Annotated in this window: 56 protein-coding genes and 1 riboswitch; of the genes, 28 read left to right on the top strand and 28 right to left on the bottom strand. The window is 71.1% G+C overall.

The genetic code is table 11. The annotated features are described in order from the left end of the window. Positions 1-253: 253 nt before the first annotated feature. Entirely contained in the window at positions 254-1,618 is a 1,365-nt protein-coding gene (locus ACIQWX_RS12230) for a glycoside hydrolase family 28 protein (protein ID WP_400868621.1), read from the top strand. Positions 1,619-1,698: 80 nt separating this feature from the next. Then, complete coding sequence (locus ACIQWX_RS12235; RefSeq protein ID WP_400868623.1) at positions 1,699-3,588, top strand: acyl-CoA dehydrogenase; 1,890 nt, start codon at positions 1,699-1,701, stop codon at positions 3,586-3,588. Between the two features lie 46 nt (positions 3,589-3,634). On the opposite strand, the gene ACIQWX_RS12240 is transcribed toward ACIQWX_RS12235, so the two are convergent. Beyond that, a complete protein-coding gene (locus tag ACIQWX_RS12240) occupies positions 3,635-4,426 on the bottom strand; it encodes a DUF2382 domain-containing protein (protein ID WP_400868625.1) in 792 nt (263 codons plus the stop codon). A gap of 294 nt (positions 4,427-4,720) precedes the next feature. On the opposite strand from ACIQWX_RS12240, the gene ACIQWX_RS12245 reads away from it, so the two are divergent. Next, a complete protein-coding gene (locus tag ACIQWX_RS12245; protein WP_400868627.1) occupies positions 4,721-5,194 on the top strand; it encodes a carboxymuconolactone decarboxylase family protein in 474 nt (157 codons plus the stop codon). A gap of 302 nt (positions 5,195-5,496) precedes the next feature. Here the strand turns inward: ACIQWX_RS12245 and ACIQWX_RS12250 are convergent, their stop codons facing one another. Then, positions 5,497-6,138, bottom strand: a complete 642-nt coding sequence (locus tag ACIQWX_RS12250) for a hemolysin III family protein (RefSeq protein ID WP_400869564.1) — start codon at positions 6,136-6,138, stop codon at positions 5,497-5,499. 113 nt (positions 6,139-6,251) lie between these two features. Here ACIQWX_RS12250 and ACIQWX_RS12255 point away from each other — a divergent pair, with 113 nt between their 5' ends. Next, the gene (locus ACIQWX_RS12255) at positions 6,252-7,028 is read left to right on the top strand and encodes an isoprenyl transferase (protein WP_400868629.1); all 777 of its coding nucleotides are present in this window, start codon (positions 6,252-6,254) and stop codon (positions 7,026-7,028) included. Positions 7,029-7,088: 60 nt separating this feature from the next. Here ACIQWX_RS12255 and ACIQWX_RS12260 read toward each other — a convergent pair whose 3' ends face one another. Both ACIQWX_RS12260 and ACIQWX_RS12265 read right to left on the bottom strand, forming a co-directional pair. Beyond that, positions 7,089-7,337, bottom strand: coding sequence for a hypothetical protein (locus ACIQWX_RS12260; protein WP_086683841.1), 249 nt, complete (start codon positions 7,335-7,337; stop codon positions 7,089-7,091). 204 nt (positions 7,338-7,541) lie between these two features. Beyond that, the gene (locus ACIQWX_RS12265) at positions 7,542-7,826 is read right to left on the bottom strand and encodes a hypothetical protein (RefSeq protein WP_400868632.1); all 285 of its coding nucleotides are present in this window, start codon (positions 7,824-7,826) and stop codon (positions 7,542-7,544) included. Between the two features lie 234 nt (positions 7,827-8,060). Here ACIQWX_RS12265 and ACIQWX_RS12270 point away from each other — a divergent pair, with 234 nt between their 5' ends. Then, complete coding sequence (locus ACIQWX_RS12270; RefSeq protein ID WP_400868634.1) at positions 8,061-9,353, top strand: PhoH family protein; 1,293 nt, start codon at positions 8,061-8,063, stop codon at positions 9,351-9,353. Positions 9,354-9,393: 40 nt separating this feature from the next. Here ACIQWX_RS12270 and ACIQWX_RS12275 read toward each other — a convergent pair whose 3' ends face one another. Beyond that, a complete protein-coding gene (locus ACIQWX_RS12275; protein ID WP_400868636.1) occupies positions 9,394-10,833 on the bottom strand; it encodes a GuaB1 family IMP dehydrogenase-related protein in 1,440 nt (479 codons plus the stop codon). Between the two features lie 44 nt (positions 10,834-10,877). Between ACIQWX_RS12275 and ACIQWX_RS12280 the strand changes: the two genes are divergently transcribed. Continuing rightward, on the top strand, positions 10,878-11,345 hold the full coding sequence (locus ACIQWX_RS12280; protein WP_400868638.1) for a DUF309 domain-containing protein: 468 nt from the start codon (positions 10,878-10,880) through the stop codon (positions 11,343-11,345). Continuing rightward, positions 11,339-11,854 carry a hypothetical protein gene (locus ACIQWX_RS12285; protein ID WP_400868640.1) on the top strand — a complete coding sequence of 172 codons (516 nt, stop codon included), beginning with the start codon at positions 11,339-11,341 and terminating at the stop codon, positions 11,852-11,854. Before ACIQWX_RS12280 ends, ACIQWX_RS12285 begins: the two co-directional genes overlap by 7 nt. 33 nt (positions 11,855-11,887) lie before the next feature. On the opposite strand, the gene ACIQWX_RS12290 is transcribed toward ACIQWX_RS12285, so the two are convergent. Continuing rightward, on the bottom strand, positions 11,888-12,511 hold the full coding sequence (locus ACIQWX_RS12290; RefSeq protein ID WP_400868642.1) for an MBL fold metallo-hydrolase: 624 nt from the start codon (positions 12,509-12,511) through the stop codon (positions 11,888-11,890). Between the two features lie 97 nt (positions 12,512-12,608). Here ACIQWX_RS12290 and ACIQWX_RS12295 point away from each other — a divergent pair, with 97 nt between their 5' ends. Beyond that, positions 12,609-13,817: an NADH:flavin oxidoreductase/NADH oxidase family protein gene (locus ACIQWX_RS12295; protein WP_400868644.1), complete on the top strand. Its 1,209-nt coding sequence runs from the start codon at positions 12,609-12,611 to the stop codon at positions 13,815-13,817. On the opposite strand, the gene ACIQWX_RS12300 is transcribed toward ACIQWX_RS12295, so the two are convergent. The 5 genes from ACIQWX_RS12300 to ACIQWX_RS12320 all read right to left on the bottom strand — a co-directional run bounded on the left by ACIQWX_RS12300 (position 13,789) and on the right by ACIQWX_RS12320 (position 19,290). Continuing rightward, the gene (locus ACIQWX_RS12300; protein WP_400868646.1) at positions 13,789-14,409 is read right to left on the bottom strand and encodes a Pr6Pr family membrane protein; all 621 of its coding nucleotides are present in this window, start codon (positions 14,407-14,409) and stop codon (positions 13,789-13,791) included. The genes ACIQWX_RS12295 and ACIQWX_RS12300 overlap by 29 nt on opposite strands. 116 nt (positions 14,410-14,525) lie before the next feature. Then, positions 14,526-14,966, bottom strand: coding sequence for a hypothetical protein (locus ACIQWX_RS12305; RefSeq protein ID WP_400868648.1), 441 nt, complete (start codon positions 14,964-14,966; stop codon positions 14,526-14,528). A gap of 160 nt (positions 14,967-15,126) precedes the next feature. Continuing rightward, on the bottom strand, positions 15,127-16,659 hold the full coding sequence (locus ACIQWX_RS12310; RefSeq protein WP_400868650.1) for an ATP-dependent DNA ligase: 1,533 nt from the start codon (positions 16,657-16,659) through the stop codon (positions 15,127-15,129). A gap of 40 nt (positions 16,660-16,699) precedes the next feature. Then, the gene (locus ACIQWX_RS12315) at positions 16,700-18,376 is read right to left on the bottom strand and encodes a PstS family phosphate ABC transporter substrate-binding protein (protein WP_400868651.1); all 1,677 of its coding nucleotides are present in this window, start codon (positions 18,374-18,376) and stop codon (positions 16,700-16,702) included. Positions 18,377-18,426: 50 nt separating this feature from the next. Further along, entirely contained in the window at positions 18,427-19,290 is an 864-nt protein-coding gene (locus ACIQWX_RS12320; protein WP_400868653.1) for a helix-turn-helix domain-containing protein, read from the bottom strand. A gap of 85 nt (positions 19,291-19,375) precedes the next feature. Here ACIQWX_RS12320 and ACIQWX_RS12325 point away from each other — a divergent pair, with 85 nt between their 5' ends. Then, on the top strand, positions 19,376-20,401 hold the full coding sequence (locus tag ACIQWX_RS12325) for an aldo/keto reductase (protein WP_400868655.1): 1,026 nt from the start codon (positions 19,376-19,378) through the stop codon (positions 20,399-20,401). Between the two features lies 1 nt (position 20,402). Here ACIQWX_RS12325 and ACIQWX_RS12330 read toward each other — a convergent pair whose 3' ends face one another. Beyond that, positions 20,403-21,800, bottom strand: a complete 1,398-nt coding sequence (locus tag ACIQWX_RS12330) for a class II fumarate hydratase (RefSeq protein WP_400868657.1) — start codon at positions 21,798-21,800, stop codon at positions 20,403-20,405. A gap of 79 nt (positions 21,801-21,879) precedes the next feature. Here ACIQWX_RS12330 and ACIQWX_RS12335 point away from each other — a divergent pair, with 79 nt between their 5' ends. The 5 genes from ACIQWX_RS12335 (at position 21,880) to ACIQWX_RS12355 (ending at position 26,107) form a co-directional block, all read left to right on the top strand. Then, on the top strand, positions 21,880-22,512 hold the full coding sequence (locus ACIQWX_RS12335) for a GntR family transcriptional regulator (protein WP_400868659.1): 633 nt from the start codon (positions 21,880-21,882) through the stop codon (positions 22,510-22,512). Then, positions 22,509-22,961 (top strand): OsmC family protein, encoded by a 453-nt coding sequence (locus tag ACIQWX_RS12340; protein WP_400868661.1) that lies wholly within the window; start codon positions 22,509-22,511, stop codon positions 22,959-22,961. Before ACIQWX_RS12335 ends, ACIQWX_RS12340 begins: the two co-directional genes overlap by 4 nt. Positions 22,962-23,053: 92 nt before the next feature. After that, positions 23,054-24,361 (top strand): lipase family protein, encoded by a 1,308-nt coding sequence (locus tag ACIQWX_RS12345; protein ID WP_400868663.1) that lies wholly within the window; start codon positions 23,054-23,056, stop codon positions 24,359-24,361. Between the two features lie 53 nt (positions 24,362-24,414). Next, positions 24,415-25,068, top strand: a complete 654-nt coding sequence (locus ACIQWX_RS12350; RefSeq protein WP_400868665.1) for a TetR/AcrR family transcriptional regulator — start codon at positions 24,415-24,417, stop codon at positions 25,066-25,068. Between the two features lie 49 nt (positions 25,069-25,117). Continuing rightward, complete coding sequence (locus ACIQWX_RS12355; protein WP_400868667.1) at positions 25,118-26,107, top strand: NAD(P)/FAD-dependent oxidoreductase; 990 nt, start codon at positions 25,118-25,120, stop codon at positions 26,105-26,107. A gap of 1 nt (position 26,108) precedes the next feature. On the opposite strand, the gene ACIQWX_RS12360 is transcribed toward ACIQWX_RS12355, so the two are convergent. The 6 genes from ACIQWX_RS12360 to ACIQWX_RS12385 form a co-directional block, all read right to left on the bottom strand. Further along, entirely contained in the window at positions 26,109-26,858 is a 750-nt protein-coding gene (locus ACIQWX_RS12360) for a S1 family peptidase (RefSeq protein WP_400868669.1), read from the bottom strand. Between the two features lie 8 nt (positions 26,859-26,866). Continuing rightward, on the bottom strand, positions 26,867-27,919 hold the full coding sequence (glpX, locus tag ACIQWX_RS12365) for a class II fructose-bisphosphatase (RefSeq protein ID WP_167379611.1): 1,053 nt from the start codon (positions 27,917-27,919) through the stop codon (positions 26,867-26,869). A gap of 82 nt (positions 27,920-28,001) precedes the next feature. Further along, entirely contained in the window at positions 28,002-28,223 is a 222-nt protein-coding gene (locus ACIQWX_RS12370; RefSeq protein ID WP_400868671.1) for an exodeoxyribonuclease VII small subunit, read from the bottom strand. Further along, the gene (locus ACIQWX_RS12375; protein WP_400868673.1) at positions 28,220-28,612 is read right to left on the bottom strand and encodes a hypothetical protein; all 393 of its coding nucleotides are present in this window, start codon (positions 28,610-28,612) and stop codon (positions 28,220-28,222) included. Before ACIQWX_RS12375 ends, ACIQWX_RS12370 begins: the two co-directional genes overlap by 4 nt. Further along, complete coding sequence (gene xseA / locus ACIQWX_RS12380) at positions 28,609-29,844, bottom strand: exodeoxyribonuclease VII large subunit (protein WP_400868675.1); 1,236 nt, start codon at positions 29,842-29,844, stop codon at positions 28,609-28,611. The genes ACIQWX_RS12375 and xseA overlap by 4 nt, the downstream gene beginning before the upstream one ends. Next, positions 29,841-30,551: a lipid droplet-associated protein gene (locus tag ACIQWX_RS12385; RefSeq protein WP_400868677.1), complete on the bottom strand. Its 711-nt coding sequence runs from the start codon at positions 30,549-30,551 to the stop codon at positions 29,841-29,843. The genes xseA and ACIQWX_RS12385 overlap by 4 nt, the downstream gene beginning before the upstream one ends. Before the next feature lie 143 nt (positions 30,552-30,694). On the opposite strand from ACIQWX_RS12385, the gene ACIQWX_RS12390 reads away from it, so the two are divergent. After that, the gene (locus tag ACIQWX_RS12390; RefSeq protein ID WP_400868679.1) at positions 30,695-31,690 is read left to right on the top strand and encodes a 4-hydroxy-3-methylbut-2-enyl diphosphate reductase; all 996 of its coding nucleotides are present in this window, start codon (positions 30,695-30,697) and stop codon (positions 31,688-31,690) included. 491 nt (positions 31,691-32,181) lie between these two features. Here ACIQWX_RS12390 and ACIQWX_RS12395 read toward each other — a convergent pair whose 3' ends face one another. Further along, positions 32,182-33,126: a DUF6542 domain-containing protein gene (locus tag ACIQWX_RS12395; RefSeq protein WP_400868681.1), complete on the bottom strand. Its 945-nt coding sequence runs from the start codon at positions 33,124-33,126 to the stop codon at positions 32,182-32,184. A 557-nt stretch (positions 33,127-33,683) separates the two neighbouring features. Further along, positions 33,684-34,598, bottom strand: a complete 915-nt coding sequence (locus tag ACIQWX_RS12400) for a DNA recombination protein RmuC (protein WP_400868683.1) — start codon at positions 34,596-34,598, stop codon at positions 33,684-33,686. Between the two features lie 336 nt (positions 34,599-34,934). Between ACIQWX_RS12400 and ACIQWX_RS12405 the strand changes: the two genes are divergently transcribed. The 3 genes from ACIQWX_RS12405 to ACIQWX_RS12415 are packed head-to-tail and all read left to right on the top strand — an operon-like array spanning position 34,935 to position 39,247. Further along, positions 34,935-36,086, top strand: coding sequence for an exonuclease SbcCD subunit D (locus ACIQWX_RS12405; RefSeq protein ID WP_400868685.1), 1,152 nt, complete (start codon positions 34,935-34,937; stop codon positions 36,084-36,086). Then, positions 36,083-39,034 (top strand): AAA family ATPase, encoded by a 2,952-nt coding sequence (locus ACIQWX_RS12410; protein WP_400868687.1) that lies wholly within the window; start codon positions 36,083-36,085, stop codon positions 39,032-39,034. Before ACIQWX_RS12405 ends, ACIQWX_RS12410 begins: the two co-directional genes overlap by 4 nt. A gap of 21 nt (positions 39,035-39,055) precedes the next feature. Further along, positions 39,056-39,247 (top strand): DUF1737 domain-containing protein, encoded by a 192-nt coding sequence (locus tag ACIQWX_RS12415; protein WP_400868689.1) that lies wholly within the window; start codon positions 39,056-39,058, stop codon positions 39,245-39,247. A 158-nt stretch (positions 39,248-39,405) separates the two neighbouring features. Here the strand turns inward: ACIQWX_RS12415 and ACIQWX_RS12420 are convergent, their stop codons facing one another. Then, the gene (locus ACIQWX_RS12420) at positions 39,406-40,794 is read right to left on the bottom strand and encodes a DNA-3-methyladenine glycosylase 2 family protein (RefSeq protein WP_400868691.1); all 1,389 of its coding nucleotides are present in this window, start codon (positions 40,792-40,794) and stop codon (positions 39,406-39,408) included. Positions 40,795-40,884: 90 nt separating this feature from the next. On the opposite strand from ACIQWX_RS12420, the gene ychF reads away from it, so the two are divergent. From ychF to ACIQWX_RS12435, 3 genes are read left to right on the top strand one after another with little or no spacing between them, the layout of a single operon-like run. Continuing rightward, complete coding sequence (ychF, locus tag ACIQWX_RS12425; protein WP_400868694.1) at positions 40,885-41,967, top strand: redox-regulated ATPase YchF; 1,083 nt, start codon at positions 40,885-40,887, stop codon at positions 41,965-41,967. A gap of 44 nt (positions 41,968-42,011) precedes the next feature. Continuing rightward, complete coding sequence (locus tag ACIQWX_RS12430; RefSeq protein ID WP_400868696.1) at positions 42,012-42,599, top strand: ArsR family transcriptional regulator; 588 nt, start codon at positions 42,012-42,014, stop codon at positions 42,597-42,599. Continuing rightward, on the top strand, positions 42,599-43,066 hold the full coding sequence (locus ACIQWX_RS12435; protein WP_400868698.1) for a hypothetical protein: 468 nt from the start codon (positions 42,599-42,601) through the stop codon (positions 43,064-43,066). The genes ACIQWX_RS12430 and ACIQWX_RS12435 overlap by 1 nt, the downstream gene beginning before the upstream one ends. Before the next feature lie 203 nt (positions 43,067-43,269). Here ACIQWX_RS12435 and ACIQWX_RS12440 read toward each other — a convergent pair whose 3' ends face one another. Both ACIQWX_RS12440 and ACIQWX_RS12445 read right to left on the bottom strand, forming a co-directional pair. Next, complete coding sequence (locus ACIQWX_RS12440) at positions 43,270-43,398, bottom strand: hypothetical protein (RefSeq protein ID WP_400868700.1); 129 nt, start codon at positions 43,396-43,398, stop codon at positions 43,270-43,272. A 75-nt stretch (positions 43,399-43,473) separates the two neighbouring features. Beyond that, positions 43,474-43,758 carry a 4a-hydroxytetrahydrobiopterin dehydratase gene (locus tag ACIQWX_RS12445; RefSeq protein WP_400868702.1) on the bottom strand — a complete coding sequence of 95 codons (285 nt, stop codon included), beginning with the start codon at positions 43,756-43,758 and terminating at the stop codon, positions 43,474-43,476. Positions 43,759-43,790: 32 nt separating this feature from the next. Next, positions 43,791-43,898: riboswitch (TPP riboswitch) on the top strand. Positions 43,899-43,919: 21 nt separating this feature from the next. On the opposite strand from ACIQWX_RS12445, the gene ACIQWX_RS12450 reads away from it, so the two are divergent. Genes ACIQWX_RS12450 through ACIQWX_RS12460 form a run of 3 tightly spaced genes read left to right on the top strand, consistent with a single transcriptional unit; the run spans position 43,920 to position 47,580 of the window. After that, a complete protein-coding gene (locus ACIQWX_RS12450; RefSeq protein WP_400868704.1) occupies positions 43,920-44,972 on the top strand; it encodes a thiamine ABC transporter substrate binding subunit in 1,053 nt (350 codons plus the stop codon). After that, positions 44,948-46,573, top strand: a complete 1,626-nt coding sequence (locus ACIQWX_RS12455) for an ABC transporter permease (protein WP_400868706.1) — start codon at positions 44,948-44,950, stop codon at positions 46,571-46,573. Before ACIQWX_RS12450 ends, ACIQWX_RS12455 begins: the two co-directional genes overlap by 25 nt. Further along, positions 46,573-47,580, top strand: a complete 1,008-nt coding sequence (locus ACIQWX_RS12460; protein WP_400868708.1) for an ABC transporter ATP-binding protein — start codon at positions 46,573-46,575, stop codon at positions 47,578-47,580. The genes ACIQWX_RS12455 and ACIQWX_RS12460 overlap by 1 nt, the downstream gene beginning before the upstream one ends. A gap of 420 nt (positions 47,581-48,000) precedes the next feature. On the opposite strand, the gene ACIQWX_RS12465 is transcribed toward ACIQWX_RS12460, so the two are convergent. From ACIQWX_RS12465 to ACIQWX_RS12475, 3 genes are read right to left on the bottom strand one after another with little or no spacing between them, the layout of a single operon-like run. Further along, complete coding sequence (locus ACIQWX_RS12465; protein ID WP_400868710.1) at positions 48,001-48,879, bottom strand: ABC transporter permease; 879 nt, start codon at positions 48,877-48,879, stop codon at positions 48,001-48,003. Beyond that, positions 48,876-49,850, bottom strand: coding sequence for an ABC transporter ATP-binding protein (locus ACIQWX_RS12470; RefSeq protein WP_400868712.1), 975 nt, complete (start codon positions 49,848-49,850; stop codon positions 48,876-48,878). Before ACIQWX_RS12470 ends, ACIQWX_RS12465 begins: the two co-directional genes overlap by 4 nt. Further along, positions 49,847-50,944, bottom strand: a complete 1,098-nt coding sequence (locus tag ACIQWX_RS12475) for an outer membrane lipoprotein carrier protein LolA (RefSeq protein ID WP_400868714.1) — start codon at positions 50,942-50,944, stop codon at positions 49,847-49,849. The genes ACIQWX_RS12470 and ACIQWX_RS12475 overlap by 4 nt, the downstream gene beginning before the upstream one ends. A 147-nt stretch (positions 50,945-51,091) precedes the next feature. Between ACIQWX_RS12475 and ACIQWX_RS12480 the strand changes: the two genes are divergently transcribed. From ACIQWX_RS12480 to ACIQWX_RS12490, 3 genes are all read left to right on the top strand, one after another. Then, the gene (locus ACIQWX_RS12480; protein WP_285476454.1) at positions 51,092-51,808 is read left to right on the top strand and encodes a response regulator transcription factor; all 717 of its coding nucleotides are present in this window, start codon (positions 51,092-51,094) and stop codon (positions 51,806-51,808) included. Next, complete coding sequence (locus ACIQWX_RS12485) at positions 51,808-53,124, top strand: sensor histidine kinase (protein WP_400868717.1); 1,317 nt, start codon at positions 51,808-51,810, stop codon at positions 53,122-53,124. Before ACIQWX_RS12480 ends, ACIQWX_RS12485 begins: the two co-directional genes overlap by 1 nt. Positions 53,125-53,633: 509 nt before the next feature. Then, complete coding sequence (locus ACIQWX_RS12490) at positions 53,634-54,035, top strand: NUDIX domain-containing protein (protein ID WP_400868719.1); 402 nt, start codon at positions 53,634-53,636, stop codon at positions 54,033-54,035. A gap of 4 nt (positions 54,036-54,039) precedes the next feature. On the opposite strand, the gene trpS is transcribed toward ACIQWX_RS12490, so the two are convergent. Continuing rightward, positions 54,040-55,005, bottom strand: coding sequence for a tryptophan--tRNA ligase (trpS, locus tag ACIQWX_RS12495; protein WP_400868720.1), 966 nt, complete (start codon positions 55,003-55,005; stop codon positions 54,040-54,042). A gap of 213 nt (positions 55,006-55,218) precedes the next feature. Here trpS and ACIQWX_RS12500 point away from each other — a divergent pair, with 213 nt between their 5' ends. Further along, a complete protein-coding gene (locus tag ACIQWX_RS12500) occupies positions 55,219-55,518 on the top strand; it encodes a YciI family protein (protein ID WP_086677642.1) in 300 nt (99 codons plus the stop codon). Here ACIQWX_RS12500 and ACIQWX_RS12505 read toward each other — a convergent pair. Continuing rightward, positions 55,515-55,664 (bottom strand): hypothetical protein, encoded by a 150-nt coding sequence (locus tag ACIQWX_RS12505; RefSeq protein WP_166641800.1) that lies wholly within the window; start codon positions 55,662-55,664, stop codon positions 55,515-55,517. The genes ACIQWX_RS12500 and ACIQWX_RS12505 overlap by 4 nt on opposite strands. Between the last annotated feature and the right edge of the window lie 30 nt (positions 55,665-55,694).

The raw sequence follows: 55,694 nt of genomic DNA on the forward strand, positions 1-55,694 counted from the left end.
CGTGGGGCGGCTCGCTCTGCCCAGGGGCGACGCCCGGGGTCCCACGGGCCCCCCCGGGGATAGCCCCCGGTTGGTGAGTGAGAAACAGGGTTAGAACACTGTTTCTCACTCACGACGAGTCTTGGTCCTCGCAGCTCGCGCCGGCCGCGCAGGCTGGACCCGCGGCCGAGTCACCCCCTAAAGTTCGTCGTGCCCACGGTCCGTGCCGTGGTTCCGCCGTCGCACCTGGTCTTTCCCGTGAAGGAAGGCGTCCATGGACGGCAGGTTCACCCGGCGGCAGCTGATCAAGGGCACTCTGGCGGTTTCCCTCGTCCCCGCGATCCCGATCGAGCGCCGGTACCGCGTCGACGTTCCCACCCTCCCGTGGCCGGCCGCGAACGACATCGTCGCGGCCACCACGATCCCCGCGTTCCCGGACCGGAGCTTCCCGATCACCGGTTACGGCGCGAAGAACGACGGCAGGACCGACAACACCGCGGCGATCAAGAAGGCGATCGACGCCTGCGCCGCGGCCGGCGGCGGCCACGTGGTCGTTCCCGGCGGCACCTTCTTCACCGGCGCGATCCACCTCAAGAGCAACGTCGACCTGCACCTGGAAAAGGGTGCGGTGCTCAAGTTCGGCGGCGACGCCTCGAAGTTCCCGAACGTGCTGACGCGGTACGAAGGCATCGAATGCGTCAACCGGTCGCCGATGATCTACGCCAACGGGCAGAAGAACATCGGCCTCACCGGCAGCGGCACCCTCGACGCCGCCGCCACGTCGTCGTGGAACAAGGGCAGCGACCGCGCGTACCTGGAAACGCTGGTGGCCAAGGGAATCCCGCCGGAGAAGCGGGTCGTACCCGGCTCCGGGCACACCATGCGTTCGGCGTTCGTCGAGCCGTACGCCTGCGAGAACGTGCTGATCCAAGGCGTCACGCTGAAGAACTCCATGTTCTGGCAGCTGCACCCGACGCTGTGCCGCAACGTCACCGTCGACGGCGTCAGCACCGACCCCAGCACCGCTCACTCCAACACCGACGGCTGCGACCCCGAGTCGTGCGACCACGTCGTCGTCGCGAACTGCACCCTCGGCGCGCACGACGACAACATCGCGATCAAGTCCGGCCGCGACGCCGACGGGCGGCGGGTGAACGTCCCGTGCCAGAACCTCGTCGTCGTGAACTGCGTGATGAACGGCAACTGGGGCGCGATCACCTGCGGCAGCGAGCAGACCGGCGGGATCCGCAACGTCTACGCGTACCGGCTCACCGTGAAGGGTGACACGAAGTTTGCGCTCTACGTGAAGTCGAACACGCTGCGTGGCGGGTTCTCGGAGAACATCAACCTCGACAGCGTTTCGGGCACCTTCGCGCGGAACTTCGTGTTCGTGACGTCGACCTACAACAGCCAGGCCGGCGACCACGTCCCGTCCTTCGGGCCGTTCACGATCGGCAACTGTTCGAGCACGAAGATCGCAGGCAAGACGTTCGACGTCAGCGGGCTGCCGAACGCGCACGTGCACGGGTTCACCGTGGTGAACTCCACGTTTGAGGGAGTGTCCGACACCTCGAACACGCTGAAGTACGTGGACAACCCCAAGTTCAGCGATGTGACGGTGAACGGCGAGCCGATCTGAACCTGCGCGATCGGCGCGCTTGCGGCAGGCTTGCTACCAACGAGTAGGAAGCCTGCCGTCAGTCCTTTCCGGAGGTAGCCGTGGACGTTCCCGAAGTGCCATCGAAGGTCGATCCGGACGCGCTGACCACCGTCCTCGACGGCCGCTGGGCCGAGCTGCGCCGTGGGGTCCGCGCGCAGATGGCCGGCGCCGAGTTCCGGGACCCGGTGGACCTCGGCGTCGAAGCGCACCGCGCCCAGGTGCTCGACCAGCTGCGCGCGCTCGCCGAAACCGATCGGCCCGGCCTGGGTTTCGACCCGGCGTACGGCGGTGGTGGCGACGTCGGCGGCTCGGTGACGTCGTTCGAGCTGCTCGGCTACGGCGACCTGTCGCTGATGGTCAAGGCCGGTGTCCAATGGGGACTGTTCGGCGGCGCCGTCCAGCTGCTCGGCACCGAGCGCCACCACGCGCGGTACCTGCGCGAGATCATGGACCTCCGCCTGCTCGGCTGCTTCGCGATGACCGAGCACGGCCACGGTTCCGACGTCCAGCACCTGCGCACCACGGCGACCTTCACCGACGGCGGGTTCGTCGTCCACACACCGGATGCGATGGCGCAGAAGGAATACATCGGCAACGCGGCCCGCGACGGGCGGATGGCGGTGGTGTTCGCGCAGCTGGTCACCGGCGGGGAGTCCCGGGGCGTGCACGCGTTCATGGTGCCGATCCGGGACGAGTCGGGCGCGCCGATGCCGGGAGTGTCCATCGAGGACTGCGGTCCGAAGGCCGGCCTGAACGGCGTCGACAACGGACGGTTGAGCTTCGACAACGTCCGGGTGCCCCGCGAAGCGCTGCTGAACCGCTTCGGCGACGTCGCCGAGGACGGGACGTACTCGAGCCCGATCGAAAGCGACAGCCGCCGGTTCTTCACGATGCTGGGGACGCTGATCCGCGGCCGGGTGAGCGTCGGCGGCAGCGCGGGGAGCGCGACGAAGCGCGCGCTGGCCCTGGCGATCCGCTACGGCGAGCAACGTCGTCAGTTCCTGACGCCGGACGGCGACGAGGTCGTCATCCTCGACTACCTCGGCCACCAGCGGAAGCTGCTGCCGGCGCTGGCGAAGACGTACGCGTTGCACTTCGCGCAGGAAGAGCTGGTGTCGAAGCTGCACGACATCGACTCGTCGGCACCGGAGGAGGAGCAGCGCGAGCTGGAGTCGCGCGCGGCCGGCCTGAAGGCGCTGAACACGTGGCACGCGACGGCGACGATCCAGGCGGCACGCGAGGCGTGCGGCGGCGCGGGTTACCTCGCGGAGAACATCCTCCCGGGCCTGAAGGCCGACACGGACGTGTTCACGACGTTCGAAGGCGACAACACGGTGCTGCTGCAGCTGGTCGCGAAGGGCCTGCTGACCAGCTACAAGCAGGACTTCCAGGACCTTTCGCCGCTGGCCACGGCCCGGTTCTTCACCGACCAGGTGGTCAACACGTTGCTGGAGCGGACTTCGGTGCGCAAGGCGCTCGAGTCGCTCACCGAAGGGTCCGACGCGGACGTGTTCTTCCGCCGCGAGTGGCAGCTGAAGCTGTTCGAAGACCGCGAGGAGCACGTGGTCGAAGGAGTGGCGAAGCGCCTGCGCAAGGCGGCCGAGGACCCGTTCGGGGTGTTCAACGCGGCGCAGGACCACGTGCTGCGCGCGGGCCGCGTGCACATGGAGCGCCTGGTGCTGGAGGCGTTCGCCGCGGCGGTCGAGCGTTGCGAGGATCCGGACGCCCGATCACTGCTAGAGAGGGTGTGTGACCTCTACGCCCTATCGGCGATAGAGGAGGATTTGGCCTGGTTCCTGGGCCACGGCCGCTTGACGGCGTCGCGCGGCAAGGCCGTGACGGCGGCGGTGAACAGCTTGTGCGCCCAGCTGCGTCCCCACGCGCGGGCGCTGGTGGACGCGTTTGCCATCCCCGAGCAGTTCCTGGCGGCGCCGATGCTGCGGGCATGACGACGGGGGTGGCCGGTGTCGGGAACCGGCCACCCCCGCGCGTTCGTCAGGACCGGCGGTGCTTCTTGCCCTCGTCGTCGGTCACTTCGAACTGTTCCTTGCGGACCTTGCCGGAGACGGTCTGCTCGTCGGTCACGGTCTCCTTGCGCAGCCGAGCCCGTTCGACCGGCACGCTCTCCTTGCTCACCACGGGTTTCTCGGCGTGCAGGACGACGTCCTGTTCGGCCTCACCGATGTCGGCCCCGCGCTGCCCGTCCTTGATCGGCTCGCGTTCGATGCGCACCTCTTCGTGCCGCACGGGGACGGTGACCTGCTGCTCTTCGGTGACGACGTACTTGCGCAGCCGGACGTGCCCGGTCTCGACCTGTTCGGTGCCGACGTTCAGCCGTTCCTCGGACCGCGTCATCTCGTTCTTGTCGGACTTCCCCCGGGTCCCGGCGTCCATCCCGGCCCGGCCGCGGCCGCCCATGGCGGGATCCCGGCCCTGCGTCCGGTCACCCATCCGGCCGTCCGCCGAGGTACGCGGCATCGGCAGCCCGTAGTGCTGGTAGAGCTGGGTGCTTTCCTCGGGCGAGAGGTGCCCATCGGCATCGATGCGCGGCGCATCCGAAACGGCGTCCTTGTCGACCTGGACGTGCACGCCGTCCTTGTCGGTGTGCGCGCCGGAGAGGGGGACGAAGCTCTCCTTGGTGCCGAAGAGGCCGGTCTTGACGGTGATCCACTCCGGCTGGTGCGTGGCGTCGGCGAGGTAGACGTTGCCGACCTTCCCGAGCTTGTTCCCGGCCGGGTCGACCACGGCACTGTCGATGAGCTCCTGGGGCTGCATGGTCTTGGCCATCGCGGTGCTGCTCCTTTCGCGCGTCGGTGTCTGTAGAAGCCACCGTGGGACGCGCGGGTGATCACGGCAACCGTCGTGGTGTTCCCGTGGGTGACCCCGGAAAGTGGTGGTTTGAGACCCGTGTCCACTGGCAAGATCCGCCAGGTTTCACCAGGTCGGAAGGGGTGTGTAAGCGGTGATCGGGAAGGTGGGTGATGACGCGAAGGTGTGGATGTGACCGGCGCCACTTCCCCCGCTGTCACAAGGCCGTCGCGCACCTCGTCAAGGGTGTGACACCGACGAAGGGAAACGGTCATGGAACCCCGCTTCAACATGTTCGAGAACGAGGTCACGAGCAAGTTCTTCAAGCGCCTGATCGCAGCATCCCGCCCGATCGAGGAGTCCTCGCTCCCGAAGGCGACGCAGGAGCTGGTGAAGATCCGGGCAAGCCAGATCAACGGCTGCGGAATGTGCCTGGACATGCACACGAAGGACGCGGCGGCGGCAGGAGAAACGGCGGTCCGCCTGGCAATGGTGGCGGCCTGGCGCGAAGCGGTGGTGTTCACGGAGGCCGAGCGAGCGGCCCTGGCGCTGGCGGAGGAGGGAACGCGCCTGGCGGACAACCACGCGGGGGTGAGCGACGAGACGTGGGAGCAGGTGCAAAAGCACTACGACGAGGAGCAGATCGGCGCACTGGTGTGCTTGGTGGCCGAGATCAACACGTGGAACAGGCTGAACGTGATCGCCCGCAACCCGGCGGGTGAGTACCAGCCGGGAATGTTCGGCTGACAAAGGAAAACAGGCAGCCGACAGAGCAAGCGCGGGAGCCAGCAGCCAACCGGCACCCGACACGGCAAAAGGCGGGGGCCAGCGAGCAGGCCGGCACCCGACAGCGAAAAGTGCGGGAGCCAGCAGCCGAACAGACAGTCGGCAGCGGAAAGCAAGCACCCAGCATCCAGACCCGCCCCTGCATCCCGATCCCAAGCCAGAACACGGCCGGCAGCACCGGGTCAAGACACGCTTTCCCGTCTTGACGCGGTACTGCCGGCCGTAGTCACAATAAAGAGATCGGGATGAAGGGGCATGCCAACCTACGCGTACATCGCCAACCAAATGGCAATGTAATGCGAAGCAGCCGCCAAAACAGTACAGACGTGAAAGTATTCATGATACCCAAAGGTATCCGGAAAATGGTTAGGCCACTTGACGGCATAAAAAACAGCACCAACCGTATAGAACAACCCGCCCACACAAAGCAAAACCAGCGCCGCAACCCCAGCGTGAGCCAACAACTCAGGGAAGACGAAAACCGCAACCCAACCCAAAGCGATGTAGATCGGAACCCCAACCCACCGCGGAGCATGAGGCCAAAGCATCTTGAGCCCAACCCCAAGAACGGCCCCACCCCAAACGATCGAAAGGATCACGTACCCCGTAGGCTGAGACATAGCCAAAAGAGTAAACGGCGTATAAGTCCCCGCGATGAAGAGAAAAATCATCGAGTGGTCAGCACGCTTCATCCACTTGTAAGCCCGAGGACCCCAAAACCGCCGGTGGTACAGAGCACTGACCCCGAAGAGTCCTAGAATCGTCAGCCCATAGACCGAAGTGGACAAAGCGGCCAAAGGCGACACAGTGGTGGCGGCCAAACTGACCAGCGCCCCCACCGCGGCCAAAGCGCCGAAGAACGTCCAAAAGTGGATGTGGCCCCGCAGCCGAGGGCGGAGGTCCACAACGGGCTCGGGTGGTTCCGTCGTCAGGCTCACCACTCCAGGTTACGGGACCGTAGGTTCCCCGGCAGCGGTCAAGTCACGCGCCTCACACCGAGTGCGTAGGCTTCCTCGACGTGAGCGTGCGTTCCTTCTTGTCCGACGTCGTCTACAGCGTCTACGGCCGGCGCCTCATCCAGCAGGCCGCCGGCCGGCATCCCCGGCACATCGCCATCATGCTCGACGGCAACCGCCGTTGGGCCCGTGAAGCGGGCTTCACGGACGTTTCGGACGGCCACCGCGCCGGCGCGAAGAAGATCGCGGACTTCCTGAGCTGGTGTCAGGAGGCCGAAGTCGAGGTCGTCACCATGTGGCTGCTCTCGACCGACAACCTCAACCGCGACCCGGACGAGCTCACGCCGCTGCTGAAGATCATCACCGGCGTCACCGACGAGCTTTCCGCGCCCGGCAAGACCTGGCAGCTGCGGATCGTCGGCGCGCTCGACCTGTTACCCAGCGACGTCGCCAAGCGACTCAGCGAAGCCGCCGCGCGCACCGAGGGGCGGACCGGGATGGAGGTCAACGTCGCGGTCGGTTACGGCGGGCGCCAGGAAATCGCGGACGCCGTGCGCAAGCTGCTGCTCCAGCACGCCGACGAGGGCCGCACGATCCAGGAACTCGCGAAGATCCTCGACGTCGACCACATCTCGGAGCACCTCTACACGTCCGGGCAGCCGGATCCGGACCTCATCATCCGAACTTCGGGTGAACAACGGCTTTCCGGTTTTCTGCTCTGGCAGTCCGCGCATTCGGAATTCTGGTTCACCGAAGCGTATTGGCCGGCATTCCGCCGCGTCGACTTCCTGCGCGCGATGCGCGACTACGCCTGGCGCCACCGCCGCTTCGGTTCCTGACGCTTCGCCGAAACGCCGAAGGGCCCCGGAGCGGACTCCGGGGCCCTTCGGCGGCCACACTCAGTGGTGGTGGTGCTCCAGCGAGTGGAGGATCAGCGCCGGGGTGGTGGCGATGCCCGTGTAGGCACCCGCGACCAGGGAGGCCGCACCGTAGCCCAGAGCGCCGCCGCCCTCGATGAACGTGGCGTAGGCATCGCCGAACGTCGGGTCCGGGGTGCCCGTCGTGTCGCCCGTCGCGGCGAACGCGGTGCTGCCGATCATCATGAGGCCCGCAGCGGTGGCCGCGACGAAACCAGCCTTCTTCAGCACTTCGCACACTCCTAGGTAGAACTGTTGGGAATGGGGCACCGGGGGTCCGGTGGTGTGTCCCGCAGTGAGAAAATTACCTGTCGATCAGACGTTTCGTCCGGCATGTACGCCCATTGTGTGAGCCGGTAGCAGGCGCTTTCACCCGGACCGGTTCACTCTTGGCAGCGCGAAATGCGCCACGCAACCGAACGTGGTAAAAGGCCGTCAGCCGATCTTGTGAATACGACGGGTCAGTAATTCGGTCAAGATCATTCCGGCGGGTGTGCATCGATCGAGCGGTTGATGACGCAGGGTCACGGTCACGAGGCGTCGATGTCGGGCGACCGACAGTGAGGTGACGATCTGGCGAATCACCGTGTTGGCTCCCTGCGCGATCCGGCATTCGTAGGTACCTTCCGAGGTGAGGGCACGCGTTCCGTGCGGGTCCTCGCGGGAGGCCCTGGTCGTGACGGTGATCGAGGGGGCGGCGCAGCCGCCCACGAGACGCACGAGGGGGCCGGCACCCGGCCCTCGTGGCCGCGCCGCCTGACCCACCGGTCAGGAGGAGTGGTCCAGCCAGGGAGGTGCCCGGCCCAGCGAGTGCGGGCGTGAGGTGCACACGCCCTCGAGGGAGATGCCGTCGTGACTGCGCAGCGTTTGCCCCGTAAGGCCTCTGGCCGCTCTTCGACCGGTGCCGTTCCTGGCCCGGAGAAAGCCTCGACCTCGCCCGAATCCCAGCAGCACATGTACGTGCTCGACACGTCGGTCCTCCTGTCGGACCCCTGGGCGGTCACTCGGTTCGCCGAGCACGCTGTCGTGCTTCCGCTGGTCGTCATCAGTGAACTGGAGGCGAAGCGCCACCACCCGGAGCTCGGCTGGTTCGCCAGGGAATCCCTGCGCATGCTCGACGACCTGCGCCGGCAGTACGGCAGGCTCGACGCGCCGCTCCCCATCGGGGACCACGGCGGCACGCTGCAGGTGGAGCTGAACCACTCGGACCCGTCGGTGCTCCCGTCCGGGTTCCGGACCGACTCCAACGACCACCGCATCCTCGCCTGTGCGCTCAACCTGGCGGCGGAGAACGCGGCGGTCACGCTGGTGACGAAGGACATCCCGCTGCGGGTCAAGGCCGGGGCCGTCGGTCTCGAGGCGGACGAGTACCGCGCGCAGGAGGTGACGCCGTCCGGCTGGACCGGCATGGCGGACGTCGACGTCCAGCAGGAAGTGCTGGACGCGCTGTTCGGCGGCAGCACCGTCGACCCCGTCGAGTGGGGCATGGACGAGCTCGCCGAGCTGCCCTGCCACACCGGGCTGCGGCTGCTCGCGGGCAGCTCCAGCGCACTGGGGCGGATCACGGCGGACAAGCGCATCCGGCTGGTGCGGGGCGACCGCGAAGCGTTCGGCCTGCACGGCCGCAGCGCCGAGCAGCGCGTCGCGCTCGACCTGCTGCTCGACTCCGACGTCGGCATCGTGTCGCTGGGCGGCCGGGCCGGCACCGGCAAGTCGGCGCTCGCCCTCTGCGCCGGCCTCGAGGCGGTGATGGAACGCCGTCAGCACCGCAAGGTCGTGGTGTTCCGGCCGGTCTACGCGGTCGGCGGCCAGGACCTCGGCTACCTGCCCGGGTCCGAGAGCGAGAAGATGCAGCCGTGGGCGCAGGCGGTGTTCGACACCCTCGGCGCGCTGGTCAGCCAGGAGGTCCTCGACGAGGTCTTCGACCGCGGCATGCTCGAGGTGCTCCCGCTGACCCACATCCGCGGCCGCTCGCTGCACGACACGTTCGTCATCGTCGACGAGGCGCAGTCACTGGAACGGAACGTCCTGCTCACGGTGCTTTCGCGGCTCGGCACGGCGTCGCGGGTGGTGCTCACGCACGACGTCGCCCAGCGCGACAACCTGCGCGTCGGCCGCCACGACGGCGTCTCGGCGGTGATCGAGAAGCTGAAGGGCCACCCGCTGTTCGCGCACGTGACCCTGACGCGCTCGGAGCGTTCGCCGATCGCCGCCCTGGTCACCGAGATGCTGGAGGACCACGGCTGACGGACTCCGGGAGCGGCGTGCGAGCGCCGCTCCCGGCTCGTCACCAGCCCGAGGGGAGCGGGCGGCCCTCGGCGAATCCCGCTGCCGACTGGACGCCCAGCAGCGCGCGCTCGTGGAACTCCTCCAGGGTGCGCGCGCCCGCGTAGGTGCAAGAAGAACGGACGCCGGAGCCGATCGAGTCCAGCAGGTCCTCGACGCCCGGGCGCTGCGGGTCGAGCGCCATCCGCGACGACGAGATGCCCTCCTCGAACAGCGCCTTGCGGGCGCGGTCGAAGACGTTGTCCGTCCGCGTCCGCGCGCCCACCGCGCGCTTCGACGCCATCCCGAACGACTCCTTGTACGGCCGGCCCTGCTCGTCGAACCGCAGGTCACCGGGCGATTCGTACGTCCCGGCAAACCACGAGCCGACCATCGCAGCGGACGCACCCGCGGCCAGCGCCAGCGCGACGTCCCGCGGGTGGCGGACCCCGCCGTCGGCCCAGACGTGCTTGCCCAGCTCGCGCGCGGCGGCCGCGCAGTCGGCGACCGCGGAGAACTGCGGGCGGCCCACGCCGGTCATCATCCGGGTCGTGCACATCGCGCCCGGCCCGACACCGACCTTGACGACGTCGGCGCCGGCCTGGATCAGGTCGCGCGTGCCCTCGGCGGTGACGACGTTCCCGGCGACCACCGGGACCTGCGGCGACACCGACCGGACGGCCTTCAGCGCGGCGATCATCTTCTCCTGGTGGCCGTGCGCGGTGTCGACGACCAGCACGTCGACGCCCGAGTTCAAGACGGCTTCGGCCTTCGCCGCGACATCGCCGTTGACGCCGATCGCGGCCGCGACGCGCAGCTTGCCCGCGTCGTCGACGGCCGGGGTGTAGATGTCCGCGCGCAGCGCGCCGACGGCGGTCAGCACGCCCGCGAGGCGGCCCTCGGCGTCCAGGCCCAGCGCCAGGCTCGCGCCGTGGCTGGTCAGGAGTTCGAAGACCTCGCGCGACGGCGTGGTCAGCGGCACCGCGACGGTCGCGGGCTGCGCGACGTCGGCGAGGCGCGCGAAGCGGTCGACGCCCGCGCAGGCCGCTTCGTCGACGATGCCGACCGGGCGGCCTTCGCCGTCGACGACCACGACGGCACCGTGAGCGCGCTTGTGAACCAGGTTGAGCGCGTCGGCGACGGCGTCACCGCCGGTCAGCACCAGCGGGGTGTCCCACACGGTGTGCCGGCTCTTCACCCAGCCGACGATCTCCGCGACGGCTTCGGTGTCGACGTCTTGGGGTAGCACGACGAGCCCACCGCGGCGGGCGACGGTCTCGGCCATCCGCCGTCCGGCGACCGCGGTCATGTTGGCGACGACGATCGGGATGGTGGCGCCGGTGCCGTCCGCGGTGGCGAGGTCGACGTCGAAGCGGGACTCCACGTCCGAACGGTTCGGCAGCAGGAACACGTCGTCGTAGGTCAGGTCGTGGGCGGGCCGGTGGCCGTCGAGGAAACGCACGAGTCACCAGACTACCCGGCGGGCCCGTGGCAGGATCTGGTGGCATGAGCCGCCGCGACCGGGACACCGAAGGACGCGCACGCAACGCACGGCCGCGAGACGGTCTCGGCCGCCCGCTGCCGTACGGCGCCGACGGTGTCGAGCGCCAGCCCGAAGGCATCGAGAGAACCCCGGCGCAAACGCTTGCGGAGGCCCAGCGCCTGCTGGACGACGGCAAGCCGTTCCACGCGCACGAGGTCTTCGAGGACGCGTGGAAGACCACGGACGATCCTTCCCGCGAGCTGTGGCGCGGTTTGGCCCAGCTGGCGGTCGGGCTGACACACGCGGCGCGCGGCAACAACGTGGGCGCGGTGTCGCTGCTGGAACGCGGGGCGGCGAACATCGAGCCGTTCCGGAGCGAGCCGCCGCACGGGATCGACGTCGCGGGGTTGCAGCAATGGGCGCGCTCGCTGGCCGAAGAGGCGAAGCAGCGGGTGCGGGTTTCGCCGAGCGCGCCCCGGCTGACGTGCTGACGGCGGTCGGGGCCGCGGGCATCGCCGCGGTCGCGTCGCTGGTCGGCGTGACGCTGGGCGCGCTGCTCGAACCGCTGAAGCTCAATGCGGCCCGGCGCGCGAAGCTGCGGCAGGACCGCGCCGACCGCTGCGCCGGCCTGATCGAGGCCGCGACGCGGGCGCGCAAGCACATCATCGACATCAACGTGATCCACCGCCGCCGGGAGCTCGCCGAGGAACTCGAGACCGACGCGCAGCGCGAGATCGAGTTCGACGACGCCTACTACACGGCCCGCACGGACATGCGCGCGTTCTACGGGCTGCTCGTGATGAGCGGGCCGGACGAGCTGGTCGAGCAGGCGAACCTGCTCCGCAAGAAGGAGATGGAACTCCACCACACCCGGTGGGAACTCGACACCGACGGGAAGTTCGACCGGAGGTTCCTGCCCGTGCCGGTCCGGGAAGCCAGTGCCGCGTTCGACCGGGCGATCGAGGAGTTCGCCCTCGTCGCCCGGAAGCACACCTCCTGAGCGGCACTTTCACGTGAAAGTGCCGCCTTTTTCCTAAGCCGCGTCCCAGCCGCTGGACGCCGTCTTCTCCGCGCCCAGTGTGGTGCCTTCGCCGTGGCCCGTGTGGACCTTCGTCGCCTCGGGCAGCGTGAACAGCTTCTCGCGGATGGACTTCACGATCGTCGGGTAGTCCGAATAGGACCGTCCGGTGGCGCCCGGGCCGCCGTGGAACAGCGTGTCGCCCGTGAACACCACACCCAGCTTCTCCGCGTACAGGCACACCGCACCCGGCGCGTGCCCCGGGGTGTGGATCACCTTCAGCGCCGTGCCCGCGATCGTGATCGTCTGGCCGTCCTTCAGCTCGCCGTCCGGCGCGCGGTCCGGGTGGGTCTGGTCCCAGAGGACGCGGTCGTCCGGGTGCAGCAGGATCGGCGCGCCGGTGGCCTCCGCGAGTTCCGGGGCGGCGTTGACGTGGTCGTTGTGCGCGTGGGTGCAGACGATCGCGGCCAGTTTGCGGTCGCCGACGACGTTTTCGATCGCCTTCGCGTCGTGGGCCGCGTCGATCACGATCACCGTCGTGTCGTCGCCCAGGATCCACACGTTGTTGTCGACGTCCCAGCTTCCGCCGTCGAGCTGGAAGGTTCCGGACGTCACCAGGTTCTGCACGATCGCCGTCATGGGGGCGACCCTAACGGTCATTCGACGGGTAGATGACATACCGTCGGTATGCTACCGTCGCGGCACCTTACTTCGAGTAAGTTCGAGATGTGACGCGATGACGCTCCTGGCCGAACCGCTGAAGCTGCGCTGCGGCGCCGTGCTGCCGAACCGCCTGGCCAAGTCGGCACTGAGCGAGCAACTCGGCGACCGGCGCAACGCCCCGACGCGCGAGCTGCACGAGCTGTACCGCACCTGGGCCCGCGGCGGCGCCGGGACGCTGGTCACGGGCAACGTCATGGTCGACCCGGCCGCGCTCGGCGAGCCGCGCAACGTTACGGCGACCGCGGACCCGGCCGGCTTCCGCGCCTGGGCCCGCGCGGTCGAGGGCACCGATACGCGGCTGTGGGTCCAGCTCAACCATCCTGGCCGCCAGAGCCCGCGGTACCTCTCGCGCGAGCCGGTGGCGCCGTCCGCCGTGCCCTTCGGCAACCGCGGCATCCGCACCGCCTTCGCCGCTCCGCGCGCGCTGACCGGTGAAGAGATCGAAGCGATCGTCGAACGCTTCGCCGTCGCGGCACGGACGTTCGTCGACGCGGGCTTCCACGGCGTCCAGATCCACGGCGCCCACGGCTACCTCGTGTCCCAGTTCCTCTCGCCGCTGACGAACCTGCGCACGGACGCCTGGGGCGGCGACGCGGTGCGCCGGCGACGGTTCCTGCTGGAGGTGGTGCGGCGGGTGCGGTCGGCCGTGGGCAACGACGTCCCGGTGGCGGTGAAGCTGAACAGCGCCGACTTCCAGCGCGGCGGCTTCACCGAGGAGGAGTCCCTGGAGGTCGTGCGCGAGCTCGGCGAAACCGGCGTCGACCTGCTGGAAGTGTCCGGTGGCACGTACGAGAAGGCCGCGATGATGGGCTCCGGCCGCGCGAGCACGCAGGCGCGCGAAGCGTACTTCCTGGACTACGCGGCGAAGGCGCGTTCGGTGTCCGACGTGGCGTTGATGGTCACCGGCGGCTTCGCGACCCGTGACGGGATGGAGGAGGCCCTGCGCTCGGGCGCGCTGGACGTCGTCGGGCTGGGACGGCCGTTGATCGTCGACCCGGGATTGCCGGCGCGGCTGCTCGACGGTGAAGACGTCCGCGCGGAACGGCGCTGCCCGAAGACCGGCGTCCGGCTGGCCGACAGCCTGCTGGAGATCCAGTGGCACACCCGCCAGATGCACCGGATCGCGGCGGGCAAGCCGGTCGACCGCCGCGGCGCGCTGCCGACGCTGGTCCAGGCCGGGCTGAGCGACGGGCTCAACGCGTTCCGCCGGGTGCGGGCGTGAGCCGGCGGTCGTAGAGGAACGCGCCGGCGGCGAGCGCGGTGAAGAACAGCCCGATGAAGACGCAGTTGAGCGCGACCTGGCCGTAGCCGAGCGCGCCGGCGTCGACGAACGGGTAGGGGTAGAAGCCGGTGAGCGCGCCGCGCGGCAGGGTGAAGGCGAGCCAGGCGAGCGGGTAGAGCAGCGACCACCCGACGGCCGGCCAGGTCAGCACGCCCCGCGGCGCGGCGAGGAGCCAGCCGAGCACGAACAGGATCGGCGTCACCTTGTGCAGCATGGTGTCGGAGAAGAGCGAGAGGCCGTGCAGCTCGTACAGGCCGGCGAGGGCGACCTGGTAGACGATGCCGGTCACGATGATGCCGACGAGCGCGTCCAGCATGAGCACGGTGAACAACTTGCCGCGGGCTCGTCCGAACGCGACCAGTGCCGAGGTGACGGCGACGAGCAGGTTCGAGTCGATGGTGAAGAAGGAGAGCAGGTTCGCGACCCGGCCGCCCGGGTCGCTCGCGGTGGCGACGACCTGACTGACGAGCCCGGCCAGCGCGACCACGGCGGTGACCGCGAACCAGGCGCGGGTGAGCATCTCGCTGCGCATCCGCGGAGCTTAACTCCACAGTGGACGGCCGGCCCGGTATCGCTCGACCGGGGTGGCTCGGCCAAGTCCGGCGGCGGTGCCCCGGTGCCAGGCGGCACCGGGGCACCCGAAAGAACTCAAGCCGCGGTGAGGGCGTCCCGGAGGGTGGTGAACGCCTCGTACTCCTCTTTCTGGTCAACCGGCAGCTGGTAGCTGGCGGCGAGCAGCTTCGGCACGGAGGGGATGATGCTCAGCCGGAAGGTCTGGCCGTCCGTTGTCTTGATGACGAAGCGGCCCTGCAGGTCGCGCTTCTTGACCGAGGCCCGGTTCGCGTCCGTGATCGTCAGCGGGGTGCCCGCAGTGATCGTGCCGTTCTTTTCGTCGAGCGGGACGACGACGAGGTCGGTCTGGCCCGGCCGGAAACCCACCGCGAAATTGCTGACGGTGGTCGTGCGGAAAACGATGAAGTTCTTTTGCTTGATTTCCGCGGCGTACACCTTCGTGTAGCTCGTCCCGTCGGCGACGGCCGCGTCGAAAGCGGCGTGGATCGCCGCTTTCATCTGTTCCTTGCTTGCCACTTGTACTCCTCCATGACCGCTCGGGGAGGTGAGCGGGGCTTCCGAGGAGCAGCATCGTAGCGGCGACGCGCCCGCCGTTCTGTGGGGAAAATTCTCGACATGATCACGCGTCGAACAAACCGAACTGCGCCGTTTCCGGTTAATTGCCAGCGAAGCGCTTTCAGCTCCCTTCCGAACGGTCGCCGTGCAGCAGGCCGCGGACCGTGTCGATCGTGTCCGCCTCCGCCGGGTCCTTGTCCGGGCGGTAGCGGACGACCCGCGCGAACCGCAACGCGAGCCCGCCCGGGTAGCGCGTCGAAACCTGGGCGCTGTCCAGCTCGATCTCGACCACCACCTCCGGCCGGACGTACACCGTCCAGTCGTCGCGGTGGGTCTCGATCTCCTGGAACGTCCTCGTCTGCCACGCCAGCAGCTCGTCGGTCATGCCCTTGAACGTCTTGCCCACCATGATCGGCGGGCCGCCGTCCGGATCGCGGGCGCCCAGGTGCAGGTTGGACAGCTTGCCCGTGCGCCGGCCGTGCCCCCACTCCGCCGCGAGCACCACGAGGTCGATCGTGTGCACCGGCTTGACTTTCAGCCACGCCCGCCCGCGCCGCCCCGCCGCGTACGGCGACGCCAGGTCCTTGACCATCACCCCTTCGTGCCCGGCCTCCATCGCCGCCTCCAGCACCGCGGCCGCCCCCGAAACGCCCACCTCGCCGGGGATCACGTGCGCCCCGGCGACCTTGCGCAGCGCCGCGTTGCGTTCGGACAGCGGTGCGTCCAGCAGGTCAACGCCGTCGAGGTGCAGGCAGTCGAAGAAGTACGGCCGCAGCAGCAGCGCCTTGACCTGCTCCTCGCGCGTGCTGCCGAACCGGCTCATCGTGTCCTGGAACGGCCGCGGCCGTCCCGCGTCGGTCAGCGCCAGGGTCTCGCCGTCCAGCACCACCGACTCGCACGGCAGCGCCCGCACGAGTTCGACCAGCTCCTGGACGCTCCCGGTGATCTCGCGCAGCGTCCGCGTCCAGACGTGCACCTCGTCGCCCTGGCGGTGCACCTGGATCCGCGCACCGTCCATCTTGTACTCGACGATCGCCTCGGCGTGCTCGGCCACGGCCTCGTCGAGCGACTCCGCCGGCGACGCCAGCATCGGCTTGATCGGCGTGCCCAGCGTGAGCCGGAACTCCGCCAGCGCCGCCTGGCCGCCGGTCATCGCCGCGACCCCGGTGACGCCCAGCTTCCCGGACAGCATGAACGCCCGCCGCACGTCCTCGGCGGGCACCTCGGCCGCCGCCGCGACGGCGTCGACCATCACGCCTTCCAGCGCCCCCTGCCGCAGCTCCCCGGTGACCAGCCGGAACAGGAACTGCTGCTCGTCCTTCGTGAGCCGCTCGAACAACGCGCGCAGGACCTCCTGCCGCCGCGTCGCGGAGCCCGTACCCGCCGCGACGCCGGCCGCCGCGGTGAGCGCGGTGTCCACCTCGGCCACCGTGACGACGGGGTCCGGCACCGAACCGGCGCCCAGCCCGGCCAGGGTGCGCCAGCCCGCACCCAGCCGGTCCTGCGCCGTCTGCCCGGTCAGGTACGCGATCACCACGGGCAGCTCGCCGACCTCGGCGGCGCGCAGCACTTCGGCCAGGAGGGCGATCTTCGCCTTCCTGGACCTCGTTGCCGCCAGCTCGGCGGACGCCCGGACCAACTCGCTCAGCAACACCCGGACATCATGACCCGGACCACCGACAATTTCAGAACGTCTAGATGTCCGGCCTGGTGCAGAGGGGGTCGAGCAGCCCGTCCTTGGCGACGCAGGGCGTGTACCCGGCGTCCTGCAGCTCGGCCCGCGCGGTCGGGCTCGCCAGGTAGTCGAGGAACAGCTTCAGCACGCTCCCGTTCGACGGCACGCCCTTCGTGTACAGGTACTCGACGGTCCAGAACCGGTACCCGGCGTCGACGGTCGTGACGTCGGGGTAGTGGCCGTCGAGCTGCACGATCGTCACCTGCTGGTCGCGAGCGGCCGCTGCCTTGGCCGCCGGGACGTCGGCGTACCCGATCGCGCCCGGCACCCCGGCGACCTCGGTGAGCACCTCGGCGGTCGTGCCGCGCTCGCAGCGCGTGGTCGCGGCGGCCGGGTCGCGCTCCGGCTTGCGGCACGAGTCCGACGTCAGCCGGTCCTCCGCGCCGCCGAGCACCTTCTGCTCGAACGTCTTGCGCGTGCCCGACTCCTGCCCGCGCCCGACGATCCCGATCGGCACCGACGGGCCCGGCCGCAGCTGGTCCCAGTTGCGCACGCGGCCGCTGAAGATGTCCTTGACCTGCTGGGTCGTCAGCTTGTCGACGCCGGCCGCGCGGTTGACGACCAGGCTGTACACGACCACCGCGACGGCCTTCGCCTCCAGGTCGGCGCCCGCTTCGCCGGACCGCCCGTCGGAGAGCACCGCCAGCTCGTCCTTGCCCGCCGCGTCGACCGGGGCGAGTGCGCGGACGCCGGTGACGCTGCCGGTCGCGCGGGTCGTGATGGCCGCGCCGTCGCACTGGCCGTGGTACTCGGCGGCGATGCTGCCGATGATCGGCACGAACGCGCTCGACCCCTCGACCGACAGCTTCCCGGTGGCGCACTGCGCGGATTCGCTTGGCCGCGACCACGAGACGAGCAGCGTCGCCAGCAGCGCGCCGGTCAGCAGCACGCCGACCGCCGTCGTGATGACCGGCCAGCCGAACCGGCGCTGCTTGCGGTCGTCCTTGATCCGGCCGGCGGCGAGCCGCGCGTGGTGGTCGATCTCCTTGCTGATCTCGCCGTCGTGGCCGTCGGACTCGCGCAGCACGACGACCAGCTTGAACTTCTCCTTGCGCTTCAGCGAAAGCCGCGCGAACCGGACGCCGTGCCACTCCGGCGCTTCGGGCGGTGCCTCAGCGGTGAGCCCGGCGAACCGCTTCGGCAGCAGCGCGCGCACGCGGGACAGCTTCACGCCTTCGACCGGCCGTTGCGGGGTGTCGCGCGTGAAGAACTCGAGGCCGTCGCGGACGTGCTGGCGCAGGCCGTCGTCGGTCGCGTCGGACACGCGCGCGTCCCAGACGATCCGGCTGCCGAAGGTGAACGACAGCGGGATTTCGAAGTCGCCCGGCGCGATGTCGAACCCGCCGGTGTTGTGGACGCGGATGACGACGATGCTCATCCGGTCGAGCAGCCGCGCGACCTGTTCCAGCTGCGGGGCCGCCTGCGCGGAGCCGTTTTCGCCGTCGTGCAGGTCGATCGGGGAGAGGCCGATCTTCGAGTTGTAGAGGACGCGGAACGTCATCCGCCGCCGCCGGATGAAGTAGCGGTCGATGAACGGCGCGGCGATCGCGACCAGCGCGGCGATGCCCAGGACGAGGCTGCCGGAGTCCGAGCTCAGGATTTCGGCGAGGGACTGCATGGTCGCGCCGACACCCACCGTGCTGCTCCTAACCCCCGGATCCCCAGGTCAAGCAGCCTAGGCAGGCCTCACCCGGCGTGGGGTTGCGACGACCGAGTGTTCACCGGCCGTTCATCGGCGGCGATCCAGCTGGCCAGCAGGCCGAGTGCGCGTTCGGTCTCCGACCCCGGTTCGGCGTGGTAGACGACCATGCCCTGGTCGGGGTCCTGGGGCAGCCGCAGCGTCTCGTAGCGCAGCCGCAGCTCGCCGACGACGGGGTTCATCAGCACCTTCCACCCCTGTGCCTTCTCCAGCACGGCATGCTCGGCCCACAGCTTCCGGAACTGCTCGCTGGCCAGCGAAAGCTCGCCGATCAGCTGCGTGAACCGCGGGTCGCCGGGGTGCCGCCCGCTTTCCGCGCGCAGGTTCGCGACGAGCTCGCGGCACACGGCGTCGTACTCCGGGTGCAGGTCCTTCGCACGTTCGTCGGTGAAGATCAGCTTCGGCATGTTGCGTTCTTCGAGGTCGGCGAAGGCGAACGCGACCGCGCCGCCGAGAGCGTTCCACGCCAGCACGTCCAGGTACCGCCCGAAGACGAAGGCGGGCGCCTGGATGGCGTCGAGCAGCTGCTGCAGCTCGGGCCGGACCCGTTGCGGCGCGCGCTCGTCCCGGCGCTTCGGCGCGGCGAGGTTGCGCAGGTAGGACTCCTCGCCGGCGTTGAGGCGCAGCGCGCGGGCCAGCGCGTCGAGGACCGCGTCCGAGACGTTCTTCGCGCGGCCCTGCTCGAGCCGCGTGTAGTAGTCGACGCTGATGCCGGACAGCTGCGCCAGCTCTTCGCGGCGCAGGCCCTTGACCCGCCGCTGCGTGATCCCGGGCGGCAGGCCCAGGTCGGCGGGGTCCAGGGCGGCGCGGCGCGCCTTCAGGAAGGCGCCCAGCTCGGCTGCGTCACTCATGCCCCCAGTATCCCCCGCCTGGTACTGGCAGACCCAGGTTGAGCGTGACCTGGTCCGGCCGCCGCCCCACTCGCAAGGTGGTGGCATGGAACGACGAATTCTGGGCGGTACGGGCATCTCGGTCAGCGAGTACGCGTTCGGCGCGATGATGCTGGGCAAGTGGGGCAACCCCGATCACGAAGAGGGCGTCCGGATGCTGCACACGGCGCTCGACGCCGGCGTGAACTTCTGGGACACCGCGGACATGTACTCCGATGGCGAGAACGAGCAGATCGTCGGCAAGGCATTGAAGGGCCGCCGCGACGAGGTCGTGCTGGCCACCAAGGGCTTCTTCCCGATGGGAGCCGATCCCAACCAGGGCGGTCTGTCCCGGCGTTGGCTGACCCGCGCGCTGGACGACAGCCTGCGCCGCCTCGACACCGACTACATCGACCTCTACCAGGTCCACCGGCCCGACCCGACCACCGACATCGAGGAAACGCTTTCGGCGCTCACGGACTTCGTGCGCGCCGGCAAGGTCCGCGCGATCGGGTCGTCGGACTTCCCGGCCGAGCAGATCGTGGAAGCCCAGTGGGTGGCCGAAAAGCGCGGCCTGGCCCGGTTCCGCGCCGAGCAGCCGCCGTACTCGATCTTCAACCGGGCGATCGAGACCGCCGTGCTGCCGACCGCGCGGAAGTACGGCATGGGCGTGCTGACGTGGAGCCCGCTCGCCAGCGGCTGGCTGTCCGGCAAGTACGTGAAGCCGTCCGATGTGGACCTTTCCGAAGGCCGCCGGACGTTGCAGCTCCACAAGTTCGACCCGGCGCTGCCGGAGAACGCCGTCAAGTTCGAGGCGATCGCGCGGCTGAAGAAGATCGCCGACGACCTCGGCCGGCCCATGACGCACCTCGCGACGGCGTTCGTCCGGGCGCACCCGGGCGTGACGTCGGCGATCATCGGCCCGCGGACCCCGCAGCAGCTCGATGACCTGCTGGCAGGCGCGGACCTCGTACTGGACGACGACGTGCTCGACCGGATCGACGAGATCGTGCCGCCGGGCACGGACCTGAACCCGGCCGAGAAGGACTACACCCCGCCGGCGCTGGCGGACAAGCGCTTGCGCCGGCGGTGAGCTACTTGCCGCCGCGGGCCATGCGGAGGACGTCGAGGGCCTCGTCGAGCTGCTCCTCCGTGAGCTTCCCGTCGCGGACGTACCCGCGCTCGATGACGACCTCGCGGATCGTCTTCAGCTCCTTGAGCGCCTGCTTCGCGACCGCGGCGGCCTCTTCGTAGCCGATGTACTTGTTCAACGGCGTCACGATCGACGGCGAACCCTCGGCGTAGGTGCGCGTGCGCTCGGTGTTGATCGTGATGCCCGCGAACACCTTGTCCGCCAGCAGCCGCGAAACCGCGGCGAGCAGGCGGGCCGACTCGAGGACGTTCCGCGCGATCACCGGCAGGTTGACGTTGAGCTGGAAGTTGCCGGCGGCACCGGCGAAGGCGACGGCCGCGTCGTTGCCGATCACCTGCGCGACGACCTGCAGCGTCGCCTCCGGGATCACCGGGTTCACCTTGCCCGGCATGATCGACGAGCCCGGCTGCAGGTCCGGCAGCGCCAGCTCGGCGAGGCCGGTGCGCGGGCCGGAACCCAGCCAGCGCAGGTCGTTCGCGATCTTGTTGAGCGACACGGCGACCGTGCGCAGGTGCCCGGACGTCTCGACGACGCTGTCCTGGGTCGCCTGCGCCTCGAAGTGGTCGCGGGCCTCGGTCAGCGGCAGGCCGGTCACGGTGGCCAGCTCCGCGGCGACCGACGTGCCGAAGCCGTCCGGCGCGTTGAGGCCCGACCCGACCGCGGTGCCACCGATCGGCAGCTCGCCCAGCCGCGGCAGGCCCGACTTCAGCCGTTCGACGCCGAACCGGATCTGCGACGCCCACGCGCCGGCCTCCTGGCCGAGCGTGATCGGCACGGCGTCCATCAGGTGCGTGCGCCCGGACTTCACGACGTCGGCCCACTCCGCGGCGCGCACCTCGATGGCGCCGGCCAGGTACTCGAGCGCGGGGATGACGTCCTTGGTGACCGCTTCGGTGGCGGCGACGTGGATGGTCGTCGGGAAGGTGTCGTTCGACGACTGCGACGCGTTGACGTGGTCGTTCGGGTGGACGTCCTTGCCGAGGGCGCGGCTCGCGAGCGTCGCGATGACCTCGTTGGCGTTCATGTTCGACGACGTTCCGGAGCCGGTCTGGAAGACGTCGATGGGGAAGTGCGCGTCGTGGGCGCCCTCGGCGACCTCGTCGGCGGCGGCCGCGATGGCGTTCGCGACGTCGGCGTCGAGCACGCCCAGCTTGAGGTTCACCCGCGCGGCGGCCGCCTTGAGCAGGCCGAGCGCGCGGATCTGGGCGCGCTCCAGGCCCCGGCCGGAGATGGGGAAGTTCTCGACGGCCCGCTGGGTCTGGGCGCGGTAGAGCGCGGCGGCCGGCACGCGGACCTCGCCCATGGTGTCGTGTTCGATCCGGTATTCCTCGTCAGCCATACCCCGATTCTGGCCCTCTTCGGCGGCGCGCGCGTGGTGGCGTTGCGCACCCCGCGTGTCTTTGTATACATTGGATACCGTGAAGTCGGTCTACGACGACGCGCGCGGCCTGATTGTGCTCGGCACCTACCCGGCGGGGCGGGCGGTGACCGAGCAGGCGCTGTGCGATCGGCTCGGCGTCAGCCGGACGCCGGTGCGGGAGGCCTTGCGCCGGTTGGAAAGCGACGGCCTGGTCGAGCCCGCCCGCCGCGGTGTGACGGTCGTCGAGCTGGACCCGAAAGCCCTGCAGGACGCCTACCTCGTCCGCGCCGCGCTGGAAGCGCTGACCGCCGAACTGACGGCGACCCGCCAGCTCTCCGGAGAACTCGCGCCGGCCGATCTCGCGCGCCTGAAGGACCTCGCGGCCGAAGCCGACCGCGCGACCCGAAGCGGCGATCTCACCGAAGGTGTCCGGCGCAACCGTGCGTTCCACGGGCACATCGCGCGGCTCGCCGACAACCCTCCCGCGGCCGAGGCTCTCGCGCGGTTGTGGGACCGGATCGTCGTCTCCACCCGCGCATCGCTGGCCGCGCCCGCCCGGACCGGCCAAGTCGACGACGAGCACCGGCGCCTGGTCGCGGCCATCGCCGACGGGCGGCCCGAAGACGCTGCCGCGCTCGCCCGGCAGCACGTCTTGACGACGATGTCCGCGCTGGAAGGAACCGGAAAGTGAGCCGGGAACACCGCTACGAAGTCACGGTCCGCTGGACCGGCGAAACCACGAGCTACCGCGGTTACTCCCGCGACCACGACGTCGAGGCGGCGGGCAAGCCGACGCTGGCGGGGACCGCCGACCCCGCGTTCCTGGGCACGGCCGACCGCTGGAACCCGGAAGACCTGCTGGTCGCGTCCCTGTCCGAATGCCACATGCTTACGTTCCTGTCGCTGTGCGCCCGGGCCGGCGTGGTGGTGACCGGGTACGTCGACAACGCGAGTGGCGTCATGCGGGAAGACGGCGCCCACGGCGGCCGCTTCACCGAAGTCGTCCTGCGCCCGGAGGTGACGGTGGCGGAGGAGGGCATGCGCGAGAAGGCGGCCGCGCTGCACCACGACGCCCACGACCAGTGCTTCATCGCTAACTCCGTCAACTTCCCGGTGCGGCACGAGCCCGTCGCGCGGTAGGCCGCCGATCGTGTACGCGGCTGTACACCACACCTACTCGCTGGTAGGTTACGGCGATCCGCGTGATCCACTTCATGATTCAAAGGGGAGTCATGATCCGTAGCCACGTCCGCTCAGCCGCGCTCGCCGCCGCCGTCGCGCTCACCCTCGCCGCCGCGCCGGCGAGCCCGGCCGCCGCGGCAGCCGATTCCTTCTACACCTACGACGGCAGCACCCCGCTGTCGTCCTACGCACCCGGGACGGTCCTCAAGACCCGGACCCTGAACTACCACGTCGTCGGGCTCGCGACGCCGGTGAAAGCCGTCCAGCTGCTCTACCGGACGACCGACGCGCAGGGCCGCCCGGCCGCCAACGTCACCTCGGTCGTCCGCAGCATCACCGGTGACAGCACGAAAGCCGTGTCGTACCAGTCGGCCTACGACTCGCTCGACCCCGCCGACGCGCCGTCGCGGGCGATCGCCGGGGACATCACCCTCGGCGGGCTCCTGCCCAACGGCGAATCGCTGCTGCTCCTCCCGTCACTCCTGTTGGGCTACAACGTCGTCGTGCCCGACACCGAAGGGCAGACCGCGAACTTCGCCGCCGGCCCGGAGTACGGCACGAACACCCTCGACTCCATCCGCGCCGCGACCAGCTCGGCCGCGACGGGGATGACCAAGAGCACGAAGTTCGGGCTCCTCGGCTACTCGGGCGGCGCGATCGCGACCGGCTGGGCGGCCGCGCTGGCGCCGGGCTACGCGCCGGACGTCAACGCGAACCTCGTCGGCTTCACCGAAGGCGGCGTGCTCGTCGACCCCGCGCACAACCTGAAGTACGTCGGCGGCAGCCCGGTCTGGTCCGGCGTCATCCCGATGGCGCTGATCGGCGTCGCGCGCGGCTTCGGCATCGACTTGAAGCCGTACGCGAGCGAGTACGGCCTGAAGGTGCTCGACGACCTCGAGCACGCGTCGATCATCAACGCCCTCGGCCGGTACCCGGGGCTGACGTGGCAGAAGATCGCGAAGCCCGAGTACGCGAACCCGAACTCGGTGCCGCCGTTCGTCGCCGCGGTGAACAAGGTCAACATCGGCTCCGCGCCGACCCCGTCGGTCCCCGGGTTCATCGCCCAGGGCAACGCCGGGTTCCTCGAAGGCACCACGAGCAACCTCCCGGGCATCGGCACCGGCGACGGCGTGATGGTGGCCGGCGACGTCCGCGCGCTGGCCCGGCAGTACTGCGCCACCGGCAACCGGTCGATCGAGTACCAGCAGTACGACCTGCTCAGCCACGTCGGCGGCGCGGCGGCGTGGGCGCCGGCCGCGATCGGCTGGCTGGCCGACCGGTTCGCGGGCAAGCCGGCACCGTCGAGCTGCGGGCGCATCCCGGCGGGGAACTCCCTGGCCCCGGAGCAACCCGCCTGACCCGCTCCGGCGGACCGGTCACCGCGACCGGTCCGCCGGGTACGGTGCCGCGGATGAGGACCCAGGACCGCCGGCTCCCCAAGGGCCCGCACAGCCTCAGCCGCGAAGAAGTGGCTGCGGCGCAACGCTCCCGGCTCGTCGAAGCGGTGCTGGCCAACGTCGGCGAACGCGGGTACGCGGCCACGACGGTCGGCCACGTCACGGCGTCGGCCGGGGTGTCCCGCACGTCGTTCTACGAGCAGTTCACCGGTAAGCAGGACGCTTTCCTCGCCGCCTACCGGGCGGTGACCGGGCAGTTCCTCGACCAGGGTGTCGCGGTGGCGGCCGAGGCGCCGGAGCCGTTGGACGCCGTCGCCGCGTGTGGCGACTTCGTCGTCGGGTACGTGCGCCGCCGTCCCGTGGTCGCCCGCGCAGTCCTCCTGGAGATCTACGCCCTCGGCGACGCGGGACTCGAAGCGCGTGAAGAGGTGCTGCGCGCGAGTGAAGCGGTGTTCGACCGGACGGCCGCGTGGTTGCGGACGACGGATCCGCTGGTGCCGCTGCCGCCGCCGTTCACCGCGCGCACCGTCGTCGCCGCGACGATCGAGCTGCTCACCCAGGCCATCTGGCTCGCCACCGACGACGCGTACGACCGCGCCCGTGAAGCCATCCGGCACACGTGGCTGCTCGGCCTGCTCGGGCACCGGAACATCCCCGCCTCCGGCTAGGATCGAGTGTGTTCTCGATCACCGCCATCCACCACTGGCTGGAGCGAGCATGACTGAAGTTCCTGGGGACTCCTACGACCTCGTGATCATCGGCGCGGGCCCGACCGGCCTGTTCGCCGCCTACTACGCCGGGTTCCGCGGCCTTTCGATGGCGGTGGTCGACTCGCTGCCCGAGCCCGGCGGCCAGGTCACCGCGATGTACCCCGAGAAGATGATCTACGACGTCGGCGGGTTCGCCGAGGTCCGCGGCCGGGACCTGGTCGAGGGTCTGGTGAAGCAGGCCTCGCCGTTCGCGCCGACGTACCTGCTGGGGCGCAAGGCCGAGAAGCTGGAGACGGTCGGCGACGGCGTCGAACTGACCCTGGACGGCGGCGAAACCCTGCGCGCGGGCGCCGTGCTGATCACCGCGGGCATCGGCGAGTTCACCCCGCGCCCGCTGCCCGCCGGCGACGGCTGGCTGGGCCGCGGCATGGTCCACTTCGTCCCGTCGCTGGCCGTGCACGCCGGGCAGCACGTCGTGGTCGTCGGCGGCGGCGACTCGGCGTTCGACTGGATCCTCGCCCTGCACCCGGTCGCCGCGAGCGTGACGCTCGTGCACCGCCGCGCCAAGTTCCGCGCCGCCGAGTCCATCGTGCGGCAGGCGCGGGAGCTCGGCACCCGGATCATCACCGACGCCGAGGTCACGCGGTTCGTCGAAGCCGCCGATGGCACGCTCGAAGCCGTCGACCTCGCGATCAAGGGCGCCGAAGACGAGCGGCTGCCGGCCAACGCCGTCGTCGCGGCGCTCGGGTTCACCGCCGACCTCGGCCCGATCGAGAGCTGGGGCCTGGAGATCGACCACCGCGCGATCGCCGTCGACTCGACCATGGCGACCGCGCGCGAACGCGTCTACGCCGCCGGCGACGTCGCCGCGTACCCGGGCAAGGTGAAGCTGATCGCGACCGGCTTCGGCGAAGCGGCGACGGCCGTCAACAACATCGCCGTCGCGCTCGACCCGGACGCGCACCTGTTCCCGGGCCACTCGAGCAACGCCGAGTAGGTCAGGTCTTCGTCTTCTCCGCGATCCACGGCGCGTAGGCGACGACGGACGTGTAGATCGACGGCGCCGTCGCGCACTGCGGGTCGTTGTTGCCCGGGCGGCTCGTGACGCCGACGAGCAGCCAGTGGTCGCCGTCGCGGACGACCTCCGGGCCGCCGGAGTCGCCGAAGCACGCCCCGGACTTGCCGCCGGGGTTGTCCGTGCACAGCTCGGCCGTGCCGTCGAACCCCGACGTGCACTTCGCGCCCTCGACGATGTGCGTGTCGAGCTGCTGCAGGTTCGTCGGGATGTCGCCGCAGTTCACCTTCGGGCACTTCTGGCCCCAGCCGAGGATGCGGGTCGCGGTGCCGGGCGACGCGGCCGCCGCGAGCGCGATCGGAGCCGCCTTGGCCGGCGTCGCCAGCCGCAGCAGCGCGATGTCGCCCGCCGGCTTCTGGGTGTCGAAGGCCGGGTTGACGACGATGTCCGCGACCTGGCCGACCTCGCCGCCCTGGCCGACGTCGTTGGTCCCGGACCGCACGGAAATCGCGGGCGGGGTCTTGTCGAACGCGCAGTGCGCCGCGGTGACGACCCAGGAGGGGCCGATCAGCGCGCCGGCGCAGAACAGCTTGCCCGCCGCGGTGTGCAGCGACACCGCGAACGGGTACGGCTGGTCGGCGTCGCCGCCCCCGACGATGGCGGGGCCGGCCGACGCGGTACCGGGGACCAGGGCGAACACCAGGACCAGCAGGACCAGCAGTCGCCTGGGCACGGAACTCCTTACGGCAGCGGGGGAACGACGTCGTCGGCGGGCGCGTCCAGGTGGCCGTCGAAGTTGACCGAGGAGTACGCCCGCAGCTTGTTGAGCCGGTGGTAGCCGTCGATCATTCTGACGGTCCCGGACTTGGACCGCATCACGATGGACTGCGTCGTCGCGCCGCCCTCGCGGTAGTGGACCCCGCGCAGCAGGTCGCCGTCGGTGACGCCGGTGGCGCAGAAGAAGACGTTGTCGCCGGTCACGAGGTCGTCGTTGAGCAGCACGCGGTCGAGGTCGTGCCCGGCGCCGATGGCCTTCTCGCGCTCGGCGTCGTCCTTCGGCCACAGGCGGCCCTGCAGCTCGCCGCCGAGGCACTTCATCGCGCAGGCGGCGATGATGCCCTCGGGGGTGCCGCCGATGCCGATCAGCATGTCGACGCCGGTGGTCGGGCGGGCCGCGGCGATCGCGCCCGCGACGTCGCCGTCGGAGATGAACCGGATCCGCGCGCCGGCGTCGCGGATCTCCTTGATGATCTGCTCGTGGCGCGGCCGGTCGAGGACGCACACGGTGACGTCGCCGACGCTGCTGTTCTTCGCCTTGGCGACCCGGCGGATGTTCTCCGCGATCGGCGCGCCGAGCTCCACCTTGCCCGCCGCCTCGGGCCCGACGGCCAGCTTCTCCATGTAGAACACCGCGGACGGGTCGAACATCGCGCCGCGCTCGGCGACCGCGAGCACCGCGAGGGCGTTCGGCATGCCCTTGGCCATCAGCGTCGTGCCGTCGACCGGGTCGACCGCGACGTCGCAGTCCGGCCCGTCGCCGTTGCCGACCTCTTCGCCGTTGAACAGCATGGGCGCTTCGTCCTTCTCGCCCTCGCCGATCACCACGACCCCGCGCATCGACACCGTCGAGACGAGCTGGCGCATCGCGTCGACGGCCGCGCCGTCCCCGCCGATCTTGTCGCCGCGGCCGACCCAGCGGCCGGCGGCCATCGCGGCGGCTTCGGTGACCCGGACCAGCTCCATCGCGAGGTTGCGGTCGGGCGCTTCACGACGACTCTCTGCGGCGGACATCATTGCCTCCCGGATCGTGGAACTGGCGGGTCAACAGTCTGTCAGATACCCGCCGTGTTTCCAGATACCGTCGGCATGGCCTAGCTCACTGCTCGGAGTCGTCCTCCACGGAGGCCAGAGCAGCTTCGATGCGCTCGCGCGCGCCTTCGAGGTGGCGCTCACAGACCTTCGCGAGCTTCTCGCCCTTCTCCCACAACGCGAGCGACTGCTCGAGGGACAGACCACCGGCCTCGAGCTCCCGGACGACCTCGACGAGACGGTCGCGGGCCTGCTCGTAGCCGAGTTCCTCGCTGGGTGCTTCACTCACGCTCGGTGTTCTCCGACCTTCCGGGCTTCCACGCTGTTCGCGCACACTACCGCGCTGGCCATCGCGTGGTCGTACCCGACGAAGGCGAGGGCGAACTCCTGGCCGTCACCGTCCGCGATCGCCTCTTCGAGGTTCTCCTGCGCACCGGCGACGCGCTTGCGGTGCCCGGCGCCGTCGGCGAACCACCAGCGCGAGCCGACCTGCATCGACGTCGCCTCGGACAGCCGCCGCAGCTGCGGGCCCAGGTCGCGGCGCGCCGCGCTGCCGCAGCCGGCGAGCAGCGCCGTCCAGCACTCGGCGGCCGCCCGGTCGGTGCGCACCGCCTGGTCCAGCAGCGCCCGCGCGCCCAGGCGGCGAGCCGCGTCCACCGTCAGCGGGAGGAACGTCACCCCTGCTCTCCTTCCGCCACCGCGCCGATCGCGCCGTCGCCCACGCGCACGCGCAGCTGGGCACCGGCCTCGACTTCGGAGACGGAGCGGAGTACCTGGAGGTTGCCTTCGGGATCGAGGAACTGCACGACCGCGTACCCGCGGGCGAGCGTCGCGGCCGGCCCGAGCGCGGTCAGCCGGGCCCGCGAACTGGCCAGTTCGGCCTGGTCCTTGGCGAGCAGCGTCAGCATGGCGCGGCGCGCGCGTTCGCGGTGGACGTCGACATCGTCCTGGCGCCGCTGCACCGGCCCGAGCGGGTCGGCCAGCGACGGGCGGCTGCGGAGCTGCGTCAGCAGGCGCGTCTGCGTGTCGACCCAGCCGTGCAGGGCGCGGCGCCCGCGGTCGCGCATCTGGCGGACGCGCTCGGTCTCTTCGCGCAGGTCCGGGACGATCCGCTTGCCGGCGTCGGTCGGCGTGGAACACCGCAGGTCGGCGACGTAGTCGAGCAGCGGGGTGTCCGGTTCGTGCCCGATGGCGCTGACCACCGGCGTCCCCGCTGCCGACACCGCGCGGCAGAGCGCCTCGTCGGAGAACGGCAGCAGGTCCTCGACGCTGCCGCCGCCGCGGGCGATGACGATGACGTCGATCTCGGGGTCGGCGTCGAAGATCCGCAGCGCGCGCATGACCTGCGGCACCGCCTGCGAGCCCTGCACGGCCGTGTTGAGCACCTTGATCCGGACGTGCGGCCACCGTCCCTGCGCGTTGGCCAGGACGTCCCGCTCGGCCGCCGACGCGCGGCCGGTGATCAGCCCGACGCCCTTCGGCAGGAACGGGATCGGCCGCTTGCGCTGGGCCGAGAAGAGACCTTCGGCGGTCAGGAGCTTCTTGAGGCGTTCGATCCGGGCCAGCAGCTCGCCGATGCCGACGGCGCGGATCTGGTCGGCGCGCAGGCTGATCGTGCCGCGGCCGAAGAAGAACGACGGCTTCGCGTGCACGACGACGCTGGCGCCCTCGCGCAGCGGTGGTTCCATCTCGCGGATCAGCCAGTTCGGGCAGGTCACCGACATCGAGACGTCCGCCGAGGGGTCACGCAGCGTCAGGAACGCGGTCTGCGTGTTCGGCCGCGAGCTGACCTGCGTGACCTGGCCTTCGACCCAGACGCTGCCGAGCCGGTGGATCCAGTCGCCGATCTTGCGCGCGACCGTGCGGACCGGCCAGGGCTTTTCGGCGGTGCTGGTCTCGGTTTCGGTCACTGGCCGTTCTCTTGGCCGTCTTCCCCGGACCGTTCGGCCTTGCGGGCGTTGGCGATCCGGCGCGAGAGCATCCCGGTGAAGGACGAGCGGTCGGCGTGCGCGCGCTCGTACTCGAGGATGGTTTCGAGCTGGGAGATCGACAGCTGGCGCAGCCGGGCCCGCAGCTGCGGGAGGGTGAGCTGGTCGTAGCCGGTGAGGCCGGCGGGACCCTCGTAGCCGGCGGCGCTGGTCCGCGGCGTCTCGCTCTTGGTCTTCTTGTCGATCGCGGGCGTGCCGGGCTTGGGCTTGCTGGGCTCTTCCGGGGCGTCGTTCTCGCCTTCGGCGTGGTCCTCGGCGAGCGCGCGCTCTTCGTCGGCCCAGGGGTCGCCTAGTTCCGCTTCGAGTTCGGCCACTGACGGAACGTGACCGTTGATCTCCGACCGCGGCTCGGGCACCTCGGCGACCGGCGGCCGGACGTCCGGTTCGACGTCCTCGTCGAAGGTCGCCCAGCTGGGCGCGTCCTCGACGGGGCGCAGGCTGGAGAGGGCGTTGTCGCCCTTGATCGCCAGCTCGGTGACGTGCTGCTGGACGCGCATGGAGGCCTGCAGCACCTGGCTGACCACGGTCACCGGAAGCCCGGCGAGCTGCCGGGGAAGCTCACGAACCCGCTCGGCGGTGGAGACGGCGAGGCCCGCGGCGACCCGGAGGGGGAGCGGGAATGGCTTCATGGGTGCCAGCCTGCCGCATGACTGCCCTCCCTGCCCAACCGGAAGTGCGCAGCGCGTGACCGCCGGCACACTTCCGTAGAGGGACGAAGCTCACCCGAAAGGGACTTCGAGTTCGTCTCGGACCTGCCCGTACCCTGGGTGGCATGAGTTCAGCGAGTCCCGGAATCGAGCCCGCGGGTACCCCGACGATCACCGGAACCGCTTCCGGCAAGCGGGTGCTGCTCGCCAAACCCCGTGGTTACTGCGCCGGCGTCGACCGCGCGGTGATCGCCGTCGAGAAGGCCCTCGAGGTCTACGGCGCCCCGGTGTACGTCCGCAAGGAGATCGTCCACAACAAGCACGTGGTGGAGACGCTGCGAGAGCGCGGCGCGATCTTCGTCGACGAGACGTCCGAAGTCCCCGAGGGCGCGCTGGTGGTGTTTTCCGCCCACGGCGTGTCACCGATGGTCCACGCGGAGGCGGCCGACCGGAACCTGCGCACGATCGACGCGACCTGCCCCTTGGTGACGAAGGTCCACAAGGAGGTCAACAGGTTCGCCAAGGACGACTACGACATCCTGCTGATCGGCCACGAGGGCCACGAGGAGGTCGAGGGCACGGCCGGCGAGGCCCCGGACAAGGTCCAGCTGGTCGACAAGGCCGAGGACGTCGACAAGGTCGAGGTCCGCGACCCGTCGAAGGTGATCTGGCTGTCCCAGACGACGCTGTCGGTGGACGAGACGATGGAGCGCGTCGACCAGCTCCGCGAGCGCTTCCCGGGCTTGGCGGACCCCCCGAGCGACGACATTTGCTACGCGACGACGAACCGCCAGGTGGCGGTCAAGGCGATGGCTGCCGAGTGCGACTTGGTCCTGGTGGTGGGGTCGACGAACTCGTCCAACTCGAAGCGCCTGGTGGAGGTGGCCCTGAAGGCTGGGGCGCGTGCGTCGTACTTGGTGGATTTCGCGCACGAGGTGGATCCGTCGTGGCTGTCCGGGGTGACGACGGTGGGGGTGACGTCGGGCGCGTCGGTGCCGGACGAGCTGGTGATGGAGCTGTTGGCCTGGCTGGCCGAGCGCGGCTACGGCGACGTCAACGAGGTGACGACGGCGAACGAGAAGATCACCTTTGCGCCGCCGAAGGAGCTGCGGAAGGTCTGACGGTTTTGGTCGGTTCGGCGGCGGGTCGCGGGTGCGGCTCGCCGCCGAATTGCGTTGCGGGGTGATGTGGTGATGCGGGGCGCCGCAGGCGAGCTGCCGTCCTCGCTGCCTCCGAAATCGCGTAGTCGACGGTGGGCTTGCGGGGAGCCGCGGTTGCTGGCCAGCTCGCGTCCTTGCGGTCGCCTGCGCCGGCGCCGAGCCGTCGGCCCTCGCGGCCCGGAGGCCACGCAGTCGCCTGCCGGCCTGTGCGGAGCTGCCGTTGCCGGGCAGCTTGCGCCCTTGCAGTCGCGCGCCCCGGCTCCGGCCCGCCAGCCGTCTCCGAATTCGCGTACTTGCCTGTGGGCTTGCGGGGAGCTGTGGTTGCCGGGCAACTCGCGCCTTCGCAGCCGCGCGAGATGGCGCCGCGCTGCCGGTCGTCGCCGCCTTCGAAGCCGCGTATGCGAAAGGCCGGTCACCATCCGCGGATGGTGACCGGCCTTTTTCGCTGGTCGTCAGCGTTCTTCGTCGTCCCAAGGACGGTTTCGGCGCGGCGGGGCACCTCGGCCGCCGGAGGGGCGGCGCGGCGGCGGCGTGTCGCGGCCGTCCTCCGCGGGTGGGCGCGGACGCCGCCGGGGGGCGTCGCCGCGCCGGCGCGGGTCGCTGTCCGCCGGGGGCGGCGTTCGCCGGCCGGAGCCGGATGGCGGTGGCTTGCGTGCACCACGGTCGCGTTCGGCGGGAGCGCCACCGCGCGTCGCCCGCCGTTCGCCGTCGGCCGGGGCACGGCGTTCGGCGTCCGCGGGCGGGCGGGGCCGTCGCGGCGGTTCGCCGTCACGGCCGCCGCGTCGTGGGGGCACCGGTGTCTGGCCGGTGCGGCTCGTCCCGGGCGGCCGCGGACGACCGCCGGCCGAGGTGGCCGCGGCCCGCGTCGACGGCTTCTCTTCGTCTTCGTCCGTCCGGCGGCGGTCGGCCGCCTTGCCCTTGGCAGCCTTCTTCGGGGCGTCCGGGTCGCGTTCGCGGAAGATCCGGACGAACCCGATCAGCAGCGTGATGCCGGTGGTGATCGCCATGGTCGGGAAGCCGTTGATCAGCGGCGTGCCGATGTTCAGGGCCTTGGACAGCATGTCGTCGCCTTGAGAGCCCGACGTCAGCAGGATCACGCCGGGAACGACCACGGCCAGCACGAGCGGCGGCATCACCATCGGCCCGAACAGCCCTCGCCGCCGCACCGCGCAGACCGCGATGACGGCCCCGGCGATGTAGCAGACGGTGAAGATCACCGGGATGCTGCCCTGGCTCGGCTTGCCGATGAGGGCGCCGACGATCGCCAGGCCGAACCCGACGAGCACCGCGGCCCACCACGGCAGCCCGCGCCTCGAACCGACGACAGGACGCTCGTCCCACGGTACGGAGGCGTCGTCGGCATCTGGATCGCTCTGGCGATCGCGAATCGCGGTCACGAGACAACACCGTATCTCGTGGTTGTGAAGATCTTGCCAGCACCGCCGCCGACGTGGGGGTATCGCCACCCGGCGGCGTGACCCGAGAGGCCCGCCGGGTGTCGCCCGGCTGTGGTCCAGACCCTTGGCACGCGCTGCCGGTTTGTCTCCTTTCCGCCGCCCGGGCGTTCAGGTCGCCGCAGGTGAGGGGCTTACGGCCGGTCCGGCCTGCCGGTGTCGGCGAACCGCTGGTCGAAGAGGCATTTCGGACAACCGGCGCTGGCAGCCGCGGGTGCGCGCCCGCCCGCATCGCGGCCACCGGTTCGGCCGGGATACCCGTGAAGCCGAGGTTCAGTCATCTCGGTTCGGCCGACTCGCTCACACCGCCAGAACCGCTCGCTCAGCGCGCACTGCCGGAATTGCCCGCTCAGCCCGACCCACCGGACCTGCCCGCGCGCCGATCCTGCCGGACCTGCCCGCGCCGCCGAGCCCGCCCGGACCGCCGAGCCGCCCGGTTTTGCCTGTGCCGCCCGACCTGCCCGGCCGCCGAACCCGCCCGCGCCGCCGACCCAATCCACTCAGCTAGCCGCCAGCTCGTCCCCCTTCCGCACCTGCGGAACCGCGGCCGGACTACCGGCCGCGTCCGTCAGTGGTGCCACCGTCGCCCGGAACACCTCCAATGCCTCCAGCTCCCGCCGTCGCGCCGACAGGAACCGCTGCAGGTGCGTGCTCGACAGGTTCAGTGCCTCCACCGCGCCGGCCGCCGCGCGGTGTGCGGCCGCCGCTCCGGCTCGCACCTGCTCGACGTCGGCCTCCAGTGTCCGGTCGCTCGCCGCGAACAGCGCCGCCGAGGCCAGTACCCCGAAGCCGGTCGGCCCGCACAGGAACACCCGCCGGTCGATGAGCCAGCGCAGCAGCTCCGGGTCGGTGTCCAGCGCCGCGACCACGGCCGCGTCGGAGGGGACGAACATGATCGTCCCGTAGATCGCGTCCGCCCAGCGCTGGTAACCCTTGCCAGCCAGTTCGGCCGCCCGCGACCGGATCTGCCGGACGTGCGCGCGCAACGCGTCGATCCGTTCCTCCGGGTCGTCGGTCTCGACCGCCTCCGCCCAGATCGCCATGCTCGCCTTCGCGTCCACCGGCACCGTGCGGTCGCCGCCCACGCGCAGCACCATGTCCGGTTTCGCCGAGCCGCCGCCGCCCACGTCCGTCTGCAGCGTGAAGTGCAGGTTCTCCCGCAGCCCCAGCGCTCGCGCGGTCTCCACCAGCACCTGCTCGCCCAGTTCGCCGCGCCCGCTGATCGAGGCGAACGCGACCTCGTAGCGCCGCAACGCCAGCTGCTGCTGGTCCGACTTCGCCCGCTCGGCCGCCACCTGCCGGGCCGCCGCGTCCGCCCGGCGCATCCCGTCGTTGTACAGCCGCCACAGCACCGCGACGGCGAACAGCAGCAGGACCGCCAGCACGATCGCCGCGGTGGTCAGCACTGTCGCCACTTCCGTCTCCTCCCTCCGGGCCGCCTGGTTCGGACCGCGCAGACATCATGGCGGACAGCACCGACAAAAACCGGAGCCGAACCGTCGCTCTGGGTAGCTGACCTGCGAACAAATGAAATTCCGGCAGGGCGTGTCCGGTCCCGCACGCCGCTCCGACCCCTGCGGCGCTCACGGACCCCGAGGCACATCGCGCTCGCCGTCACCGCTTCGGCTTCCACAGCGTCGGCACTACGATCGCCGTCGAACCGGGTACCTGCTAGTGTTCGTACACACGTTCGAGTGAGTCTGCGGCGAGTCGCCGCGATTTCGTCGGGGCCGGGTCGTACCTTGGCCCTCGTGAGATTCCTGCACACCTCCGACTGGCACATCGGCCGCACGTTCCACGGCGCCGACCTGCTCGCGGAACAAGAAGCGGTGCTCGGGCACCTCGCCGACCTCGTGGCCGGTGAGGCGGTCGACGCCGTCCTGGTGGCAGGCGACATCTACGACCGCGCGGTGCCGTCGGCCGAGGCCGTCCGGGTGGCCACCGCGGCGGTCGCGCGGATCCGCGCTGCGGGCGCGCAATTGATCGTCACGCCCGGAAACCACGACTCCGCGCCTCGGCTCGGCGCCTTCGCGGAGTTCGCCGCGGCGGGCGGGCTGCACCTGCGCACCACCGCCGGCGGGCTGGCCGAGCCGGTACTCCTCGAAGACACCCACGGCCCGGTCGCCGTCTACGGAATCCCTTACCTGGAACCGGAACCGGCGCGCCACGCGCTGGGCGTGCCGGACGCGCGCGGCCACACCGGCGTGCTCACCGAGGCCATGCGGCGGATCCGCGCGGACCTCGAAACCCGGCCCGGGGTGCGATCCGTCGTTCTGGCGCACGCCTTCGTCACCGGCGGCGAGCCGACCGACTCCGAGCGCACGATCGCGGTCGGCGGGGTCGAGCAGGTGCCCGGCTCGGTCTTCGACGGCGTCGACTACGTGGCGCTCGGCCACCTCCACGGCCCGCAGACGCTGGCCGAGCACCTGCGGTACTCCGGCAGCCCGCTGGCGTACTCGTTTTCCGAGGCGCGGCAACGCAAATCGGTCTGGCTGCTCGACTTCGACGCCTGCGGGCTCGCCGACGTCCGCCGGCACGAGCTGCCGGTGCCGAGAGCGCTCGCCACCCTGCGCGGCGAGCTCGAAGACCTGCTCGTGAGGCCGGAACACGACCAGCTCCTCGAGCACTTCCTGTCGGTCACGGTCACCGACCGGGTGCGTCCGGTGGACGCGATGCGGCGGCTGCGCGAGCGGTTCCCGTTCGCGGTGCACCTGGAGTGGGAACCCGAAGGCGGGCACAGCGGTGCCCCGCTGCGGTACTCCGACGCCGTCCGCGGCCGGTCGGACATCGAGGTTTCGCGCAGCTTCCTCGACGACTGCCGCGGTGCCCCGCCCACCGAAAGCGAAGAGCAGCTCCTGTTCCGGGCCCTGGAAGCGGCCGACCGGGGGGCGCTCGCGAAATGAGGCTGCACAGGCTGGAGGTCGAAGCCTTCGGGCCGTACTGCGCACGCGAAGTGGTCGACTTCGACGTGCTCGGCGCCGACGGTCTCTTCCTCCTGCACGGCGAAACGGGTGCGGGCAAGACCACGTTGCTCGACGCGATCGCGTTCGCCCTGTTCGGCGTGGTTCCCGGCGCCCGCAACGAGGCCAAGCGGCTGCGTTGCGACCTCGCCGAGCCCGACCAGATCACCGAGGTCGCGCTGGAGCTGACCGTGCAGGGCCACCGGCTGAAGATCCTGCGCAACCCGGAGTACCAGCGGCCGAAACGGCGTGGCGAGGGCACGACCACCCAGCAGGCGAAGGTGTCGCTGAGCTGGGTCGGCGCCGCGCCCGCCGGCCTGCCGCCCGAGGGCCTGATCCGGATCGAGGAGGTCGCGCGCACCGTCGAGCGGCTGCTGGGGATGACGGCGGCCCAGTTCTTCCAAGTGGTGCTGCTGCCGCAGGGCGAGTTCGCGCGATTCCTGCGATCCGACACCGCCGAGCGCGAGAAGCTCCTCGAAAGGCTGTTCGGCACCGAACGCTTCGCCGACGTCGAACGCTGGTTCGCGAACCTGCGCGTCGAGCGCGGCCGGGAACTCGAGCAGCGCCAAGGAAAAGTGCGCGAGCTGCTGGCCCGGTACGCGCAAGAAGCCCAGCAGGATCCACCCGAGTCCGAAGTGGCGGAGTGGGTCGACGTCGTGCTGGCGGCGTCCGCCGAACGCGTCGGGCAAGTCACCGCCGAAGAGGAGCGGACGCGGTCGGCAGCGCAGCGCGCGGACGTCTACCTGCAGGAAGAACGCGCGGGCGCCGAGAAGATCCGCCGGGTCCGCACGGCGCACCTGCGGCTCGTGGAGATCACCGAGCAGGCGCCGCAACGCGCCGAGTGGGCCCAGGAGGTCGCGGCCGCGCGGCGGGCGGCCGGGGTCGCCGTGGAGGCCGACCTGCTGGACCGGCGGGCCGCGGAACTGACCGAAGCCGAGCAGGCGGAGAAAGAGCGTGGCGCTCGGCTGCGGGAGTTCGGCACCCGGGCGACCGGCGACCTCAAGGCGCGGGCGGCCACCGCGCGCGAAGAGGCCGGCGCGGTTGCGGAGCTGGTCGCAGAGGCCGAGCAACAGCAGCTCGACGTCATGCGTCGGGACGACCGAAAACTGGCCGCCGTCACGGCTCAGCAGCAGGCCGAAGCCCTGACCAGCGAGCTGGCCGCTATCCCGGGGCAGCTGGCCAAGCTGCGCGCGGACGCCCTCGCGGCTGCCGAAGCCGAAGCGAAGCTCGACGGCGCCCGCGCCAGGGTGGACGAGCTGCGGGCCTTCGCACGTGACGCGGCGGAACTCCCTGAGGCACAAGCGAAAGTCGGGCGCGGGGAAGCGAAACTGCGCGAGGTCGTCGACGCTCACCAAGAGGCCCGGCAGCGGCGGCTCGACCTGCGCGAGCGGCGGCTCGACGGGATGGCGGCCGAGCTGGCCGCCGCGCTGCCGGCCGGCGCACCCTGCCCGGTCTGCGGGTCGGCCGAGCACCCGGCACCGGCGAACCGGGACGCCGAACTGGTCGACCCGGCGGAGGAACGCGCCGCCGAGGAAGCCGAGCAGGCGGCGGACGCCGTGCGGCAGCGGGTGGTCGTCGCGCTGGAGGAAGCGAAGGCGCGGCTGGCCGGGCTGGTCGAACGGCTGGCCGGGCGCACGGCCGAGTCGATCACCGCGGAGCTGGCCGAAGCGCGCTCCACGGTCGCCGGCCTGACCGAGCGGGCGGCCGGGAAGGCGAAGCTCGGCGAGCAGGTCGTTCTCCTCGAGCGCGATCTGGAGCTGCGGACCGAACGCCGTCGTCAAGCCGAACAGGCGGCGACCGAGGCCACGACCGACGTCCGGGCCCTCGAGGAACGGCTGGCCGAGCGCGAACGCCGGCTCGTCGCCGGGCGCGGCGAGTTCGCGGACGTCACGGCCCGGCGGACGCACCTGGTCGGGCTGGCCGAGGCCCTCGAAGGGGTCGCCGAGGCCCGAACGGCCGTCGCGGGCGCCCGGGAGCGCGTCGCCCAGCAGCGCGCGCTGGTCGAGGCCGCGGTCAAGGCGAAGGGATTCACGTCGCTGAAGAAGGCGCGGGCCGCGATGCTGCCGGACGAACAGATCGAAAAGCTTGAGCAGGGCATCGCCGAGGCGGAAGCCGCTGCGGCGGGGGCGCGGGCGTTGCTGTCCGAGCCGGACCTGTTCGGGATCTCGCCGGACGATGTCGCGGACGTCGACCGCGCAGCCGATGCGGCCCAGCTGGCGCGGGCGCGTGCCGACTCCGCGTACGCGGCGCTGCGGGTGGCGACCGCCCAGCACGACGAGCTGACGCGGCTGGCCGTCCTGCTGCGCGAGGCACTCGCCGGCCTCGCACCGGCCGAAGCGGCGTACGCGGAGCTACGCGCGCTCGCGGACGTCGTCAACGGGCGCGGGCAGAACAGCCGGAAGATGTCGTTGCGCTCGTACGTGCTGGCGGCGCGGCTCGAAGAGGTGGCGGTCGCCGCGACCCACCGGCTGCGCACGATGAGCCAGGGGCGGTACTCGTTCGTGCACTCGGACGCGGCGGGCGCGCGCGGCACCCGCGGCGGGCTGGGCATCGACGTGCTGGACGACTACTCGGGCACGATCCGCCCGGCGAAGACGCTGTCCGGCGGCGAGTCGTTCCTGGCGTCGCTGGCACTGGCGCTCGGGCTGGCCGACGTCGTGGCGGGCGAGACGGGCGGCGCGTTGCTGGACACGCTGTTCGTCGACGAGGGGTTCGGCACGCTGGACGCCGAAACCCTCGACGTGGTGATGAACATCCTCGACGAGCTCCGCGCGGGCGGCCGGGTGGTCGGCCTGGTGTCCCACGTCGAGGAGCTGCGGCAGCGCATCCCCACGCGGCTGCGGGTCCGGAAGTCCCGCACGGGCTCGACAGTGGAGGTGCGCGCCGGTTGACGACTCGGACAAGATGAAGCCATGACGGACGCGCCCCCGAACGACCTGCCCCGCTACCGCCTGCTCACCGGCCCGGACGACGCCAAGTTCTGCCACCGGGTCAGCGAGGCACTGGAGCTGGGCTACCGGCTCCACGGTTCGCCGGCCGCCACGTTCGACGGCAACCAGGTGATCGTGGCGCAGGCGCTCCTCTGGCACGGCATCGAAGGCTGACGCCGGGGGCGAGTGTGGCCGAGCGAAGGGGCCGGCCGGAGTGGGCTGGCCCCGAGCGAGAGTGCCGGCCGGGTCGGGCCGACAGCGGGTGGCGGCCGGTCGGTGACCCGGCTGGCGCCAGCCAGGTCGAGGTCTGCCGGGCGCCCCGCCGCGCGACCTCAGCCGTGTCCGGCCGCGTGGCGCAAGTACCTCCCCGCGTACGAGCACCACGGCGTCCACGCGCGCGCCCGCTCCGGCAGCGAGCCCGGCGCGATGCCCAGCGCCTCGGCCCCGCGACGGACCGCGGGGTCGTCGATCAGCAACACGTCCGGCGCGCCGAGCACGCGCATCACCACGTTGTCCGCGGTCGACGGGCCGACCCACGTCAGCAACTCCGCCCGCAGGTCGGCCGCGTCCCGGCCCACGTGCACGTCCAGCTGCCCCGAAGCCAGCGCCTCGGCCACCGGGTGACCCGTCGAGGCGATCTGCGCCGCAGTCGGGAACAGCCGCGTCACGCCCCACTCGCCCGGAACCTCGTCGCCGGGCGGCAGCGGCCCCTCCAGCACCGCCCGGAGCAGCAGCTCCTCGCCGTCCACCGCACCCGGGACCCGGATCCCCGGCACGGCCGCCACCACCGGGGCCAGCGCCCCATCAGCGCCGAGGACCCGGGTGACCGCCGCCGGGTCGGCGTCGAGGTCGAGCAGCCGGCGCACGCGGCTGACCGCGCTGCCCAGGTCGCGCAGGTCCGTCAGCGTCAGCTCGCAGCGCACGTGGTCGGACGAAGGCGTCAGCCGGACCACGCCGGTGCCGTGCGCGAGCCGCAACGTCCGCGCGTAAGACGTCGACGTCACCTCTTCGACGCCCGGAACCGCGTGAGCCGCGAAGAAGCGAAGCAACCCGACAGCGTCGAACGGCGGCCGGAACGGCAACCGGAGGCTGAGCCGGGTTCCGCTCACGTCGTGTCGACGTCGAGACGCGGCGAAGGCGCGCAGCTGCGACGGCGTCGTCGCGAACACCTCGCGGATCGTCTCGTTGAACTGCCGCACGCTGGAGAAGCCCGCCGCGAAGGCGACGTCCGTCAGCGGTAGCTCCGACACCTCGATCAGCAGCCGGGCCGAGTGCGCGCGGTGCGCCCTGGCCAGCGCGAGCGGGCCCGCGCCCAGCTCGGCGGTGAGCACCCGGCCGAGCTGGCGTTCCGAATAGCCGAGCCGTCGCGCCAGGCCGGGGACGCCTTCGCGCTCCACCGTCCCGTCGGAGATCAGGCGCATCGCCCGCGCCGCGAGGTCGGCGCGCACGTTCCAGTCCGGCGAGCCGGGCACCGCGTCCGGCAGGCAGCGGCGGCAGGCGCGGAAGCCGTTGGCCTGCGCGGCCGCCGACGTCGGGAAGAAGCGGACGTTCCGCTCCTTCGGCGTCGACGCCGGGCACGACGGACGGCAGTAGATGCCCGTGGTGCGGACCGCCATGATGAACTGGCCGTCGAAGCGGGAGTCGCGGGCGGTGACCACGCGGTAGCAGCGCTCGGCGTCGCGCCAGAGGGCAAGCGTGTCGGTGACCATGGATTCGAGCATGCCAGCAGGTCAGCGCGGTCGCTGGCGGAAATCCGACGCCGCGTTGGGCGCGTGGGCCCCGGCCGCGCGGCCCACGTAGACTGCGGGATCGTGAGTCTCACCCTCGGTATCGTCGGCCTGCCCAACGTCGGCAAGTCCACCCTGTTCAACGCGCTGACCCGCAACGACGTGCTCGCCGCGAACTACCCGTTCGCGACGATCGAGCCGAACGTCGGCGTCGTGCCGCTGCCGGACCCCCGGCTGGACAAGCTGGCCGAGCTGTACAAGTCGGAGAAGACGGTCCCGGCCGTGGTGTCCTTTGTGGACATCGCGGGCATCGTGAAGGGCGCGTCCGAGGGTGCCGGGCTGGGCAACAAGTTCCTCGCGAACATCCGTGAGGCCAACGCGATCTGCCAGGTCATCCGCGTGTTCGACGACCCGGACGTCGTGCACGTCGACGGCCGGATCGACCCTTCGAGCGACATCGAGACAATCAACACCGAGCTGATCCTCGCCGACCTGCAGACCCTGGACAAGGCGCTGCCGCGGCTGGAGAAGGAAGCGCGGACGAAGAAGGAGAACAAGCCCGCGCTGGACAACGCCCAGAAGGCGAAGGAGATCCTCGACGCCGGGCGCACGCTCTTCCAGGCGCAGAAGGAGGTCGACTTCGAGGCGTTGCGGGAGCTGAGCCTGCTGACCACGAAGCCGTTCCTCTACGTCTTCAACGCCGACGAGTCCGTGCTCACCGACGACGCCCGCCGCGAGGAGCTGACCAAGCTGGTCGCGCCGGCGGACGCGGTGTTCCTCGACGCGAAGGTCGAGGCGGAGCTGCTGGAGCTGGACGACGAGGAGTCGGTCCGCGAGCTGCTCGAGTCGGTCGGCCAGCCGGAGCCGGGCCTGTACTCCCTGGCCCGCGCGGGCTTCCACACGCTGGGCCTGCAGACGTACCTGACGGCGGGCCCCAAGGAGTCCCGCGCCTGGACGATCCCCCAGGGCGCGACGGCACCCCAGGCGGCGGGCGTGATCCACACGGACTTCGAGCGCGGCTTCATCAAGGCGGAGATCGTCTCCTACGACGACCTGATGGAGGCGGGCACGATGGCCGCGGCCCGCGCGGCGGGCAAGGTCCGCATGGAGGGCAAGGACTACGTCATGGCCGACGGCGACGTGGTGGAGTTCCGCTTCAACGTCTGATCACCGGTTGTTACTTTCATTGGACGCAGGATATGCTGCGTCCAATGAAAGCTTCGCCGAGCCTGCTGCCCCTGCTGCGATCGCGCATGCAGGGCGAGCTGCTCGCGCTGGTCCTGCTGCACGCCGATCGCGAATACAGCATCACCGAGCTCGCCGAGGCCTGCGGCGTCACGCCCACGGCCGTACTGCGCGAAGTCGAGCGGCTGGTCGGCGGCGGCATCCTGGAAGACCGGCGGGTGGGCCGGAGCCGGCTCGTCAAAGCCCGCACGGACACCCCGCTCTACCGTCCGCTGAGTGACGTCATCGCGGTCACGTTCGGGCCGATGTCCCTGCTCGCCGAGGCCCTGTCCGGGCTGGCGGGCGTGCGCGAGGCCTACATCTACGGGTCCTGGGCCGCGCGCTACAGCGGCGAGCCGGGACCGCCGCCCGGCGACGTCGACGTCCTCGTCGTCGGTTCGCCCGATCCGGACGAGCTCTTCGACCTGGCCGAGAACGCGTCGCGACGGCTGGGCCGCGAGGTCAACGTGCATCGCATCTCGCCCGAGTCGTGGGCGGCGGACACGACGGATCCGTTCCTCACCAGCGTTCGTGATCGTCCGCTGGCCCGGCTGAACCTCGACCAGGAGTCCTGATGCCGCAGTGGAACCAAGGGCGCGAACGGATCGACGCGTTCATCGCGCGCGGCGCCATCGAGCACGTCCCCGCGTCGCGGGAGGCCGCCGAGGCCGAGCTGGTCCGGGCCCGCACCCACCTCGCTTCGGCGCGGCAGCTGCAGGACACGGACCCGGAAGGCGCTTACACGCTGGCCTACGACAGTGCCCGCCGCGCGCTGGCGGCCGTCCTGCAGAACCAGGGGCTGCGGGTGACGAGCCGCGGTGGCCACGTGACCGTCTACGAAGCGGTCCTCGCGCAGCTGGATCCGCCGCTGGGACACGTTCTGCGGCCCTTCAACCGGATGCGGGCGCGTCGCAACGAAGTCGCGTACCGGTCTTCGGAGGCTCCGTCGATGACGGCCGAAGATGTGGCGGCCGACGTGCCGAAGGTGCTGGCGCTCATCGAAGTGGCCGAGAAGGCCATTCCCAACATGCCGAGCTACTGAAGCCGGCCTGACCCGGAAGCCGGGCCGGCGACCGGCTCAGCCGAGGAGGCCCATCAGGGCGATCGCGATCAGCACGACCGCGGGGGCGAGGGCGTTGATCCAGGCGCGCTGGGCGGGGGTGAGAGCGGCGGTGCTGTTCATAGCGTTTCCTAGGGCCGAAACCGATGCTTCCGCCCTGCTCAGCGCGCTGATCTTGCCCTTCGTTAGCGGCTGTGATCGAAGTCACCGGCATCCGGGTGACGGCGTCCGCGGGCGGTGAACCAGACCACCCCGCCCGCCGCCGCCACCATCGCCGCGAATGCCGCCGTTCCCACCACGATCGCCTGGGTCACTGCCGTCCCTCCATAGCAAAGCTGTTTACCGAGAGACGCCGAAACCGCGGAAAAGTGCACTCAGAGTTACCGGGATCACAAAGAAGAGAGCACCGCGTCGATCTCCGACGCCAGGGCGAAGTCCTTCTCCGTCAAACCGCCCGCCGAGTGCGTCGAAAGCCGGAACGTCAGCGTGCGCCAGCGGATGTCGATGTCCGGGTGGTGGTCGGCCGCTTCGGCCAGCACCGCGACGCGGTCCACCACCTCGATCGCCTGCGGGAAGCTCGCCAGCTCCGCCTCGCGCGAAATCACCGCGCCGGCCCGCGTCCAGCCGGCGCCCAGCCGTTCGTCGGCCTCGGCGTCGCTCAAGATTTCCGTCATGTCTCCATGGTCGTACGTCCTGGACTACGCTGCACGGTTGCCACGGGAGTCCGGTCAGCCGGGCTGAGAGGCGGGTCACCCCGCGACCGTTCGCACCTGACCGGATCATGCCGGCGAAGGGAGGGCTTTCCCTCCTCGTCCGGAGAAGTGCAGGAGGGTAGATGAAGAGCAGGGCTGTTCGCGCCGCGACGGCCGTCGCCGCCGTCAGCGTCGTCGCCGCGGGGTGCTCGCTGTCGGACGGTGACGGTGGCACGCAGCAGACGCCCACCGTCACCCTCGTGACGCACGACTCCTTCCTGGCGCCGCAGGAGGTGCTCGACGCCTTCCAGAAGCAGTCGGGCATCAAGATCTCCGTGCTCAAGCAGGGCGACGCCGGATCGCTGACCAACAAGCTCGTGCTGACCAAGGCCAACCCGATCGGCGACGTCGCGTACGGCGTCGACTCGACGTTCGCCTCGCGCGCGCTCGCCGAAGGTGTCTTCGAGCCCTACACCAGCCCCGAGGCCGACCGCGGGCCGCAGCGCTACGCCGTCGACCCCGAGCACCGGCTGTCCGCGGTCGACGTCGGCGACGTCTGCGTCAACGTCGACACGAACTACTTCACGAGCAAGGGGATCGCGGCGCCGGAGTCCTACGACGACCTCGCCGACCCGAAGTACAAGGACCTGCTGGTCGCCGAGGACCCGGCGACGGCGTCGCCCGGGCTGGCTTTCTTCCTCGGCACCATCGCGAAGTACGGCGAAGCCGGCTGGAAGGACTACTGGGCGAAGCTGAAGGCCAACGGGCTCAAGGTCGTCAGCGGCTGGGAAGAGGCCTACACCAAGGACTTCTCCGGCTCGTCCGGCAAGGGGCCGCGCCCGATCGTCGTCTCGTACGCCTCTTCGCCCGCCGCCGAGGTCGGCGACGACGGCAAGCCGCGCACCAAGGCGCTGCTCGACACCTGCTACCGGCAGGTCGAGTACGCCGGCGTGCTGGCGAACGGCAAGCAGACCGAAAGCGCTCGCAAGGTCGTCGACTTCCTGCTGTCGCAGCAGTTCCAGGCGACGGTGGCGGCGAACATGTACGTCTACCCGGCGCGCCAGGGCGTCGACCTGCCCGCGGGCTGGGCGCAGGTCGCGCCGCTGCCGCAGAAGCCGCAGTCGCTCACGGCGGACCAGGTGCAGGCCGGACGCGAGAAGTGGATCGGCGAATGGCGCACGCTCGTGCAGTCCTAGCCCCACCGCGGACTGCCCGCGGCCTCGGCCTGGCACTGCTCGGCCTGGCGCCCATCGGGTTCCTGGTGGTGTTCTTCGCGTGGCCGGTGCTCGCGATCATCGGGCGCGGGTTCGCCGCGGGCGGCCTCGACGTCGTCCTCGGCGACGCGCGGACCTGGCAGCTGGCCGGGTTCACCGTCGCGAGCGCGGCCGCGTCGACGGTCGTGGCCGTGGTGGCCGGGCTGCCGGTGGCGTTCCTGCTCGCGCGGGTGCGGCTCCCCGGTGTCGGCCTGGCGCGGACGCTCGTGCTGGTGCCGTTCGTGCTGCCGACCGTCGTCGTCGGCCTGGCGTTCCGGGCGCTCTGGCCGGACGGCGGCGTGCTGCCCATCGTGCTGGCCAACGCGTTCTTCAACGTCGCCGTCGTCGCGCGGACCGTCGCCGGGCTGTGGGCGCGGCTGGACTCGCGGACGACCGACGCCGCTCGCGCGCTGGGTGCGTCACCGTGGCGGGCCTTCCGCTCGGTGACGCTGCCCGCGCTGGCGCCCGCGATCGCGTCCGCCGCGGCCGTCGTGTTCCTGTTCTGCGCCACCAGCTTCGGCGTCGTCCTGATCCTGGGCGGGGCGCGCTACCGGACCCTGGAAACCGAGATCTACCTGCGCACGGTCGACCTCCTGGACCTGTCCGGCGCGGCGGCTCTATCACTGATCCAGTTCGCCGCCGTCGTCGCAGCTCTGGTGCTCGGCGGCCTCGCGCGACGGCGCAAGGACAGCGCCCGGATCGGGTCCGGGGGGACGCGGCGGCCGCGTGGCGGCGAGTGGTGGGCCGTCGGTGCCGCGGGGGTCGTCCTGGCGTTGCTGGTGACGCCGATCGTCGCGCTGCTCCTCGAGTCGGTGTCCGGTGCGAACGGGTGGAGCCTCGCCGGTTATCGAGCGTTAACCAGTACCGGCGAGAAGGGTGCGCTGCAGGTGTCCGGGTGGGACGCCGCGGTGAACTCGCTGAAGGTGGCGATCGACGCGACGCTGCTCGCGATGGTCGTCGGCGTGCTCGCGTCCGTGGTGCTGGTGGCACTGCGCCGGTCGCCGGCCCCAGCCGCGCGCGGACTGGGCGAGACGATGGACGCCGTCCTGATGCTGCCGCTCGGGGTGTCCGCGGTGACCGTCGGGTTCGGCTACCTGGTGACGCTGGACGCGCTGCCGGGCGACCTCCGGACGTCGCCTTACCTTGTACCACTGGCGCAGGCGCTGGTGATCATCCCGCTGATCGTGCGGATGGTGCTGCCCGTGCTGCGCTCGGTCGACGTCCGATTGCGGCAGGCCGCGTCGACGCTCGGCGCGAGCCCGCTGAGGGTGTGGCGCGAGATCGACCTGCCGCTGACGCTGCGGCCACTGGTCGCGGCGGCCGGCTTCGGGTTCGTCGTCGCGCTCGGCGAATTCGGCGCGACGAGCTTCCTCGCCCGGCCGACCGCGCCGACGCTGCCGGTCGCGATCGCGTCCCTGATGGGACGTCCGGGGGAGCTGAACAACCAGATGGCGTACGCGGCGTGCGCGCTGTTGATGCTCGTGACGGTGCTGGCGGTCGCGCTGATCGACCGGCTTGGGCGCGGCCGGGTGGGAGAGTTCTGATGGCGCTGTCGGTGCGTGACCTGACTGTCCACTACGGATCGTTCGCGGCGGTCCGCGACGTCCGCCTGGACATCGCCGACGGCGAAGTCTTGGCCCTGCTGGGGCCGTCGGGGTCGGGCAAGTCGACGCTGCTGCGCGCGATCACGGGACTGGAGCCATCGGCGCGGGGTGCGGTGAGCTGGGACGGCGACGACCTCGGCGCGGTCCCGGTCCACAAGCGCGGCTTCGGCCTGGTGTTCCAGGACGGCCAGCTGTTCGGCCACCGGGACGTCGCGGCGAACATCGCGTTCGGGCTCCGGATGCACGGGTTGCCGCGGTCTTCGTGGGCGCCGCGGGTCGCCGAGCTGCTGGAACTGGTGGGGCTCTCGGGCTTCGAACGACGGCGTGTCACGGAGCTGTCGGGCGGCCAGGCCCAGCGGGTGGCGTTGGCGCGCGCGTTGGCGCCGAAGCCGCGGTTGCTGCTGCTGGACGAGCCGCTGTCCGGTTTGGACGCGGGGTTGCGCGAACAGCTGGCGATCGACCTGGCGGACCTGTTGCGGCGCAGCAAGATCACGGCGCTGCTGGTGACGCACGACCAGGAGGAGGCGTTCACACTGGCCGACCGGGTGGCGGTGCTGGACGCGGGCGAAGTGCGCCAGGAGGGAGCGGTCCGCCGGGTGTGGCGCAACCCGTCGGACGACGACGTGGCCCGGTTCCTGGGGGTGACGACGTTCGTGGAGGGCGTGGTGGCCGGCGGAGTGGCGCATACATCTCTGGGCGACGTGGGGTTGCCGGAGGCGGAGGACGGCCCGGTGCGGCTCGGTCTGCGCCCGCACGCGCTGCGGGTGGCTGCGTCCGGAGTGGACGGTGAGGTGGTGGCGGCGGTACACCGGCGCGAGCACGTGCGGCTGGTGGTGAAGCTGAGCGAGTCCACTGTGGACGCGGTAGCCCCGGCGGCTTCGGACCTGCGGGCGGGGGACGCGGTGAAATTGGAGTTCGACCCGGACGGCGTGGCCTTGGTGGGCTAGGAGACGCCCACAGAGCAGCCCCCACCCGATCCCGGGGGGCAAAGTCGCACGTGCTCATCCCCGCCTCTGCTCAGGGCGCACTGGAAGGTGAAAGTCTCCTTCGGCTCGCGCTTCAAGCCGGAACGGCGATCGGCCTCGGCCGTTGGAGGACGCGGCTGTGCCGCGAATGCGTCATTCGAGACCTCCCACGTCCCGAATGCGACATTCGCGACCTTCAAGTCCTGGCTGCTGCCAGGGCTGGATCGCGCCACTCGGGACCCGGACGGCGTGGCCTTGGTGGGCTAGGAGACGCCCACAGAGCAGCCCCCACCCGTTCCCGGGGGGCGTCCCCAGGCCAAGTCTACCGGCCCGGCCCGGGGAACAAGCGCCGCTCGCAGATCTGTGGACAACTCCCCGCCTGTGGATGGGGAACTTGACAAATCAGCCGTCGCGGGTGGACAAGCGGGCGTACGCCAGCGACAGCCCGATCACGATGTAGCAAGCCGCCCGCAAAGCCCCCTCGCCCAGCAGCTGTCCACCCATCGGGTCCTGCAGCACCTCCGCCGGTGCCATCGACCAGTTCTGCGTCAACAGGAACGGGTGCAGCCAATCCAGCGACGTCAAGAACCCCAGGATCGTGAACACGATGTCGGCCGCCAGGACCGACGCCACCACCAGCATCGGGTGTTCCGTCCAGCTGGAGATCGCCAGCGCCACCGCGCCGACCGCCCACAGCTGCAGCACCACCCAGCCCGCCACCAGCAGGATGCGGGCCAGCGCGCCGCCCAGGGACAACGTCGTGCCCGACAGCGTGAACAGCGAGTCCGTCCCGTTGATGATCAGGCCGGTCACCACGCCCGTCACGCACATCGCCAGCACCGAGACCACCGACACCGTCGCGACGCCGAACGCCTTGACCGCCAGCAGGCGGCCGCGGCCGACCGGGGCGATCAACCAGCCGCGCAGGGTGCCGTGGGCCGTCTCGCCCGCTATCGCGTCCGCGCCCGCCATCGCCGAGGCCAGCGGCAGCAGCAGCGCCAGGGACATCACGATCGCCGCGATCGGCAGCACGAACGCGTTGTTCACCGCGGACGCCAGCAGCGCTCCGCCGCCGTCGTCCGGGCCGCCGCCCTGCGAACCCGTGTCGTCCACCAGCGTCAGGCCGACGCCGATCACGATCGGGATCAGTGCCAGCAGCCCCAGCACGGCCAGCGTGCGCGGCCGCCGGAAGATCCAGCGCAACTCCGCGGCCAGCAGCCGCGGCAACGGCACCGTGTCATGGCCCGTGCGAACCGCCGGTACCTCCAGGACCGCCGTCATTCCGCCCCCTCCGTCAGCCGCGCGAACAGGTCTTCCAGCCCGGTGCGGGCCCGCGTCGCCTCGTGGACCGCGACCCCCGCGCCCACCAGGACCTGCAGCACGCGCGGTGCTTCGGTCGCCGTGAGGTCCGCGCGGACGCCGTCCGGGGTCAGCCGGACGCCGATCCGGTGCTCGCGCAACACCTCCACGGCCTTTTCCGCGTCCGGCGTGCGGACGAGCAGCGCCGCGTTGCCGGACTCCAGCAGCTCGGTCAGCTCGCCCTGCGCGACGACGTTCCCGGACTGCAGTACGGCCACGTGCGTGCACGTCGCCTCCACCTCGGCCAGCAGGTGCGACGACACCAGCACCGTGACGCCCGCCGCGTGCAGCTCGGCGACGATCCTGCGGATCTCCCTGGTACCCGCAGGATCGAGGCCGTTGGTCGGCTCGTCGAGCACGACCATCTTCCGCGGCACGAGCAACGCCGAAGCGAGCCCGAGCCGCTGCTTCATGCCGAGCGAGTAGCCCTTGTAGCGTCGGCGCGCGGCGCCGGTCAGCCCGACGCGCTCCAGCGCCGCGTCCACCGCGGACGGGATCCCGGCCGACGTCAGCCGCGGTTCCGCCGCGGCGAAGCGCAGCAGGTTGTCGCGCCCGGACAGGAACGGGTGGAAGCCCGGCCCCTCGACCAGCGCGCCGACGTCCGGCAGCGCGTGCGCCGCGGCGTCCGGCATCGGACGGCCGAGCAGCTCGACTTCGCCCTCGGTCGGCCGGACCAGGCCGAGCAGCATCCGGATGGTGGTCGTCTTGCCCGAGCCGTTCGGCCCGAGCATCCCGACGACCGCGCCCTCCGGGATGTCGAGGTCGACGTGGTCGACCGCGACGGTGCTGCCGTAGACCTTGCGCAACCCCCGCGTGCGCGCGGCCAGGGGAACCGCCGGGGCGGACACCTCCGAAGAGACGTCCGCCCCGGTTTCCGCAGTCGTGCTGGTCACTTCTGGCCCAGCGCTTCGTAGAGGACCTGCTCCGGCACCGCGCCGGCGGCGAAGCGGCCGTCGTCGGTCAGCACTGCGCTGCCCACCTTCGTGGTGACGAGGTAGCCGCTGCCCCACGCGCCGTTGACCTTCTTGGCGAAGCGCTCGAGCAGCGCCTTCGGGTCGGCGTTGCCGCCGCGGCCTTCACGGCCGGACTGCTGCTTCGGCGCCGCGTTCAGCGCGTCCGCCGGGACCTTGCCGGTGACGACGGTGTCCCAGCCGTCGCCGACGACCTTGACGTCGTCCTTCGCCTGTTCGGCGAGGGCCTTGTCCTTGTCGTCGATCGTCGGCGTCTTCTCCTGCACCTTCGCGCCCTTCGGCGGGGTGAAGGTGAAGAGGTCGGCCGGCTGCTGCGTGAACTCGATCTCGCTGAACGCGACCTCGAGGGCCGGCGTCGACGTGCCGTTGCTCAGCACCGACACCCGCAGCGGCATCCGCGTCTGCGAGTCGACCGCGACGCGGATCTCGCGCAGCAGCGTCCGCTCGCTCGGCTTCGGCGTCAGGACCAGCTCGTAGGCGGGGCGGTCGGCGACGGTCGCGGTGCCGTCGACCGACACCGTGCTGCTCTCGCGCACCTTCGCCAGCAGCTCGGTCGACGCCGCGACCGGGTCGGCCAGCTTCTCGCTGCCCGCGCCCTTCTGCTTGGCCACGTCGGCCGGGATGGTCACCTTCGTCGCGGTGTTCGTCTTGGAGCTGTAGTCCCAGACGGTCGTGCCGTCGTGGACCACGGTCTCCTGGCTCGCACCCTGCGTGGCGGCCAAGCGGCTCTTGCCGGCGCCGTCGCTGAAGATGTGCGCGGAGTCGATGTTCAGCGCCGACGCCCCCGGCAGCGCGCTCCCCACCGACGGCAGCCCCAGGTCGTTGCTGATCTTCACCGTGCCGTCGAACGCGCCCGGCTTCGCCTTCAGCACCGACTGGACCAGGTCTTCGGCGCTCACCTGCGGCAGCGCCGGCTTGTCGTCGGCGCTGGCCGGCATCGCGACGAACGCGAGCCCGCCCGCACCGAGCGCGGTGCCGACGACCGCGGCGGTGATGCCCTTCGTCTTCGGTTTCATGCGTCTCTCCCTGTGGTGTCCCGGGCTCGAGTGTGCCCGGCTCCCTGGCCACGACGCTTCCCTCTCGAGGCTGAGATACCCCTGAAGGTTCTCCCTCCCCGGCTGAGATCGTGCTGAGAGCTGACGCACGACCTGCGGAAACCGGCCATGATGAACCTCGTGAAACCTCGGGTGCTGGTGGTCGACGACGAACCGGGCGTGCGGAAAGCACTGCAACGCGGGCTGCGCGCGGAGGACATGGACGTGGTCACCGCCGCGGACGGGCCGACCGGCCTGCAGCTGGCGAGCACGGGCTCGTTCGACGTCATCCTGCTCGACATCATGCTGCCGGGCCTGTCCGGCTACCGCGTGCTGGAGCGGCTGCGCAAGGACGGCGTCATGACGCCGGTGCTGCTCGTCTCGGCCAAGGACGGCGAGATCGACCAGGCCGACGGCCTCGACCTCGGCGCCGACGGCTACCTCGTCAAGCCGTTCTCCTTCGTCGTGCTGGTCGCGCAGGTCCGGGCGACCCTGCGCCGCGCCGGGCCGGAAGCGGGCCGCGGCACGCTGCGGCTGGGCGCGCTGGAGGTCGACCGCGGGCTGCGGCAGGTGCACTGGAACGGCGAGGAGGTCGGGCTGAGCCCGCGCGAATTCGCGCTGCTGGAGGTGCTCGTCGGTCGCGCCGGCACGGTCGTCACGAAGGACGAGCTGCTGCGCGCGGTCTGGGGCGAGGAGCAGGCTGTCACGCGCAACCTCGTCGAGGTCTACGTCGGATACGTACGACGTAAGTTGGACGCGGTCGGCGCGGGCGCGTTGCTGCGGACGGTCCGCGGGCACGGCTACCTCGCCTCCGACGCGCAACTCGACGAGGTCATCACCCCGTGATGCCCTGGTGGCGGGGCCGGTCCCTGCAGGTCCGGATCACCCTGCTGGCCGCGACGATCACCCTGGCCTGCCTGCTCGGGCTGGCCGCGCTGGCCGCGTCGAACCTCTCCCCGCTGCTCATCGGCTCGGTCGACCGCGAGCTTTCGGCCGCGCTCGGCCCGGCCGGCGCGGAGGTGAGCGCCGGGCGCCCGCTATCCGGCGCGGCACCGGTGACACTGCGGGTGCTCGACATCGCGGGCACGCCGGTGGACGGTGGCACCCCCGCTGGCCTTACGTTGTACGACGTCTCGACTTTGAAAGCCGGACAGCCGGTCCAGCGCGACGGCGCGCGGTACCTGGGGACGGTCGTCAGCGCGCCGGACGGGTCGCAGCGGCTGGTCGTGGCCGGCGCCGGACTGGTCGGGTTCTCCGCGGCGGTGCACTACGGCGGCGTGTGGCTGGTGGTCGTCGCGTCGGTCGGGGCGCTGGTCGCCGGGTTCGCGACGTGGCTGGTGGTCCGGCTGTCGCTGCGCCCGGTGGCGCGCATGCGGGGTTCGGTGCGCGCGCTGCCGCCGGGGGCGCGGCTGGCGCTGCCGGACTCGCACGACGAGCTGCGCGCGCTGGCGGAGGAGTTCAACGCGCTGCTGGAGCGCCAGGAGCAGGCGGCCGAGCGGCTCCGGCGGTTCACCGGCGACGCGGCGCACGAGCTGCGGTCGCCGGTCGCGTCGATCCGGGTGCAGGCCGAGGTCGCGGTGACGAACCCGGACCCGGAGCTGTCCCAGGAGACGTTGTCGGACATCTTGACCGAGGCCGAGCGGCTGTCCTCGCTGTTGGACGGGTTGTTGTCGCTGGCGCGGTCGGACGCGGGGGAGGTGCCCGCCGCTTCGCCGGTGGAGCTGGTGAGCGAGGTGCGCGCGGCGGTGGCGCGGCTGCCGGCGGGGGCGCCGGAGACGCGGGTGAGCAACGCGGTCGCGCAGGCGTGGGCGTCGGCCGCACACGCGGAGGTGGAGCTGGTGCTGGACAACCTGCTGCGCAACGCGTGCCGCTACGCGCGCGGGGAGATCGTGGTGTCGGTGCTGGCGTCGCGCTCGTCGGTCCGGGTGGTGGTCGACGACGACGGCCCGGGCATCGCCCCGGAACACCGCGAGAAGGTGTTCGACCGGTTCTACCGGATTGCTGACGACCGGGCGCGGTCTTCCGGTGGGACGGGGCTGGGGCTGGCGATGGTGGCGGAGACCGTGCGCCGCCGGGGTGGCCGGGTGCAGGTGGGCGAGTCCCCGGACGGCGGGGCGCGGTTCGTGGTCGTGTGGCGGGCGGCCGCGGGGGAGGCCGGCTGAGGGGCCGGGTGGTCGGGCGGTGGCTGGGTTGTCCACAGGCTGGTTGTGATGTGGATAGTCGGGCGGCGGCGGCGATCGTCGGGCGGGTTTTGTCGGATGGCCTCGATAGGCTGGAGCGGGGCGGACCCCCAGGGCGGGTGGGCCCTGCTCGGGGGTGGCCGTGGCTGGGTTGCCCACAGGCTGGTTGTGATGTGGACAGTCGGTCGCCGGCGGCGAACTTCGGGCGGGTTTCGTCGGATGGTCCCGATAGGCTGGAGCGGGGCGGACCCCCAGGGTGGGTGGGCCCTGCTGGGTGGTGGCCGTGGCTGGGTTGCCCACAGGCTGGCCGTGATGTGGATAGCCGGGCGCCGGCCGCGGACTTCGGGCGGGTTTCGTCGGATGGTCCCGATAGGCTGGAGCGGGGCGGACCCCCTGGGAGGGCGGGCCTTGCCCGGGTGGGTCGCGCGCGGCGGCCGGGGAACGATCGCCGGCGCGGCCGGGGGTGGGGCTTCCGGGTAGATTCCGGGGCTGTGAACGGTGTGATCGTGGGTGCCGCCCTGGTGCGGGACGGCAAGCTGCTCGCCCAGCAGCGGGCCTGGCCGCCGAAGCACAGCGGGCAGTGGGAACTGCCCGGTGGCCGCGTCGAAGAGGGCGAGTCCGAGGCCTTCGCGCTGGCCCGCGAGTGCAGCGAGGAACTCGACGTCGTCATCGAAGTCGGCGCACGCGTCGGGGAGGACGTCCCGCTGCCCGGTGAGAAAGTCCTCCGCATCTATGCCGCGACGCTCGTTTCGCCCGGCGAAGAGCCGCGGGCCGTCGAGCACCGGGCCGTTCAGTGGCTCGGGCTCGACGACCTCGACGACGTCGACTGGCTGCCCGCCGACCGGATCCTGCTCCCGGCCCTGCGCGCGCTGCTCAGTCAGCGCCTCGAATAGCGCCTCAGTTGGCGCCGATCATCCGCAACGCCGCGTCGAGCCGGTGGGACCCGCGCTCGCGGGCCCGCTCCGCACCCGCCTTGCGGACCCGGTCCAGCTCCGCGACGTCGTCGAGCAGCGCCGACGCCCGCGAGCGCAACGGCCGCAGCTCCTCGATCACCGCGTCGGCGACCGCGTCCTTCACCGCCCCATAGGACGAAAACGTAGAAGCCAGGTCCTCCAGTGACCCACCCCGGCACGCGGCCAGGATCTCCAGCAGGTTCGCCATCCCCGGCCGGGTGTCCGGCGCGTGCACCGGGACCGTCCCGCCGTCGGTGACCGCGCGGCGGATCTTGCGGCGGATCTGGTCGGGCTCGTCGAGCGCGAACACCACGCCCGCCGCGTCGCGCGCCGACTTCGACATCTTGCGCGTCGGGTCCGCGAGGTCCTTCACCCGCGCTCCCGCCGGCGGCAGCACCGCGCGCGGGATCGTGAACACGTCGCCGTACGTGCCGTTGAAGCGCTTGGCCAGCGTGCGCGTCAGCTCGACGTGCTGGCGCTGGTCCTCGCCGACCGGCACCTCGTCCGCACCCTGCAGCAGGATGTCCGCGGCCATCAGGGCCGGGTACGTCAGCAGCGACAGCCGCACCCCGGCCTGTCCCTTGGACTTCTCCTTGAACTGGATCATCCGCGCGGCCTCGCCGTAGTTGCAGGTGCACTCCAGTACCCACGTCAGCGCGCCCAGCTCGCGCGCCAGGTCGGACTGGACGAACACCCGCTCGGGATCGATGCCGGCGGCGATCAGCACCGCCAGCTGCTCGTGCGCCAGTGATCGGAGTTTCGCCGGGTTGTGCGGCGTCGTCATGCCGTGCAGGTCGGCGACGAAGTACAGGTCGTCCGCGCCGCCCTCGCGAGCCCAGCGGCGCACGGCCCCGAGGTAGTTGCCGAGGTGGACGTGGCCGGAGGGCGTGATGCCGGACAGCTTGCTCATGGACTTTCCTTCCGAGGTGGGACCACCCCGGAGAAGGCATGAAAAAGGCCGCCCGTCCGGGGCGGCCGCTGGTGATCAGCGCAGGACTAGACGGCCGCCGAGGGCGGCCACCAGCTGGACGTCTGCGCGTGCATGCACCCAGCATAGCCGAGACCGTCACCACTCGGTATCGCTCGGACGCGGGATCGGCCGCGCGGGTCTACCGTCTTAACCATGTATGTCGTCCTGCTGAACTACACGGCCCCGATCGAGGAAATCGACTACGCGCTCCCGGACCACGCCGAGTGGCTGAACAAGCAGTACGAGCACGGCCACTTCCTGGCGTCCGGGCGGCGGAACCCGCGCACCGGCGGCGTGATCATCACGCGGCCGATGTCCCGCGGGAAGCTCGACGCCATCCTGGCGTCCGACCCGTTCTGCGTGAAGCACCTGGCGCAGTACGAGGTCATCGAGTTCTCGCCGACGAAGACCGCGCCGGAACTCCGGCTGCTGAACGAAGCTGTGCCCCACTAAGCAGCGAGATCGAGCTTCGCCTTCTTCAGAGCCAATACCGGGCACTTCTTGCAGCGCGGCTTCGACCGGCAGCACTTCTTCTTGACCTTGCCGGCCTTCATCAGCTTGCGCACGACCTTCCGCGGGTCGTCGTGCTTCTTGCCCACGCGCACGCACCTTCCGGATCGGCGACCTCC

The organism is Amycolatopsis sp. NPDC098790 (assembly GCF_044759945.1).
Taxonomy (GTDB): Bacteria; Actinomycetota; Actinomycetes; order Mycobacteriales; family Pseudonocardiaceae; genus Amycolatopsis.

Coding starts and splice junctions, on each gene's coding strand:
- ACIQWX_RS12230 (WP_400868621.1), top strand. CDS start 254: ATGGACGGCAGGTTCACCCGGCGGCAGCTGATCAAGGGCACTCTGGCG.
- ACIQWX_RS12240 (WP_400868625.1), bottom strand. CDS start 4,426: ATGGCCAAGACCATGCAGCCCCAGGAGCTCATCGACAGTGCCGTGGTC.
- ACIQWX_RS12245 (WP_400868627.1), top strand. CDS start 4,721: ATGGAACCCCGCTTCAACATGTTCGAGAACGAGGTCACGAGCAAGTTC.
- ACIQWX_RS12270 (WP_400868634.1), top strand. CDS start 8,061: ATGTACGTGCTCGACACGTCGGTCCTCCTGTCGGACCCCTGGGCGGTC.
- ACIQWX_RS12280 (WP_400868638.1), top strand. CDS start 10,878: ATGAGCCGCCGCGACCGGGACACCGAAGGACGCGCACGCAACGCACGG.
- ACIQWX_RS12290 (WP_400868642.1), bottom strand. CDS start 12,511: ATGACGGCGATCGTGCAGAACCTGGTGACGTCCGGAACCTTCCAGCTC.
- ACIQWX_RS12295 (WP_400868644.1), top strand. CDS start 12,609: ATGACGCTCCTGGCCGAACCGCTGAAGCTGCGCTGCGGCGCCGTGCTG.
- ACIQWX_RS12300 (WP_400868646.1), bottom strand. CDS start 14,409: ATGCGCAGCGAGATGCTCACCCGCGCCTGGTTCGCGGTCACCGCCGTG.
- ACIQWX_RS12320 (WP_400868653.1), bottom strand. CDS start 19,290: ATGAGTGACGCAGCCGAGCTGGGCGCCTTCCTGAAGGCGCGCCGCGCC.
- ACIQWX_RS12325 (WP_400868655.1), top strand. CDS start 19,376: ATGGAACGACGAATTCTGGGCGGTACGGGCATCTCGGTCAGCGAGTAC.
- ACIQWX_RS12330 (WP_400868657.1), bottom strand. CDS start 21,800: ATGGCTGACGAGGAATACCGGATCGAACACGACACCATGGGCGAGGTC.
- ACIQWX_RS12345 (WP_400868663.1), top strand. CDS start 23,054: ATGATCCGTAGCCACGTCCGCTCAGCCGCGCTCGCCGCCGCCGTCGCG.
- ACIQWX_RS12350 (WP_400868665.1), top strand. CDS start 24,415: ATGAGGACCCAGGACCGCCGGCTCCCCAAGGGCCCGCACAGCCTCAGC.
- ACIQWX_RS12355 (WP_400868667.1), top strand. CDS start 25,118: ATGACTGAAGTTCCTGGGGACTCCTACGACCTCGTGATCATCGGCGCG.
- glpX (WP_167379611.1), bottom strand. CDS start 27,919: ATGATGTCCGCCGCAGAGAGTCGTCGTGAAGCGCCCGACCGCAACCTC.
- ACIQWX_RS12385 (WP_400868677.1), bottom strand. CDS start 30,551: ATGAAGCCATTCCCGCTCCCCCTCCGGGTCGCCGCGGGCCTCGCCGTC.
- ACIQWX_RS12390 (WP_400868679.1), top strand. CDS start 30,695: ATGAGTTCAGCGAGTCCCGGAATCGAGCCCGCGGGTACCCCGACGATC.
- ACIQWX_RS12410 (WP_400868687.1), top strand. CDS start 36,083: ATGAGGCTGCACAGGCTGGAGGTCGAAGCCTTCGGGCCGTACTGCGCA.
- ACIQWX_RS12415 (WP_400868689.1), top strand. CDS start 39,056: ATGACGGACGCGCCCCCGAACGACCTGCCCCGCTACCGCCTGCTCACC.
- ACIQWX_RS12420 (WP_400868691.1), bottom strand. CDS start 40,794: ATGCTCGAATCCATGGTCACCGACACGCTTGCCCTCTGGCGCGACGCC.
- ACIQWX_RS12430 (WP_400868696.1), top strand. CDS start 42,012: ATGAAAGCTTCGCCGAGCCTGCTGCCCCTGCTGCGATCGCGCATGCAG.
- ACIQWX_RS12435 (WP_400868698.1), top strand. CDS start 42,599: ATGCCGCAGTGGAACCAAGGGCGCGAACGGATCGACGCGTTCATCGCG.
- ACIQWX_RS12445 (WP_400868702.1), bottom strand. CDS start 43,758: ATGACGGAAATCTTGAGCGACGCCGAGGCCGACGAACGGCTGGGCGCC.
- ACIQWX_RS12450 (WP_400868704.1), top strand. CDS start 43,920: ATGAAGAGCAGGGCTGTTCGCGCCGCGACGGCCGTCGCCGCCGTCAGC.
- ACIQWX_RS12455 (WP_400868706.1), top strand. CDS start 44,948: ATGGCGCACGCTCGTGCAGTCCTAGCCCCACCGCGGACTGCCCGCGGC.
- ACIQWX_RS12460 (WP_400868708.1), top strand. CDS start 46,573: ATGGCGCTGTCGGTGCGTGACCTGACTGTCCACTACGGATCGTTCGCG.
- ACIQWX_RS12465 (WP_400868710.1), bottom strand. CDS start 48,879: ATGACGGCGGTCCTGGAGGTACCGGCGGTTCGCACGGGCCATGACACG.
- ACIQWX_RS12475 (WP_400868714.1), bottom strand. CDS start 50,944: ATGAAACCGAAGACGAAGGGCATCACCGCCGCGGTCGTCGGCACCGCG.
- ACIQWX_RS12480 (WP_285476454.1), top strand. CDS start 51,092: ATGATGAACCTCGTGAAACCTCGGGTGCTGGTGGTCGACGACGAACCG.
- ACIQWX_RS12485 (WP_400868717.1), top strand. CDS start 51,808: ATGCCCTGGTGGCGGGGCCGGTCCCTGCAGGTCCGGATCACCCTGCTG.
- trpS (WP_400868720.1), bottom strand. CDS start 55,005: ATGAGCAAGCTGTCCGGCATCACGCCCTCCGGCCACGTCCACCTCGGC.
- ACIQWX_RS12500 (WP_086677642.1), top strand. CDS start 55,219: ATGTATGTCGTCCTGCTGAACTACACGGCCCCGATCGAGGAAATCGAC.